At 69.4% G+C, this 56,604-nt stretch carries 51 protein-coding genes and 2 pseudogenes (1 of these 53 only partly in view); 21 read left to right on the top strand and 32 right to left on the bottom strand.

Annotation, left to right across the window (positions count from 1 at the left end):
* Positions 1-1,208, top strand: a pseudogene (locus tag AB0N66_RS23190) (regulator) (it extends 492 nt beyond the left edge of the window).
* Positions 1,209-1,361: 153 nt separating this feature from the next.
* Here AB0N66_RS23190 and AB0N66_RS23185 read toward each other — a convergent pair.
* Together AB0N66_RS23185 and AB0N66_RS23180 are read right to left on the bottom strand one after the other, a co-directional pair.
* Positions 1,362-5,528, bottom strand: coding sequence for a trypsin-like peptidase domain-containing protein (locus AB0N66_RS23185; protein WP_365438270.1), 4,167 nt, complete (start codon positions 5,526-5,528; stop codon positions 1,362-1,364).
* A 43-nt stretch (positions 5,529-5,571) separates the two neighbouring features.
* Entirely contained in the window at positions 5,572-5,874 is a 303-nt protein-coding gene (locus AB0N66_RS23180) for a trypco2 family protein (RefSeq protein ID WP_365438267.1), read from the bottom strand.
* A gap of 887 nt (positions 5,875-6,761) precedes the next feature.
* On the opposite strand from AB0N66_RS23180, the gene AB0N66_RS23175 reads away from it, so the two are divergent.
* Positions 6,762-6,971, top strand: coding sequence for a hypothetical protein (locus AB0N66_RS23175; RefSeq protein ID WP_365438264.1), 210 nt, complete (start codon positions 6,762-6,764; stop codon positions 6,969-6,971).
* Positions 6,972-7,160: 189 nt separating this feature from the next.
* Here the strand turns inward: AB0N66_RS23175 and AB0N66_RS23170 are convergent, their stop codons facing one another.
* From AB0N66_RS23170 to AB0N66_RS23125, 10 genes are all read right to left on the bottom strand, one after another.
* Positions 7,161-8,057 carry an RNA methyltransferase gene (locus AB0N66_RS23170; RefSeq protein WP_365438261.1) on the bottom strand — a complete coding sequence of 299 codons (897 nt, stop codon included), beginning with the start codon at positions 8,055-8,057 and terminating at the stop codon, positions 7,161-7,163.
* Between the two features lie 110 nt (positions 8,058-8,167).
* Complete coding sequence (gene cobA / locus AB0N66_RS23165; RefSeq protein WP_365438258.1) at positions 8,168-9,403, bottom strand: uroporphyrinogen-III C-methyltransferase; 1,236 nt, start codon at positions 9,401-9,403, stop codon at positions 8,168-8,170.
* Positions 9,404-9,574: 171 nt separating this feature from the next.
* Positions 9,575-13,543: a nicotinate-nucleotide--dimethylbenzimidazole phosphoribosyltransferase gene (gene cobT, locus AB0N66_RS23160; RefSeq protein ID WP_365438255.1), complete on the bottom strand. Its 3,969-nt coding sequence runs from the start codon at positions 13,541-13,543 to the stop codon at positions 9,575-9,577.
* Positions 13,544-13,888: 345 nt separating this feature from the next.
* Positions 13,889-15,109 (bottom strand): precorrin-6y C5,15-methyltransferase (decarboxylating) subunit CbiE, encoded by a 1,221-nt coding sequence (gene cbiE, locus AB0N66_RS23155; RefSeq protein ID WP_365438252.1) that lies wholly within the window; start codon positions 15,107-15,109, stop codon positions 13,889-13,891.
* 201 nt (positions 15,110-15,310) lie between these two features.
* Positions 15,311-15,946, bottom strand: coding sequence for a GNAT family N-acetyltransferase (locus tag AB0N66_RS23150; protein WP_365438249.1), 636 nt, complete (start codon positions 15,944-15,946; stop codon positions 15,311-15,313).
* Between the two features lie 146 nt (positions 15,947-16,092).
* Positions 16,093-16,920 (bottom strand): MetQ/NlpA family ABC transporter substrate-binding protein, encoded by an 828-nt coding sequence (locus tag AB0N66_RS23145; RefSeq protein ID WP_365438246.1) that lies wholly within the window; start codon positions 16,918-16,920, stop codon positions 16,093-16,095.
* Between the two features lie 31 nt (positions 16,921-16,951).
* Positions 16,952-17,779: a MetQ/NlpA family ABC transporter substrate-binding protein gene (locus AB0N66_RS23140; protein ID WP_365438243.1), complete on the bottom strand. Its 828-nt coding sequence runs from the start codon at positions 17,777-17,779 to the stop codon at positions 16,952-16,954.
* A gap of 91 nt (positions 17,780-17,870) precedes the next feature.
* The gene (locus AB0N66_RS23135) at positions 17,871-18,608 is read right to left on the bottom strand and encodes a methionine ABC transporter permease (RefSeq protein ID WP_365438240.1); all 738 of its coding nucleotides are present in this window, start codon (positions 18,606-18,608) and stop codon (positions 17,871-17,873) included.
* A complete protein-coding gene (locus AB0N66_RS23130; protein ID WP_365438238.1) occupies positions 18,605-19,648 on the bottom strand; it encodes an ATP-binding cassette domain-containing protein in 1,044 nt (347 codons plus the stop codon). The genes AB0N66_RS23135 and AB0N66_RS23130 overlap by 4 nt, the downstream gene beginning before the upstream one ends.
* A 369-nt stretch (positions 19,649-20,017) precedes the next feature.
* A complete protein-coding gene (locus AB0N66_RS23125; protein ID WP_365438235.1) occupies positions 20,018-20,665 on the bottom strand; it encodes an HAD family hydrolase in 648 nt (215 codons plus the stop codon).
* Between the two features lie 69 nt (positions 20,666-20,734).
* Here AB0N66_RS23125 and AB0N66_RS23120 point away from each other — a divergent pair, with 69 nt between their 5' ends.
* Together AB0N66_RS23120 and AB0N66_RS23115 are read left to right on the top strand one after the other, a co-directional pair.
* Positions 20,735-21,094, top strand: coding sequence for a hypothetical protein (locus AB0N66_RS23120; protein WP_365438232.1), 360 nt, complete (start codon positions 20,735-20,737; stop codon positions 21,092-21,094).
* A 1-nt stretch (position 21,095) separates the two neighbouring features.
* Entirely contained in the window at positions 21,096-21,542 is a 447-nt protein-coding gene (locus AB0N66_RS23115) for a hypothetical protein (RefSeq protein WP_365438229.1), read from the top strand.
* 128 nt (positions 21,543-21,670) lie between these two features.
* Here AB0N66_RS23115 and AB0N66_RS23110 read toward each other — a convergent pair whose 3' ends face one another.
* The 3 genes from AB0N66_RS23110 to AB0N66_RS23100 form a co-directional block, all read right to left on the bottom strand.
* Complete coding sequence (locus tag AB0N66_RS23110) at positions 21,671-22,174, bottom strand: GNAT family N-acetyltransferase (protein WP_365438226.1); 504 nt, start codon at positions 22,172-22,174, stop codon at positions 21,671-21,673.
* 46 nt (positions 22,175-22,220) lie between these two features.
* Positions 22,221-22,727, bottom strand: a complete 507-nt coding sequence (locus tag AB0N66_RS23105) for a sigma-70 family RNA polymerase sigma factor (protein WP_365438223.1) — start codon at positions 22,725-22,727, stop codon at positions 22,221-22,223.
* Between the two features lie 74 nt (positions 22,728-22,801).
* Complete coding sequence (locus tag AB0N66_RS23100; RefSeq protein ID WP_365438221.1) at positions 22,802-23,965, bottom strand: glycerophosphodiester phosphodiesterase; 1,164 nt, start codon at positions 23,963-23,965, stop codon at positions 22,802-22,804.
* A 393-nt stretch (positions 23,966-24,358) separates the two neighbouring features.
* Here AB0N66_RS23100 and AB0N66_RS23095 point away from each other — a divergent pair, with 393 nt between their 5' ends.
* Positions 24,359-25,048 (top strand): lysophospholipid acyltransferase family protein, encoded by a 690-nt coding sequence (locus tag AB0N66_RS23095; RefSeq protein WP_365438218.1) that lies wholly within the window; start codon positions 24,359-24,361, stop codon positions 25,046-25,048.
* 60 nt (positions 25,049-25,108) lie between these two features.
* Here AB0N66_RS23095 and AB0N66_RS23090 read toward each other — a convergent pair whose 3' ends face one another.
* From AB0N66_RS23090 to AB0N66_RS23070, 5 genes are all read right to left on the bottom strand, one after another.
* Entirely contained in the window at positions 25,109-26,626 is a 1,518-nt protein-coding gene (locus tag AB0N66_RS23090) for an MFS transporter (protein WP_365438215.1), read from the bottom strand.
* Positions 26,623-27,174, bottom strand: a complete 552-nt coding sequence (locus AB0N66_RS23085) for a helix-turn-helix domain-containing protein (RefSeq protein WP_365438212.1) — start codon at positions 27,172-27,174, stop codon at positions 26,623-26,625. Before AB0N66_RS23085 ends, AB0N66_RS23090 begins: the two co-directional genes overlap by 4 nt.
* Positions 27,175-27,254: 80 nt before the next feature.
* Positions 27,255-28,226 (bottom strand): aldo/keto reductase, encoded by a 972-nt coding sequence (locus tag AB0N66_RS23080; protein ID WP_365438209.1) that lies wholly within the window; start codon positions 28,224-28,226, stop codon positions 27,255-27,257.
* Between the two features lie 140 nt (positions 28,227-28,366).
* Positions 28,367-29,794: an argininosuccinate lyase gene (gene argH / locus AB0N66_RS23075; protein ID WP_365438206.1), complete on the bottom strand. Its 1,428-nt coding sequence runs from the start codon at positions 29,792-29,794 to the stop codon at positions 28,367-28,369.
* A gap of 107 nt (positions 29,795-29,901) precedes the next feature.
* On the bottom strand, positions 29,902-31,098 hold the full coding sequence (locus AB0N66_RS23070; protein WP_365438203.1) for an argininosuccinate synthase: 1,197 nt from the start codon (positions 31,096-31,098) through the stop codon (positions 29,902-29,904).
* Between the two features lie 270 nt (positions 31,099-31,368).
* Here AB0N66_RS23070 and AB0N66_RS23065 point away from each other — a divergent pair, with 270 nt between their 5' ends.
* From AB0N66_RS23065 to AB0N66_RS23055, 3 genes are all read left to right on the top strand, one after another.
* Positions 31,369-32,205, top strand: coding sequence for a hypothetical protein (locus AB0N66_RS23065; protein ID WP_365438200.1), 837 nt, complete (start codon positions 31,369-31,371; stop codon positions 32,203-32,205).
* Positions 32,206-32,328: 123 nt separating this feature from the next.
* Positions 32,329-32,916 (top strand): pyridoxamine 5'-phosphate oxidase family protein, encoded by a 588-nt coding sequence (locus AB0N66_RS23060; protein ID WP_365438197.1) that lies wholly within the window; start codon positions 32,329-32,331, stop codon positions 32,914-32,916.
* A 92-nt stretch (positions 32,917-33,008) separates the two neighbouring features.
* Positions 33,009-33,710: a L,D-transpeptidase family protein gene (locus tag AB0N66_RS23055; protein WP_365438194.1), complete on the top strand. Its 702-nt coding sequence runs from the start codon at positions 33,009-33,011 to the stop codon at positions 33,708-33,710.
* Positions 33,711-33,787: 77 nt separating this feature from the next.
* Here AB0N66_RS23055 and AB0N66_RS23050 read toward each other — a convergent pair whose 3' ends face one another.
* Complete coding sequence (locus tag AB0N66_RS23050) at positions 33,788-35,221, bottom strand: HAMP domain-containing sensor histidine kinase (protein ID WP_365438191.1); 1,434 nt, start codon at positions 35,219-35,221, stop codon at positions 33,788-33,790.
* A gap of 149 nt (positions 35,222-35,370) precedes the next feature.
* A complete protein-coding gene (locus AB0N66_RS23045; protein ID WP_365438188.1) occupies positions 35,371-36,114 on the bottom strand; it encodes a response regulator transcription factor in 744 nt (247 codons plus the stop codon).
* Positions 36,115-36,306: 192 nt separating this feature from the next.
* On the opposite strand from AB0N66_RS23045, the gene AB0N66_RS23040 reads away from it, so the two are divergent.
* The 5 genes from AB0N66_RS23040 (at position 36,307) to AB0N66_RS23020 (ending at position 41,245) form a co-directional block, all read left to right on the top strand.
* Positions 36,307-37,659, top strand: coding sequence for a ferric reductase-like transmembrane domain-containing protein (locus AB0N66_RS23040; protein WP_365438185.1), 1,353 nt, complete (start codon positions 36,307-36,309; stop codon positions 37,657-37,659).
* Between the two features lie 43 nt (positions 37,660-37,702).
* On the top strand, positions 37,703-38,167 hold the full coding sequence (locus AB0N66_RS23035) for an FMN-binding protein (RefSeq protein WP_365438182.1): 465 nt from the start codon (positions 37,703-37,705) through the stop codon (positions 38,165-38,167).
* 124 nt (positions 38,168-38,291) lie between these two features.
* Positions 38,292-39,629, top strand: a complete 1,338-nt coding sequence (locus tag AB0N66_RS23030; protein ID WP_365438631.1) for a ferredoxin reductase family protein — start codon at positions 38,292-38,294, stop codon at positions 39,627-39,629.
* Between the two features lie 19 nt (positions 39,630-39,648).
* Positions 39,649-40,464: an FMN-binding protein gene (locus AB0N66_RS23025; protein WP_365438179.1), complete on the top strand. Its 816-nt coding sequence runs from the start codon at positions 39,649-39,651 to the stop codon at positions 40,462-40,464.
* A 43-nt stretch (positions 40,465-40,507) separates the two neighbouring features.
* Complete coding sequence (locus AB0N66_RS23020) at positions 40,508-41,245, top strand: FAD:protein FMN transferase (RefSeq protein WP_365438629.1); 738 nt, start codon at positions 40,508-40,510, stop codon at positions 41,243-41,245.
* Positions 41,246-41,327: 82 nt separating this feature from the next.
* On the opposite strand, the gene AB0N66_RS23015 is transcribed toward AB0N66_RS23020, so the two are convergent.
* From AB0N66_RS23015 to argC, 5 genes are read right to left on the bottom strand one after another with little or no spacing between them, the layout of a single operon-like run.
* Positions 41,328-41,864 (bottom strand): arginine repressor, encoded by a 537-nt coding sequence (locus tag AB0N66_RS23015; RefSeq protein WP_266467304.1) that lies wholly within the window; start codon positions 41,862-41,864, stop codon positions 41,328-41,330.
* A gap of 7 nt (positions 41,865-41,871) precedes the next feature.
* Complete coding sequence (locus tag AB0N66_RS23010) at positions 41,872-43,080, bottom strand: acetylornithine transaminase (RefSeq protein WP_365438175.1); 1,209 nt, start codon at positions 43,078-43,080, stop codon at positions 41,872-41,874.
* On the bottom strand, positions 43,077-43,988 hold the full coding sequence (gene argB / locus AB0N66_RS23005) for an acetylglutamate kinase (RefSeq protein ID WP_365438172.1): 912 nt from the start codon (positions 43,986-43,988) through the stop codon (positions 43,077-43,079). The genes AB0N66_RS23010 and argB overlap by 4 nt, the downstream gene beginning before the upstream one ends.
* On the bottom strand, positions 43,985-45,163 hold the full coding sequence (gene argJ, locus AB0N66_RS23000) for a bifunctional glutamate N-acetyltransferase/amino-acid acetyltransferase ArgJ (protein ID WP_365438169.1): 1,179 nt from the start codon (positions 45,161-45,163) through the stop codon (positions 43,985-43,987). The genes argB and argJ overlap by 4 nt, the downstream gene beginning before the upstream one ends.
* Positions 45,160-46,188 (bottom strand): N-acetyl-gamma-glutamyl-phosphate reductase, encoded by a 1,029-nt coding sequence (argC, locus tag AB0N66_RS22995; protein WP_365438166.1) that lies wholly within the window; start codon positions 46,186-46,188, stop codon positions 45,160-45,162. The genes argJ and argC overlap by 4 nt, the downstream gene beginning before the upstream one ends.
* A gap of 283 nt (positions 46,189-46,471) precedes the next feature.
* On the opposite strand from argC, the gene AB0N66_RS22990 reads away from it, so the two are divergent.
* The 3 genes from AB0N66_RS22990 (at position 46,472) to AB0N66_RS22980 (ending at position 49,227) form a co-directional block, all read left to right on the top strand.
* Entirely contained in the window at positions 46,472-47,536 is a 1,065-nt protein-coding gene (locus tag AB0N66_RS22990) for an aldo/keto reductase (RefSeq protein WP_365438163.1), read from the top strand.
* A gap of 182 nt (positions 47,537-47,718) precedes the next feature.
* Positions 47,719-48,522, top strand: a complete 804-nt coding sequence (locus tag AB0N66_RS22985) for an SAM-dependent methyltransferase (protein ID WP_365438160.1) — start codon at positions 47,719-47,721, stop codon at positions 48,520-48,522.
* Positions 48,523-48,591: 69 nt separating this feature from the next.
* On the top strand, positions 48,592-49,227 hold the full coding sequence (locus AB0N66_RS22980) for a class I SAM-dependent methyltransferase (protein ID WP_365438157.1): 636 nt from the start codon (positions 48,592-48,594) through the stop codon (positions 49,225-49,227).
* A gap of 6 nt (positions 49,228-49,233) precedes the next feature.
* Here the strand turns inward: AB0N66_RS22980 and AB0N66_RS22975 are convergent, their stop codons facing one another.
* Complete coding sequence (locus tag AB0N66_RS22975) at positions 49,234-49,638, bottom strand: DUF5997 family protein (RefSeq protein WP_365438154.1); 405 nt, start codon at positions 49,636-49,638, stop codon at positions 49,234-49,236.
* Positions 49,639-49,771: 133 nt separating this feature from the next.
* Here AB0N66_RS22975 and AB0N66_RS22970 point away from each other — a divergent pair, with 133 nt between their 5' ends.
* Both AB0N66_RS22970 and AB0N66_RS22965 read left to right on the top strand, forming a co-directional pair.
* Positions 49,772-50,572: a LysR family substrate-binding domain-containing protein gene (locus AB0N66_RS22970; protein ID WP_365438151.1), complete on the top strand. Its 801-nt coding sequence runs from the start codon at positions 49,772-49,774 to the stop codon at positions 50,570-50,572.
* Positions 50,573-50,670: 98 nt separating this feature from the next.
* The gene (locus AB0N66_RS22965; RefSeq protein ID WP_365438148.1) at positions 50,671-51,252 is read left to right on the top strand and encodes a DUF6314 family protein; all 582 of its coding nucleotides are present in this window, start codon (positions 50,671-50,673) and stop codon (positions 51,250-51,252) included.
* Here AB0N66_RS22965 and AB0N66_RS22960 read toward each other — a convergent pair.
* Positions 51,234-51,827 (bottom strand): histidine phosphatase family protein, encoded by a 594-nt coding sequence (locus tag AB0N66_RS22960; protein WP_365438145.1) that lies wholly within the window; start codon positions 51,825-51,827, stop codon positions 51,234-51,236. The two genes, AB0N66_RS22965 and AB0N66_RS22960, sit on opposite strands and share 19 nt — an antisense overlap.
* Before the next feature lie 163 nt (positions 51,828-51,990).
* Between AB0N66_RS22960 and AB0N66_RS22955 the strand changes: the two are divergent.
* From AB0N66_RS22955 to AB0N66_RS22945, 3 genes and pseudogenes are all read left to right on the top strand, one after another.
* A pseudogene (locus AB0N66_RS22955) lies at positions 51,991-52,713 on the top strand (replication initiator); the annotation flags it as partial.
* Positions 52,713-52,937, top strand: coding sequence for a helix-turn-helix domain-containing protein (locus AB0N66_RS22950; protein ID WP_365438142.1), 225 nt, complete (start codon positions 52,713-52,715; stop codon positions 52,935-52,937). The pseudogene AB0N66_RS22955 and the gene AB0N66_RS22950, both read left to right, overlap by 1 nt.
* Positions 52,937-54,241: a site-specific integrase gene (locus tag AB0N66_RS22945; protein WP_365438139.1), complete on the top strand. Its 1,305-nt coding sequence runs from the start codon at positions 52,937-52,939 to the stop codon at positions 54,239-54,241. Before AB0N66_RS22950 ends, AB0N66_RS22945 begins: the two co-directional genes overlap by 1 nt.
* Before the next feature lie 117 nt (positions 54,242-54,358).
* Here AB0N66_RS22945 and AB0N66_RS22940 read toward each other — a convergent pair whose 3' ends face one another.
* The 3 genes from AB0N66_RS22940 to AB0N66_RS22930 form a co-directional block, all read right to left on the bottom strand.
* A complete protein-coding gene (locus tag AB0N66_RS22940) occupies positions 54,359-54,586 on the bottom strand; it encodes a hypothetical protein (RefSeq protein WP_365438136.1) in 228 nt (75 codons plus the stop codon).
* A 607-nt stretch (positions 54,587-55,193) separates the two neighbouring features.
* Positions 55,194-55,604 (bottom strand): PIN domain-containing protein, encoded by a 411-nt coding sequence (locus tag AB0N66_RS22935; RefSeq protein ID WP_365438134.1) that lies wholly within the window; start codon positions 55,602-55,604, stop codon positions 55,194-55,196.
* On the bottom strand, positions 55,601-55,876 hold the full coding sequence (locus AB0N66_RS22930) for a hypothetical protein (RefSeq protein ID WP_365438131.1): 276 nt from the start codon (positions 55,874-55,876) through the stop codon (positions 55,601-55,603). The genes AB0N66_RS22935 and AB0N66_RS22930 overlap by 4 nt, the downstream gene beginning before the upstream one ends.
* Positions 55,877-56,604 lie beyond the last annotated feature (728 nt).

Genomic DNA, 56,604 nt, shown 5'->3' with positions numbered 1-56,604 from the left:
GCCCTCCAGATCGCCGCCGGCATGCTACGCAGGCGCAGACACCGTCCCATCGCCTCACTGGTGACCGAGATCAAAGAGGCCGGGGACACCACCGCCGTACTCGACAGCGGCAGCCCCGGCAGCGATCTGTACGGCCGCTCATTCGCCCTCCGGCCCGTACAGGAGACCTCGTACCGCCGGCTGCCGCCCGACCAGGCCCGGCTGCTCCGCTTGCTCGCCCTCGCCCATGGCGCCGAGACCGGCACGGAGGCCGTGGCAGCCCTGACCGACCTCGAGACGGAGGCCGCCCAGACTCTGCTGGAGAACCTGGCCACGATTCATCTGGTCACACCGGTCCGGAGCCTCGATGACCCGGCCTCCGGCGTGCGGTGGCGGTTGCATGACTTGATGCGGGCGTTCGGGGTGGGTGTCGTGGCGGGGGATGTGGGGTTGCGGGAGGAGGGGGAGGCAGCGCGGGAACGGGTACTGGAGTTCTACCACCGGTGGGCGTATGCGGCCGATGGCCGGCTGCGAAGGCTGCCGGGGATAGCAGAGCCCTAGCGGTTCTCGGACCGGGAGCAGGTGTTGACGTGGCTGGACGGGGAGCGGGCTGGGCTGGTGGCAGCGGTGCAGTGGGCACGGGAGGAGCGGTTCGCGGACACGGCGATACGGCTGTCCCACCGCCTGGGGGAGCATCTCGCCTGGCGGCGGTACTTCGACGACTGGATCACCGTCGCCGATACCGCCCGAGAGGCCGCCCATCGTGCTGGGGACCGCCTTGGCGAGGCTTTCGCATGGGACGACCTCGGCAACGCCCTGCAGGAGGCACGCCGGGCGGAGGAGGCCATCGACGCCCACGACCTGTACCAGGAGGCCGACGACCGCCGCGGCGGGGCCAATGCATGGAATAACTTCGGCCTCACCCTGGGGGATGCGGGCCGGGTAACGGAGGCGATCGAGGCGTACAGCAGGGCCCTGGAGATCTACCAGGAGTTCGAGGACTGGTACAGGGCAGGTCAGGCCCTCCATAACCTGGCCACCGCCCCGCTGAGGCCCGCGCCCACTACCTCCAGGCAGCCGATGCCTACACCCGCGCTAACGCCCCGCCGAAGCAAATCACTCACGCTCTTACGCAGAAGAACTCAGTTGACGTCAACAATGCGAGGCTTACCCTCGACGACGGCACCGTTGAGATCGCCCACGAAGCACACCTCACTGCCTGGCCCTAGCTGCGCGGGTGGCTTCGCCGTGCTGTCGGCAGTCGCGGAGAATCTTGTAGTTCTTCATCCGGTCGATCACATGCTCCACGCGGGCGCCGACCTTGCGGTGGACTTCGCCGACGGCGACCGTTGCCGTGCATCAAGACCGTGTGAGGCGAGTAGTCACACACGGAACAGCCTATCGGTGTGATCGACGAACGTGGCGAGGCAGAGCTTCGCTGACTCAGGGCTGATCAGGGCGGCCGCCAGCAGCAGGTCCGCAGTGATGCCGCAGGCGAGCCCTTTACCCAAGAGGCCGGGAGTACGCTCCGGAGCGGCTGTGGCGGCGAGACGGGCCAATGTGCCGAGAGCACGGGCACGCATCTCGGTCGGTAGCTGCTGCGCCGCGCGCTCGGCGGTGGTCCACAATCCCGCCTGCGCTGCTGTCACGAGCAAGTCGTACGTCTGTCGTTGCTCGCCTTCCCATCTCCGCCAGGCCGCAGCCCCGTACCCCGTGGGATTAGGCGGTGGCGGTACGCGCTCGACCAGCACAATCGCGCTGTCCGCGTCGACCTTGGCGACGGTCTCCACCAGGTGGCGAAGCACCAGGGACAGGTCGTGAATGTGGGCCCACACCGGGCCGTCCTCCAGCAGTCCCAGGTCCCTGGCCGGTTGCACGTTCCCCAGTTCGGCATGTAGCTGGGCGCAGGTGATCAGACCCTCGCCCTGGAGCCGCGGATCACGCTCGCATCGCACATGTGCGTCATAGGTGTCCAGCAGCGTGCGTGCTCTGTCCGTCTTCCCCGCTTCATGGTGGGTGCGGATCACCGAAGGGAGAATTGCGCGCCAGGTTTTGCGGTGGCCGCGCAGAGCAAGTGCCTCGGCACCCGAGATCAGCTTGTCGTAGCGGACCGAGTCGCGCAGCAACAGCGCTGTAGACGCCAGATGGCACAGGATGCGGCCGGCACCGTCGAGGGAGACGACCCAGTCGCAAATACGTTCCGCGCGGTCGATCCCGTCGATGGCACCGGAGGCGATGCCTACCTGCGCGCAGTGTCGTGCATAGACGGACCAAGCCCACACCCGGGACTCCGGCAGCATGAGGCTGTCGGCGAGCAGACGTGCACTTTCGTCGAGACCGGCATCGACACAGCCAGCCACCGCGGTGACGATGGCAGTCTCCACATGCGAGGCGAGATCCCACTCCTCGCCTTCGCAGTAGGCCAGGTAGGTCTGCAGAAGCTCGAAACCCGCATCCTCCATGCCGAAGCCGAAGGCTGTGTCCAGCGCGCTGGCCACCACATGTGCGGTCGTCAGCCTGTCCGGATGGGCGCTGGCCAGGAGATTGACTCCCTCCGCCCAGAGATCGGGGTCGTCGGCCCAGATCTCGGAGATCCTTTGCTGGCAGTGAGCGGACAGGACATCGTGTTTCACCTGACCAAGGAAGTTTCGCGCCAGTTCCGCCTCCTTGGCGTCTGCCGCCCCCAGTGCCGCGGCAGACTTCCTCAGTACTCTCGCCTCGTGATCGAAGCCGTCATCGTTCCCTTGTGTGATGGTGTGTCGAGCCATGCTGTCGAACTGGTTGGTCCGGATCATGAGGCTGACAAGGTCGGCGAATGCTTCCATCGCCTCTTGGTCGCCGCTCCAGCAGTAGGAAGGATCGTGCTCGTGCACGCTCTCAGCGCACCGACGCTGCGCGGCCTCCAGGACGTCGCCCATCTTGGGGTGCTCCGGGTGTTCCTGCACGAAGACCAGAGCGATCTCCGCCAGAGCCTCACGTTGAGCCCGTCCACCGATGTTGGAGACTCCGAGAACGCTGTACAGGTTGAGTGCCTCGATCAGGCCGAGGAGTGCGTCAACGTCGCCACGCTCCGCTGCCGCTCTGGTGAGCTGCCACAACTCCATACGGTCGGTGTCCTGTCCGGGTCGGCGCCGCCGCTCCCAGGCCGGCCTGTCTGCACGCCCACGTGCCAGGAACAAGAATTGCGTATATAGGTCTTTGGACCACGTCGCTTCCGGAGGCACGGGCGCCGGATCCATCTGCGGGATCCCGAAACTGCCGTCCTGGAGTGCACCTAGAACCGACGACGCGGCACCCGCGCTGAGGACTCGATGCGCTGTTGCCGCCAAAAGCGCACGCAGATCAGTCATGTCCTTGTCGTGGCAGTCCTTCAGCATTTCTATCGCCGTGTCCAGGAGGCGTCGGGCATGAGCGCGCTCCGCGCGCTGGTGTGCCAGGAGACAAAGGTAGGTCATGAGCCGTACGCGGTGATCCGGCTCTTCCAGATGAAGCGCGATGCGCTCCGCTCGGGCCAGGTGCCCGGCCTCTGCCCACGCCCGCCCCAGGTCCGCAGGTAAGCCAGTCACCGGGCGTCGTAGCTCCTCCAGGTCCAGCGCACGCCTGGTCATCCGCAGCACGGGGGGATGGGGCGAGGCGGCCAGAGCGGACAGATAACGCTCATTGTCCTCCAGTAGCCCTAGATGCGAACCAGTGCGGTGGCGCAGCAGGACCGCCCACCGCTCGGACTCCAGTAGCTTTCCCCACGTATCGAGTTTGCCGGAGAGTTTCAGATAGCCCGGGTACAGCTCGGTGACCCAGCGGGGTGTTGCATCGGGCCAAGCATCCGCCCACGTGCGGACCGCCGTCTCTATCGCACCGTCGAGAACCGTCCGCCGCTTCTTGTCCATGTCCTTCAGGAATGCCTCGCGCAACGTGTCGTGGGCGAAGGCGAACACCGTCGCGCCGCAACGGTCGCTTGCGTGCACCAGACGCCGGACCGGCGGGGACGTGAGCACTCGCGTGACTTCACGCTTCGTCAAGTCGCAGTCCATGAAACCGCTCAGCGTGTGGAGGTCCTCCGTGTCCAACGGTCCTAGCAGGGCTATCTGTCCGAGAAGTACATGAACGGGAGTGGTATCGCTCTGACTCAGGACATCTGCCATGTCATGGCTAGCTTGCTGCTCGGCTGTGCGGGCGCGATCCGTGGGAAACAAGACCACTCGCACCGCTCTCAAATGCGGCGGAGCGAAGTCCACGCCTTCGTCCCGTGGTTCGGCGAACGGGAACGACTCCACAGGAGTCCGGCTAAAGAGCAGCACGTGTGTGCCTTTCTGATGTCCGCCGGGAAGTGACGCCAGCAACGCATCGGCGTCCTCCATTTCGTCGATCCCGTCGATGAGCAGAACCAGATGGCGTCCTTGCCCACGGGACTGATCCAGCGCTCGTGTCCACAGCGAGTGGAACCGTTCCATCATGGGATCCGGAGCCGAGGGATCACCCACGAGGGCCGCGAGTTGGTCGTTGACCGCGGACCAGAGCTCGGAGCGTGGCACACGACGGACACGGGAGCAGAAGTACGACACGACGTCCACGTCGGGCGGTGGGTCGCAGGCGAACGCCGCTGCCAGAGACGTCTTGCCCGACCAGGGCGGTCCGGTCCACAGCGCGAAGCGGCTCGACGAACGTGCCCAGTCGGCCAGTTCATGCCACTCATGCTCTCGGTCCTCAAGCCGTCCGGTCCTGCGCGTCAACTCCTCGGCCGTTGCTGTGTAGAAGGACCGCCGCCGTGCGATCGGCAGCGTGCCCGCAGAATCCTCGTCCGCGGACAGCACGACACCTGCCCCTGCCAGCAGATGCCGCAGGGCCACGCTGTTGGACCGAGGCTCTCCTAATGGCCGTCCCTGATGCGCGACGGTGGGCTGTTCATGCCCCGTCGCGAGAGCGACGGGCACAGCGATCAGTTCCTGACGCCCGCCCCGGGTCACAGCCTCAACGACCACGGCGATGAGGAACCCGAACGCAAAGACTGGCGCACCCGACATGCCCTGCCAGGACCCGTGTCCGCCTTCTGAGCTCTCCACGCAAAGGCGAAGCCTGCGATCACGTACGGACGTCGACAGTGGTACGTGCGCCTGCACTTCGAACGCGTCGACATACGGAAGAGGAGGATCACCCAGCCGTCCGCGGGCGAGGCGGGGGAAGCCCAACGCCGTGCACCGCATCACGGCCCCGCCTCCTTCCCGGTGCACGCGGGCCAGGCGGACGCCGGGGGCCTGAGGGAGTGCCGCGCGATCAGCGTCGGCCAGTCGCAGCACCGCGATGTCGGTGAAGGTTCCCTCACTGCGCCAGCACACCTGTGCTGACACGATCGGGCTTCCGGGCGCTAGCCCGAACTGGATCTCTACCTCTTGGGAATCGCCCACCACATGCCGAGCTGTCAGGACCAGGCCGTCGGCGATCATGCAGCCGGTGCCGCGAAAAACGAAAGGGTCCTGCCGCGTCGTGCGGCAACGCACAGCCACCACGCAGCGTGCCGGGTAGTCGTCGAACGTTGTGATCCCACCGCTCATCTACTCATCCTCCGCTGGGCAAAGACCACCGGCCAGACTGGTGTCAGAGGCTCTCCTCGGCCTCGGGGTACCGCACGAGAGTCCCCTCCTGAGGCAGCAAGGTCATACGAACCCGTTGGGTGCGCGCAGAACTCCTCCTGACACCCGTCCCCGCCTCCGTCACCCAGAACCGCAGCCCGGCCCTGCCGTCGGCCTCACGCGTGGTGCAGACGTCAAACTCGAGGTCGATCGGCCCCAGCTCGAACTTCAAGGACTCATCCTCGGCCGCCTCCTGAGCCGCACGCAGCTCAGCACGCAGTCCCGTCAGCCAGTCCGCGAGCGGTATGTCCCCCGCACTCTTGGCCACAGTTCCCCCTCCGCCAGGCATCCAGGATGTCATTCACTGCTCGCTACGGACGTACGCCAAACCTCGCACGAACGTAAATACGCCGTGACTCAGCCGAGCCAAGCGTCCAGCGGGGACTGCGCACCACAGCCGTTCACAGCCAGTCCCGATGCGCCGAAGATCACGTGTGTCGGCAACAGGTGAATCACCCGTCGCCGACATCACTATTCACCTCGGCGTTCTGGTCCGTTGGGGCTCCATCCCAATACATGTATGCCTTGAGCTCGTCTGGCGTCGGCTCCCTTGGAGTTGGCATCTCCGGAAGCCGGTTCAAGGGGTCGATCGCACGCACGAATCCACCTGCCCACTCCAACCAGCGTCTGGCCGATTCCCAGAGCCAGCTCCTCCACGGCGCTGCCCGGTCCGGCGAGACGACGTTCCAGAGCATCGCAATACTTACCGAGTACGGCGACCTCCTGCCAGCGTCCGGCCTCCTCGCGAAGCACCTCGGCGAGTTGATCCCTAACAGCTCGCTTCTTGGCCTCCTCCATGGCCGTCCGCCAGCGAACTTCACGCTCCGCCCTGGCCCGCTCCTCGCTCTCCCTGCGCCGAGCGCCCTCCAGCGCTCGCACCTCGATCTCCCCGAGAATTACGCCCAAGGCATCCTCAAGCACCCGCGCCTTTACCCTCGCCGCACCGCCTCGGCAGCCAGCGCCTGCAGCATCAGGAGCAACCGGCGACGGAGCACAGGCGGAATCACCCAGCTGCCCCTCGTCGTCCCTGAGCGCAGCCACAGCTGGATGGAGGGAACTCAGTCGCACGGGGACCGGGACCACCGACGCGTGGTCCTTCGGCCGCTGGCTCCGTGAATTGGGATGTAAGCCCTCCGCAAAGCGGATCTCCAACCCATGCGCGCCGAATCGCTCCTTCTCGATGCGCTTGCCCTGCAGTTACAAGCCGTGTCGCTTCGCGTAATCGACGACGCGCCGCCACTCCACGACCTCGTCGTCATCGGGGTCGACGAGACGGACACACCCCTCAGCAATCAGCCGCTCGATCAACTCCTGCGCCTTCGCCTGTCGAGCGCGTACGACGGGCCGCTCACTGTAGGGCGTTAGGTTGCGCTTTCGACCCGTTGCTTCGCACCGTCCTCCCCCCTTTGCGGGCGGCGGAGGTCCGGGGGACGCCACCTGGACACTGTCGTCCGTGAACGCCGGGTCGTCGGGATCTCGAGGGTACGGCGCCTGAAAGGCGCCATCCGCCATACCTGTTGACCGCGAGATCACACAAACGCCCCTCGATGCCGCTCAGGCGGGCCTTGGCCGAGTCGCGTAGAACGCCACGGCAGAAGCAGCTGCCACGTTGAGGGAGTCGATCCCGGCGGACATGGGAATGCGCACCCACTCATCCGCTGCCCGCAGGGCGTACGTAGACAGTCCGTGCCCCTCCGACCCAAGCATGATGGCGCACCTCTCGAAGCGCTTCGGGTCCAGCCGGTCGAGCGGGGTCGCCTTCTCGTCCGGAGTCATGGCGAGGATGTCGTACCCGGCCTCGCGCACGAGGTCGAGCCCCGCCGGCCATGCGTCGAACCGAGCGTAGGGGACCGAGAAGACGGCACCCATCGACACCTTGATCGCTCGCCGGTACAGGGGGTCCGCGCAGTCCGGTGACAGCAGGATCGCCCTGATGCCCAGAGCAGCGGCACTACGGAAGGCAGCCCCAAGATTCGCATGATCAACGAACCCCTCGAAGATCGCGATCCGCTGACCTGCATCATCTTGTAAACCCGAAGCGAACATCGCGCCGATGTTGGTGTGGTCGTTGACCGACTCCATGACGACCACGCGGCGCGCGGTCTGTAGGAGCTCGTCCGCGGTCGGGAGCGGTTTGCGCTGCATGGAGGCGAGCGCTCCGCGGTGTACGTGGTAGCCGGTGACCTGTTCGGCGAGCTCAGGGCTGACCGCGTACACCGGGGCCGGGAGTTCGTCGATGACGTCGCGCATGACGTCGACCCACTTGGCGGAGAGCAGCATCGAGCGCATCTCGTACCCGGCGTCCTTGGCCCGTCTGATGACCTTCTCGCCCTCGGCGATGAACAGGCCCTCGGCGGGTTCGCGCTTGCGGCGCAGTTCCACGTCGGTCAGGCCCGTGTAGTCGCGCAGACGCGGGTCGGCGGGGTCCTCAACGGTGATGAGATCGGCCACAGGGTGATACTGCCTTGTCCTGGGTGCGGTGCCAACGGCTGGGAAGGTGTTGTGTTACCGGGGGTTACTGCTTGGGGTTCTCAGGGTCTACGACTTAAGGCTCCCGGGGTCTACTGCTTGACGTTCCCTGGGCCCACGTTCACGACCGCGCCGATGACGATGACCGCAGGGGGCTTCACGTCCTGCGTGCGGGCGGTTTCCGCGACCGTCTCCAAGGTCGCGTCGACGCGGCGCTGAGCTGCCGTCGTGCCCTCCTGGACCAGGGCGACGGGGGTGTCGGGCGCCTTGCCGTTGTCCATGAGCGTGCGGGCGATGGCGCCGATCTTGTCGACGCCCATGAGCACGACGAGCGTGCCGCGCAGTTTGGCGAGGGACTGCCAGTCCACCAGGGAGCGTTCGTCGTCGGGGGCCACATGGCCGCTGACCACGGTGAACTCGTGGGCGACCCCGCGGTGTGTGACCGGAATGCCCGCGGCGCCCGGGACCGAGATCGAGCTGGAGATACCGGGGACCACCGTGCAGGCGATGCCCGCTTCGGCGAGGGCCTGGGCCTCCTCCATACCGCGGCCGAAGACGAAGGGGTCGCCGCCCTTCAGCCGTACGACCGACTTGCCCTGCTTGGCGTGCTCGATCAGCGCGTTGTTGATGGCCTCCTGGGCCATGAAACGGCCGTACGGGATCTTCGCCGCGTCGATCACCTCGACATGCGGCGGGAGTTCGGCGAGCAGGTCACGCGGGCCGAGGCGGTCTGCGATGACCACGTCCGCCTCGGCGAGGAGGCGGCGGCCGCGGACCGTGATCAGGTCCGGGTCGCCGGGGCCGCCGCCGACCAGGGCGACACCGGGGGTGCGGGTGCGATGGTGCGGAGCCACGAGAGTGCCGTCGCGCAGTCCTTCGACCACCGCGTCGCGGATCGCGGCGGTGCGGCGGGGGTCGCGGCCCCGGGCGTCCGTCGTGAGGACCGCCACGGTGACGCCCTCGCTGTGGCCGGTGGCCGGGGTCCACGCGGTCGCCGCGTCGGCGTCGTCCGAGCGGACGCACCAGACACGGTGATGTTCGGCTTCCGCGGAGGCTTCGGCGTTCGCCTTGCGGTCACGAGTGGCGATCAGGACGTACCAGGTGTCCGCCAGATCGCCGTCCTCGTACGGGCGCTTCGTCCAGGTGATCTCGCCCGCGTCCGCCATCGCTTCTACGGAGGGGGTGGCCTCCGGGGACACGAGGTGGATGTCCGCGCCTGCCGCGATGAGCGCCGGGAGACGGCGTTGGGCGACCTGGCCGCCGCCGAGCACTACTACACGGCGGCCGGTGAGGCGGAGGCCTACGGGATAGGCGGGGTGTTCGGCCATGGCGGTGCGGCTCCTCGGGCGGGGCCGCTGCGCTCGGCTGGAGCGGCCTTGACGTGCTTGTTTCCGGGTGCGGTCCACGATACGGCGGGGGTGGTCCGGGTTCCTTCCCCAGGCCCGCCCCTTCCCGGAACCGAGGGGCTGCGCCCCCGGGCCCGGCCGCCGCCCTTGCGGCTACTTCTCCGTTACCCCGGCCGAATCGAACGTCGCCACCTCGTGCATCGCCCGCGCCGCGCTCTGCACCACGGGCAGCGCCAGCAGCGCGCCGGTGCCCTCGCCCAGGCGGAGGTCGAGGTCGACCAGGGGGCGCAGGCCCAGCTTGTTCAGGGCGGCCACGTGGCCCGGCTCGGCACTGCGGTGGCCGGCGATGCAGGCGGCCAGGACCTCGGGGGCGATGGCACGTGCCACGAGGGCCGCGGCGCCGGCGCTGACGCCGTCCAGGATCACCGGGGTACGCAGGGACGCGCCGCCGAGGAGGAGGCCGACCATGGCCGCGTGTTCGAGGCCGCCGATGGCCGCGAGGACGCCGATGGGGTCGGCCGGGTCCGGCTGGTGGAGCTCGATGGCCCGTCGTACGACCTCGGTCTTGCGGGCGAGCGTCTCATCGTTGATGCCGGTGCCGCGACCCGTCACCTCGGCCGGGTCGGTGCCCGTGAAGACCGAGATGAGGGCCGCCGACGGGGTGGTGTTGGCGATGCCCATCTCACCGGTCAGCAAGGCCTTGTTGCCCGCCGCCACGAGGTCGCGGGCCGTCTCGATACCCACCTCGATGGCCGCGATGACCTCCTCGCGGGTCATCGCGGGACCGGTCGTCATGTCGGCGGTGCCCGCGCGGACCTTGCGCGGCAGCAGGCCAGGCGTGGCCGGGAGGTCGGATGCGACGCCCACGTCGATGACGCAGACCTCGGCACCGACCTGGTTGGCGAAGGCGTTGCACACCGCGCCGCCGCCGAGGAAGTTGGCCACCATCTGGGCGGTGACCTCCTGCGGCCAGTGGGTGACGCCCTGGGCGTGCACTCCGTGGTCACCGGCGAAGATCGCCACCGCGGCGGGCTCCGGGATCGGCGGCGGGCACATCCGGGACAGGCCCGAGAGCTGCGCGGAGATGATCTCCAGCATGCCGAGGGCGCCGGCGGGCTTGGTCATCCGCTTCTGGCGTTCCCAGGCCTCGCCGAGCGCCTTGGCGTCCAGCGGACGGATGTTGGCGATCGTCTCGGCGAGCAGGTCGTGCGGCTCCTCTCCGGGCAGCGCGCGACGGCCGTACGTCTCCTCGTGGACGACCCAGGACAGCGGGCGGCGCTTGGACCAGCCCGACTGCATCAGCTCGGGCTCGTCCGGGAACTCGTCGACGTAGCCGACACAGAGGTACGCGACGACCTCCAGGTGCTCGGGGAGGCCCAGCGCGCGGACCATCTCGCGCTCGTCGAAGAAGCTGACCCAGCCGACGCCGAGGCCCTCGGCGCGGGCCGCGAGCCAGAGGTTCTCGACCGCGAGCGCGGAGGAGTACGGGGCCATCTGCGGCTGCGTGTGGCGGCCGAGGGTGTGGCGGCCACCGCGGGTCGGGTCGGCGGTGACCACGATGTTCACGGGGGTGTCGAGGATGGCCTCGATCTTGAGTTCCTTGAACTGCTTCGCGCGACCCTTGGGCAGCGACTTCGCGTACGCCTCGCGCTGGCGGGCCGCGAGTTCGTGCATCGAACGCCGGGTGTCGGCCGAGCGGATCACCACGAAGTCCCAGGGCTGGGAGTGGCCGACGGACGGTGCCGTGTGGGCCGCCTCCAGGACACGGAGCAGTACGTCGTGCGGGATCGGGTCGCTGCGGAAGCCGTTGCGGATGTCGCGGCGCTCACGCATCACACGCAGGACGGCCTCGCGCTCCGCGTCGTCGTAGCCGGGTGCCGCCGGGCCGGTGGACTCTCGTACGTCTGCCACTGCGGCCGTGCTCTCTTCCTGGTCGGCGCCCTGGGTGTCCAGGTCGTCCGCTTGCTGTGCGACTACGGTCTCCGGGGCCACCGGGAGCGGCTCCGGTACGGGTAGTGCCTGGACCTCTGCCGCTCCTTCGGCCTCTGCTCCCGATCCCTCCCCCTCTGCCTCTGCCTCGCGGGGCGCGGGCACGGGAGCGGCGAGCTCTGTTTCGACGGCGGGGGGCTGCGAGGTTCCCTCGGCGGGCTCGTCGGCCGTGGGCTGCTCCTCCGTGGGGAAGGGCGGCACCGTCATGGCGTGCGGCGGGGTCGGGGCGAGGTGCGGGGTCGTCGGCACCGTGCCCTCCACCGGCACGAACTGGCCGAGGGACTGGTCGGCGTGAGGGTGGTCGGCGTGAGGCTGGGCCGCGTGGGACTGGTCGGCGCGAGGCTGGGCCGCGTAGGGCTCGTTCGCGTGAGGCTCAAGCGGGGCGCCCGGGAGTTCGGACGGGACTGCCCCTTCGGTGGGACCGGGGCCGCGGCCGGAGAAGTGTTCGCCCTGGGCCTGGGCCTGACCCACAGCCGCGTGCGGCGCCTGCGCGTACGCGCCGACACCTGCCGGGACACCGTGCCAAGGCTCGGCCGCGGCCACCTCGGCGAACGCGGGGGGCGCGTCCACGGGGAGTACTTGCTCGTGTACCTGGGCCTGCGGCAGTGGCTGCGTCAGCGCGTGGTCGGGAGTGTTCGGAACCTCTGCGTGGGATCCCGTGTCCGTGAACTGGGCGGCGGAGTCCGGGACATGGCCGGTGGAGGCCCCCGGGAACTGGGCTGCCTGAGCCGCGAACCGTGGCGCCGGGGCCGCCACCTCAGCCGCCTCAGCCGCCTCCGGCTGATCGGCGCCATGGCCGACGGGATGCACGACCGCCGGGTCCGTGAACTGCGGCGAAGTCGCGCGCCCTCTGCGCACGTTCGGCTCGGGCGCGAAGAACTCGCCGTCCGAGGGGACCGGCGCCTGCGCGGCGAGGTGCGCGGGGGCGTAGACCTCGGCGGCGTACGCGTCGTCGTCCGCCGACTCCGGGGCGTGCGCTGTGTGCGGCGCCCCCGGGAACGGCGTCTCGTCCAGGTCCTGCGGGAGATCGGGGGCCAGTGATCCATCCGAGGAGGGCGCGGCCTCGGGAGCCTGCGCCGCCTCCGACACCTGAGAGGCGAAAGCGTCCTCCGCCTCCTCCGGCAACGGGGCGGCGGCCGAGGACTCGGGAACGGGCGCGAGCGACTGGGCCTCGACGCCGACCTGGGCTCGGGAAGCCTGCGCGAGCCCCGCGACCTGACCGGCTTCCGGTTCCTGGGGGACCTCAGCAAACGGCTGGGCCTCAGCCACGCCCTGGACCTGAACCTGGGAAGCCTGCGCGGCTTCCGGCTCCTCGGAGGCCGCCGCGAGCGCCTGGGCCTCCGCCACATCCTGCGCCCGGTCATGAGGAGCATGCTCGAAAGCGGGGGCGGCCTGGGCAGGCTCCACGCCCTGTGCCGTTTCCGGGACGACCGTTTCTGCAGCGGGCTGCTCCGGATCCGACGGCGGGGCGCCCCACGGCACCGCGCCCTGCGGCGGGGTCTCGGAGAGCTGTTGCACATCGAGGTACTCGGGCCCGACAGTCGGCGGCCCGGGCTGGCGTACGGGAGTTACGGGGGTGCTGAACGCGGCTCCGGCGGCAGGGCTCACCGGTGCGCCCGCGGGGCCGCGGTCGGCGAGCGAGCGCACCGGGCTCGCGGAGCCATCCGGGGTGGGCGGGCCGAGGTGCAGCGGGCGGCGGAGCGGCGGCTGCGGGGCCGGGGCGGGGTGCGGCACCCGGACGGCACCGAGGTCGACGGAGCCACTGTCCCGCCCGGCCGTCTCGTGCGGACCGGGCTCCTGCGGGCCCGGCTCGTGCAGAGCAGGTTCATACGAACCGGGTTCATGCGGACCCGGTTCATGCGGACCGGGCTCCAGTGAAGCGGGTTCCAGTGGAGCGGTTTCATGCGGACCCGGCTCGTGGGCGAACGGCATCGGGGCCGGCGGCGGCACCTCGTTGCCCCACGCGCCCTGTGCCCCCGGGGCGCCAGGCATCAGGAGCAGGTCGTCGTCATCGGTGGGGGTCTCGGAGGGGTCGAGGAAGGTGTACGCACCCGGCGCGAGGACGCCCGGCTGATCCACCATGCCTGCGTTCTCCGGCAGTCCCTCGCCCGGGACCTGGCCGGTGTCAGTCATGCGTACCCCTCGCCCATCGGTTAGTGCTTCCAAGTCCAGCTCGCCCGGAACGGCGCACCGACCGCCCCACGGTGAAGAACGAGCGCGCATGCCCAGCGGCACGAACGACCGACCAAGAAAGACGACAAAGCCATTAACTGGCATTATCCCGGTCGTTCCGCCCTAGCGACAGCTTGATCCGCGAGGGGCCGCTGTGGACTGCGCCACGTTGCGCGTCCTCCGGTTCCGCCGTACCACACACACCTCAAAACGGGCGCGTTTTCCGGACATTGGCCTACGAAAGGCTGATCCCCCGAGAGCGGTACAACGATCGGCCAGCCTACCGCGCGCAGTACGACAACAGGATCACAGGGCGCGATCGGCGCGATCGGGCAGACGGCCTGTGAGCAGGAACGCGACACTCCGCTCCGTCTCCGTCCAGACCCTTGTGTCGAGTTCGACGGACTGGATGAGGGCGCACTCCACCTGGTATCCGTGCTCCGTCAGGTGCCTGCCGATGAGTTCGGCGGCGTCGCGGGTCGAGGCGTGCGTGACGATGCACTGCGGCCGGCGATCAGCGACCGCGGAGACCACCGCGACTCCGCCGCCCCCGACCCGTACGACATCGGGTTCGGGCAGGTCCTCCAGGATGTGCGGCGCGGCGCCGTGCACGATCTGCATCTGAACGCCGAAACGGCGGGCGGAGTCCTCGGTGCGGGCGCAGGAGCCGGGGTTCCGGTCGACCGCGATGACGGCGGCGCCGGTGCGCGCCGCCTCGGTGGCGAAGGCGCCGCTGCCGGAGCCGATGTCCCAGACGAGGTCTCCGACGCGCGGCCCCAGGCGGGCGAGTTGGGCGGCGCGCAGCAGATCCGTTTCGCCTTCGCCGAGTGCGCCGCCGTACGCCTTCGCGGGCAACGCCCAGCCACGCGGTCCCGAGGCCGGCTCGGGTCCCGCGATCCAGCTGCCGCCCTCCGCCGCGGCCACGAAGCCGCCGATGACGATGACGACGTTGGGGTCGCGCCAGGTGTGGTCGGCCGCCTTGTCGGAGGTGAGGATCGTGACCTGTTCGTTCGCGGTGCCGAGTTCCTCGCAGATGACGAAGGTGCGGTGCACTCCGTCCATGAGGAGGCCGAGTTCGGCGGGGCCGGCGCCGGGCGAGGTGAGGACGGCGACCTTGGTGTGTGCGCGGCATACGTTCACTGCGCGTCTCAGGGTGCGGGCATGGGCGACGACCACGTGTGCGTCGTCCCAGGGCATACCTGCGCGGGCGAACGCGGTGGCCACCGAGGAGACGGCGGGAACGACTTCGACCTCCAGGCCGAACTCGGGGCCCCGCAGAGTGCGGACAACGCCGAAGAACCCCGGGTCCCCGTCGGCGAGGACGACGGCGCTGCCCCGGTGGCCCGCGATCCTGCGGGCCGCGAGGGCGACACTGCCGAGGCGTATGCGTTCGGCGGTCGCGGGCACCTCGGGAAGCGCGAGGTGATGTGCCGTGCCGGCCACCAGTGTCGCGGCGCCGAGAGCTGAGCGCGCCGCGGCGGTCAGCGGCGAGCCGTCCCAGCCGATCACCGTGACCCGGTCGGCCATCGTCGTCAGTCTCCAGAAAGGTTTTCGCAGGTCGTCAGGGCAGTCCCGCAGGCAGGCTCCGTGAGAGTACCTGGTACCGCCGGGCGGCGCCCTGACGGGCTCCGGAGGGTGGGAGCGGTCCCAGGGATTCCGCACCCGGGCCGATGGGTCCAGGTCTGCCTCCGGGGACTTCCCCGGTTTCCCCTCGAGGACTCCCCGGAGTCAGTTCCAGTCGGAGAACGACGTGAAACCGCTGTCGGCGAACTGCTCGCCCACACCGTCGAGGTCCTCCGGCAGGAGGCTCCACACGATGTAGTCGGTACGTACGTCGGTCCAGTCGCCGTCCTCGGTACGGGTGCGCGCTATGCAGGCGCCTCGCAGGACGCCCTCGCTGATGCAGCCGATCTTCTGGGCGACCTGCTGCGAGGCGGTGTTGTCGGCGGCCGTACGCAGCTCGATGCGCTCGAACTTCTGCTCACGGAAGAGCCATTGGGCGGTGGCGAGCGCGGCCTCCGAGGCATAGCCCTCACCGCGGGCCCAGGGGGCGATGATGTACGACAGTTCGGTGGACCGGACGTGCCAGTTCGTCTTGGCGAGCTGGACGATGCCGACCAGGCGCTGGGTGAGGAACTCCGTGACAGCGAGGTCGAGTCCACGGCCCGCCCGGCGTTCGGCGGGCGCGTAGTCGGTGATCCAGGAGCGGGCGCCGTCCTCGGTGAAGGGCTGGGGCACCGCTGTCCAGGCCGCGACCATCTCGTCGTTCATCATCTCGGTCAGAGCGGCGACGTCGTCGTCCTCGAGCGCGCGCATTACCAACCGCTCCGTGCTGATGGAGATGTCGGGGAAGGTGCTCGTCATGCGCCGCTCCGTAACCTTCGGGAACCTCGGGCCCTGGGAAAGCACCGGGCCCGCTGAACTGCCCAGCATGCAGCATGAAACCACCGGTACGCACCACGGGGTCCACTCCACGTGATGGAGCGAACCCCGTGCGGTGACGAAGGCTGTCAGCCGGAAGTGACCGGCAGGACCGAGCCCTTGTACTTGTCCTCGATGAACTTCTTGACTTCCGGCGAGGTCAGGAGCTCGGCGAGCTTCTTGACCCGCGGGTCGTCCTCGTTGCCCTTCTTGACCGCCAGGAGGTTCGCGTAGGGGTTGTCCTTCGCGGACTCCAGGAGGATCGCGTCGGTGGCGGGGCTGAGCCCCGCGTCCTGGGCGTAGTTGTTGTTGATCACCGCTGCGGCCACGTCGTCGAGCGAGCGCGGCAGCTGGGCGGGCTCCAGCTCCTTGAACGTCAGGTGCTTCGGGTTGGCCGTGATGTCCTTGGGGGACGCGGTCGTGCCGGCACCCTCCTTGAGCGTGATGACGCCCTTGGAGGCAAGGAGCTTGAGGGCGCGTCCCTCGTTGGTGACGTCGTTGGGCACCGCGACGGTGGCTCCGTCGGCGAGTTCGGTGACGTCCTTGATCTTCTTCGAGTACACGCCCATGGGCGGCAGGTACGCCTTGACGACCGACACCAGGTCCGTGCCCTTGGACTTGTTGAAGTCGTCCAGGTAGGGCTGGTTCTGGTAGAGGTTCGCGTCGAGCGAGCCTTCCTGGAGCGCGGTGTTCGGCAGGACGTAGTCCGTGAACTCCGTGATCTTCAAATCGAGTCCGGCCTTCTTGGCGAGGTCCTTCTGTATGTACGAGAGGACTTCGCCGGCCGGTACGGCGGTGGCGCCGACGACCAGGGCCTCGTCGTCACCGCTGCCGGAGTCGGATCCCGAACCGCAGGCGGTCAGTCCGAGCCCGAGGGCGATCGCGGCGGACACCGCGGATATGACGTGCTTGCGCATGGAGTTGACCCCTCTGAAACCGGTCGTCCCGTCAGAACGACGGGATGACGGAACCCTTGTACTTGTCCTCGATGAACTTCTTGACCTCGGGCGAGGTGAGGAGCTCCGCGAGCTTCTTGACGCGCGGGTCGTCCTCGTTGCCCTCCTTCACCGCCAGGAAGTTGCCGTACGGGTTGTCCTTCGCGGACTCCAGGACCAGGGCATCGTCGGCGGGCGAGAGGTCGGCCTCGATGGCGTAGTTGCCGTTGATCACCGCGGCGTCGACATCCTCAAGGGAGCGCGGGGTCTGGGCCGCCTCCAGCTCCTTGAACTTGAGGTCCTTCGGGTTCTTGGCGATGTCCGCGGGGGTCGCTTCGTTGCCCACGCCGTCCTTGAGCGTGATGATCCCGTTGGCGGCAAGCAGCTTCAGCGCACGCGCCTCGTTGACCGAGTCGTTCGGGACGGCGATCGTCGCACCGCTCTTCAGGTCGTCGGCGCTCTTGACCTTGCTGGAGTAGAGGCCGAGCGGCTCCAGGTGCACCGTGACGACGGGCACGATGTGGGTGCCGTTCTTCTTGTTGAAGTCGTCGAGGTACGGCTGGTTCTGGAAGTAGTTGGCGCCCACGGACCCGTCCTCGGTCGCCGTGTTCGGCGTGACGTAGTCGGTGAACTCCTTGACCTCCAGGTCGAGGCCCGCCTTCTTCGCCAGGTTGTCCTTGACGTAGTCGAGGATCTCCGCGTGCGGAACCGGGCTGGCGGCGACGACCAGCGGACCGCTGGTGTCGGAGGCGGAGTCCTTGTCCGAGCCGCAGGCTGTGAGGCCGAGGGTGAGGGCTCCGGCTGCGAGGACGGCAGTGCTGAGCTTTGTGGCGTTACGCACGAAAAGTGCCTTTCCATGTGGGTATAGCTGTCCCCGTGATGGGTGATACGGGGAAATCTGCGGGTGGGTGAAGAAGTGGGTGAAGAACTACTCAGGCGACCTTGCCGACGTCCGCGGCCGCGGGCTCCTTGGCCTTCAGCAGCCTCAGCCTCGGGCCGGCCCCGGATTGGCCACCGCGCCGGTGCAGCCCGCGCGCCGCGTAGTCGCCGGCGAACTGGATGACCGAGATGACCACGGCGAGGATCCCTACGGTGATCCACATCAGCTCGGTCTCGAAGCGCTGATAGCCGTACCGGATCGCGATGTCGCCGAGGCCTCCGGCGCCGACGGTGCCTGCCATCGCCGAGTAGCCGATGAGGGCGACGATCGTGGTGGTCGCCGAGGAGATCAGCGACGGCAGGGACTCCGGTACGAGGACCTTGCGGACGACGGTCCAGGTGTTGCCGCCCATGGACTGCACGGCCTCGACGAGCCCGCCGTCCACTTCGCGGACAGCAGTCTCGACGAGCCGCGCGAAGAAGGGGATCGCCCCGATAGCGAGCGGCACGATGGCGGCCTCGCGGCCGATCGTCGACCCGGTGAGCCAGCGCGTGAAGGTCATCAGCGCGACCATCAGGATGATGAACGGCATGGAGCGGGCGATGTTCACGATCTGGCCGATGACGCGGTTCGCCAGGACGTTCTGGAGCAGTCCCCCACGGTCGGTGAGGACGAGCAGAATGCCGAGCGGCAGACCGCCGACCACGGCGATGAGCGTGGACCAGCCCACCATGTAGAACGTGTCCCAACACGCCTGGGACAGCAGCGGCTGCATCTCCGACCAGGTCACTTGGCACCCTCTTTCAGCAGTACGGGCGCCTGGCCCTGAACGTCGATCTGAAGCCCCTGCTCGCGCAGGAACCCGATCGGCACCACGTTCTCCTCGTAGCGGCCGGGCAGTTCGATGCGCATCCGGCCGACCTGCTTGCCCGCGACGGTGTCCACCGCGGCGCCGAGGATCGAGATGTCGATGTTGTAGGTGCGGGAGAGCCGCGAGATGACGGGCTGGGTCGCGGCCTCGCCGTGGAAGGTGACGTCGATGACCGTGCGGTCGTCGTCGGTCGGGTCGCCGCTCACCGGGAAGAGTGCGGCGGCCAGTTCGGAGCCGGGCGTCGCGAGCAGCTCGCTGACCGTGCCGGATTCGACGATCCTGCCGTTCTCCATGAGGGCGGCCGAGTCGCAGATGGTCTTGACGACGTCCATCTCGTGCGTGATGAGCAGGACGGTCAGGCCCAGCTGCCGGTTCAGGTCACGCAGCAGCTGGAGGATGGAGCGGGTGGTCTCCGGGTCGAGGGCGCTGGTCGCCTCGTCGGAGAGCAGCACCTTCGGGTCGCCCGCCAGGGCGCGGGCGATGCCGACGCGCTGCTTCTGGCCGCCGGAGAGCTGCGCCGGGTAGGCCTTCGCCTTGTCGGTGAGGCCGACCAGGTCGAGGAGTTCGAGCGCCTTGCGTGAGCGTTCCTTGCCGGAGACGCCGAGGATCTCCAGGGGCAGCTCCACGTTGTCCTGGACGGTGCGCGAGGAGAGCAGGTTGAAGTGCTGGAAGACCATCCCGATGTGGCTGCGTGCCTTGCGGAGCTCCCTGCCTGCCCGGGGGCCGCGGCCGGCGAGCGCGGTGAGGTCCTGCCCGGCGACGGTGACCGTGCCGGAGGTGGGGCGCTCCAGGAGGTTGATGCAGCGGATGAGCGAGGACTTGCCGGCGCCGGACTGGCCGATGACGCCGTACACCTCGCCTTCGCGTACGTGCAGGTCGACGCCGTCCAGGGCGGTGACCTCACGGCCGCGTGAGCGGTGAGCCCGATAAACTTTCGTGAGGCCCGTGGTCGTGATCACTGGGGTTTCCGTCACTGTCGAGTGCAGGCGTGGGTGTGCGCCGGGCACGGGTGCATTCGGTCGGGAACGCGGCACGGTTCTCGCGGTGGCGATGGAAGCCGGGGTGTGAAGAAGAATCGTGTGCGCGAGGCTGCGCCCATCACGTCCGGGGACGGACAGGGCGCGCCGGCTCGCTTCGGGGCGCGAGGCTCGGGGTGGTGCGGGGGCCCTCTAGAAGGCGCACATTCGACACATACAACGAGCACCGGGCGTCATGGTCGCCTCGGTCGCAAGGATGCGGCTGCTCGTCGTGGTCATAGAACAAGTAAAGCAGACACAAAGGCGGGGCCCACCACCGCTGTCCGTATACCGGACAGCGGTGGACGGCTTTCAGCCCCGGCCGGAGATCTCCACTCCGTGCGCGCTGACCAGCACTGACAGGGCGGAGAGGTTCTCGACCACGAGGTCGGCGTCCAGCTCGTGGGACTGGTGGGTTGTGGCCAACGCCACGGTGGTCATTCCGGCGGCGCGGCCGGCCTGGAGGCCTGCCGGGGCGTCCTCGAAGACCACACAGCGGGCCGGGTCGACGCCCAGTTCGCGGGCGGCGAGGAGGTAGGGCTCGGGGTCGGGCTTGCCGCGGGTGATGTCGTCGGCGGTGATCAGCGTCTTGGGGCGGATGCCGACCTCGCCGAGCCGTGCCTCGGCCAGGCGCCGGGTGGCGGAGGTGACGACGGCCCAGCGGTCGGCGGGGAGGGAGTCGAGGAACTCGGCCGTCCCGGGAAGCAGCAGGACCCCGCCCGGTACGTCCTCGACCTCCAGCTGTTCGATGCGCGCGAGGGCCTCGGGGACCAGGTCGGCGGGCAGCAGGTCGGCGGCTATCTCGGCGGCGGGGCGGCCGTGCAGTTCGATCCGGGTGAAGTCCTCGGCGGTGATGCCGTACTCCTCGTACCACCGGGTCCAACAGCGGTTCACCGACTCCAGGGATGAGACGAGCGTTCCGTCGTTGTCGAAGAGGAGGGCTTCAGCGTGGATCGTCATGCCTTCGACCCTACGGGGCACCCCGGGGGCAAGCGCATCAGGTCTTTTGGCCCGTAATAGGGTCGGCACATGCTTGATGCCCTGACGGTCGCGACCGCCGTCGCCGCGCTCGCGCTCGCCGCCTGGTGCGGGTGGGCCGCCTACCGCGATCAGCCCACCAAGGACTGGCACTTCATCGGCATGGCCGTGGTGTCGCTGCTCGCCGTGATCCAGCTGGTGGTCGGCATCGTCCAGCTGGCGCGCGGCGAGAAACCGGAACAGGGCACGACGATCTTCGTGGCATATCTGGTCGGCGCCTTCGCGTGCATCCCGGCCGTGGGTCTCATGTCGCTGACCGAGCGCACCCGCTGGGGATCGATCACCGTGGCCGCCGGCGGCATCGTCCTCGCCGTTCTCGAAGTGCGGCTCTATGACATCTGGGGAGGCTGAGATGACGGCCGCGGAGGAGAACGGGACCGTGCCTCAGGAGGAGAAGAAGCGGACACGGCTGATCAGCGGTCCCGGCATGCTGCTGGTCTGGCTGTACGGCGTGATGGTCGTCGGTGCCGTCTCGCGCAGCGCCGTGCAGATCTCGACGGAGTTCGACAAGGCCCCGCTCGCCTACTCGCTCTCCGCGATCGCGGGGCTCGTCTACGGCTTCATCACGTACTCGCTCGTGCGGGGCGGTGAGACGGCGCGCAGGGCGGCGCTGGTGTGCTGCGCCGCCGAGCTCGCGGGCGTGCTGATCGTCGGGACCTGGACGCTGGTTGAGCCGTCCGCCTTCCCCGACGCAACGGTGTGGTCGGACTACGGGATGGGCTATCTGTTCATCCCGGTGCTGCTGCCGGTGTCGGCGATGTACTGGCTTCGCAAGGCTGCCCGTACGGCCGGTCGGTAACCGCTGGGCGCCCCCCACACAGTGACGGCCGGGCAGCGTCATTCGGCTGTGCCCCAAAGGGGCGCGGGGAACTGCGCGACCAGCCACAACGGAACCGCAGTTGACGCACCGGCCTGCCGACGGAGCGCCTACGCGCTGGCCGCGAACGCGCCCGCGTGGGCGCCCTTCGCAAGGGTCACCAGCGTGAGCCGCTCGTGGACGCGCTTCGTGGAGACCTGGGCGTAGCCGTGTTTGCGGTAGAGCCCCAGGTTGCGGTCGCTGCGGTGGCCGGTGAAGAGCTCGAAGGACTTGGCCGCGCCGTCCGCGCCGAGCTTGGCCTCGATCGCGGCGAGCAGGCGTCCGCCCAGCCCGTGACGCTGCATGCGCGGGTGGACGATGAGTTTGTTGATGCGGGCGGTGCCCTCGGCGTCCACGGCGCCGCGGACCGAAGCCACCACCTCGTCCCCGAGCCTGGCCACCAGGACCGTGCCTTCGGCCAGCTCGGCCCTGAGGGAGTCGAGCGGCTGGGTGAGTGGCTCGATGCCGTAGTCGCCGTACAGCTCGGCCTCGCTCTGGTAGCAGAGGTACTGCAGCTTGAGGATCTGCTCGGCGTCCTGTGTGGTCGCCGCCGAGATGGTCACGCTCATGCCCATGTGTGCACGCCTCCCGCTCACCTGTTCCACCGGTCGTCCCTCACTCCTATCCCCGCGGTTCTCCGGCCGCAACCTCCGGCGTCAGCAATCGACGCAGACATCCCAGACATCGGGAACGTTCCGGGCCCAGACTGCCCTGTGAGATACCCAACTCCCCCGCAATCTCCCGGTAGGTGAGGTCCTTCGGGGACAGCAGCGCCGCCAGCAGGCTCGGGCAGCGGCCGGGCAGGCGGCGTACCGCGTCGTAAAGCGCGCGATGGCGGGCGGCGGTCATCGCCTGCTGCTCAGGGCCGGCGCCGTCGTCGTCGGCGGGATCGGCGGCGTACGGCTGTTCGATGCGGGCCGTACGGCGGCTGCGGCGGGCCTCGGAGCGGACGGCACGGCGCAGCCAGCCCTGTGGGTCGACGGGTGGGCCGTCCGTGTCGAGGCGCTCCAGGAGGCGCAGCCAGACGGCCTGTTCGAGGTCGCCCTGTTCGGCGCCGGACGCATATGCCTCGGCCGAGGCCTCGGCGGCGAGCAGTGGGCGCAGCGTGGCAACCATGTCCTGTGTCATATGCGGAACGACGCGGCCGCCCCGGCGGGTGGTTGCCGGGGCGGCCGTCTGTCACCCCAACCGGGGTGGTGGGGTCATCCGTTGACGAAGTCCGCGCGGGCGAGCACCGCGGTGTCCGCGTTGTCGGAGAAGACGCCGTCGATGCCCGTCTCGAAGTAGACCTGGAAGACACCGAAGACGTCGCCGTAGGCGTCCGCGTCCGTGCCCTTACGGTAGGCCGGCGGCAGGAAGGGGTTCTCGTTGCGCATGGTGTAGGGGTGCAGGATCAGGCCCTGCGCGTGTGCGTCCCTGACCAGGGTGGTCGGCTTGGTGAAGTCGCCGTTCGCGTCCTTCGGGATGATCAGGTTGAGCGTGGGGCCGATGCCCTGGGCGTAGGAGGCGATCTCCTTCAGGCCCTTGGGGGTGATGAGGTCGGCGACAGTGCGCGGGTCGCCGGTCGAGACGAAGTCCCAGGGCCGGGTGTTCGCGGCGTCGAGCAGGACCGCGAGCGGGTTGTCGACGAGCTTGTTCATCCGCTGGAGGCTGGTCGGCTCGAAGGACTGGATGATGACCGGCGAGTCCTTCTTGTCCTTGCCGGCCTTGCGCAGCACCTTGGCGAGCTTCACCTCGGTGTCGAGGCCGAGCGCCCGGAAGTAGGTGGGGTGCTTGATCTCCGGGTAGATCCAGACCTGCTTGCCGCGCTTGCGTGTCTGCTCGTCCTGCCACTTGAGCACCTCTTCGAACGTGGGGATCTCCCAGCGTCCGTTGTAGAGGGTGTTGTGCGGACGGTTGGCGGGGATGCGCTCGATCGCCCGCAGGGTCTTCAGCTCGGCGAGCGTGAAGTCCTCGGTGAACCAGCCGGTGGTGGCGATCCCGTCAAGGCTCTTCGTGGTCTTGCGGCTTGCGAACTCGGGGTGGTCCGCGACGTCCGTGGTGCCGCCGATCTCCGGCTCATGACGGCAGACGAGGTGACCGTCCTTGGTGGGCACCAGGTCGCCCGCCTCGACGACGTCCGCGCCGAGGTCGAGGGCCAGCTGATAGGACCCGAAGGTGTGCTCCGGCCGGTAACCGCTGGCCCCACGATGTCCGATGATCGTCGGCTTCGGCAGGCTCTGGTAGCCGCCGCCCGACTTCTGCGCATCCGCTCGGGCCACGCCGGGCAGTCCGAGGACCGCGCCGCCCGCCCCCAGCACCGCGGCTCCGAGCAGCGTCCGCCGCGCGGCGCCCCGCTCCTGTCCGTTCGACTCCTGAGCTCCCATGACTGCTCCCGCTGTTGTGCCCCCGCACTGTCAAAGCGGTTCGATCGTAAGTTCTCTTGTGTGACGGGAGGGAGACCTGTGGCGTAACACGCGGGTGCCCCCGGATGTCGTACGGAACTAGCATGGTGACAGCGCGTCGGCTTTGAATCCGCTGTGTGGGGTACGCGCAGAACACAGGCACCGCGAACGGTCGTACGGGTGCGGTGCATCGAGCGGTCTTGGGTGCCGCGCGCGAGATCGGTCACATCGTCTCGGCCGCGCGACAGCCGCTCACCGGTGCGCCACCGCAGGTAAACGTAGGTCAACAGTGCGTATCCACTCGGTGAACCCGATGTGCAATACCCCCGGAGCCGCGAGTATCGTCCTCACCTGCACATACTCATACTGAACCCCTTGACACCGGAGGGCCCGTTGTCCCGCTTCGCGCTCATCAAGGCAGTGCTCGGACCGATCATGCGCCTGATGTTCCGCCCACGGGTGGAGGGTGCGGAGAACATCCCGGGCGAAGGTCCGGTGATCCTGGCCGGCAACCACCTCACGTTCATCGACTCGATGATCATGCCGCTGTTCTGTGACCGTCAGGTCTTCTTCATCGGCAAGGACGAGTACGTCACCGGCAAGGGCGTCAAAGGCCGTCTGATGGCCTGGTTCTTCACCGGCTGCGGCATGATCCCGGTCGACCGGGACGGCGGGCGCGGCGGTGTCGCGGCGCTGATGACCGGCCGCCGGGTGCTGGAGGAGGGCAAGGTCTTCAGCATCTACCCGGAGGGCACCCGCTCCCCCGACGGCCGCCTCTACCGGGGTCGCACGGGCATCGCCCGGTTGGCCATGATGACCGGCGCGCCCATCGTCCCGTTCGCCATCATCGGCACGGACAAGATCCAGCCCGGCGGCGCCGGCTTCCCGCGCCCCGGCCGGGTCACGGTCCGTTTCGGTAAGTCGATGGAGTTCTCCCGGTACGAGGGGATGGACCGCGACCGCTATGTCCTGCGGGCCGTGACGGACTCCGTGATGACCGAGGTCATGCGGCTGTCGGGTCAGGAGTATGTGGACATGTACGCCACGAAGGCCAAGGCGGCGTAACGCTTCAACGGGTGTGCCCGACCGGTGGTCGCCGGTCGGGCACACCCGTTTACAGGTGCTCTACGTGTCGAGTTTCTGGCCGCGCAGCAGGAACCACGCCGCCACCGCCGTGCCGAGCAGCACCACCGCGCCGATGCCCGCGGCGAGCGTGAGCCCGTCGACGAACGCGGTGCGGGCAGAGTCCATCAGGGCCGCGGCGGTGTCCGTGGGCAGCCCGGCCGCCGACTCGACGGCGCCGCCGAGGGACTCGTGGGCCTCGGCCGGTGTGCCGGCGGGGCCGGTGAAGCCCGCGTAGACGCTGGTCACGATCGAGCCGAGGAGGGCGATACCGAGGGCGGCACCGAGTTCGTACGCCGTCTCGGAGACCGCGGACGCGGCGCCCGCCTGCTCCTTGGGCACGCTGGAGAGGATCACGTCGGCCGTGACGGTGAAGGAGAATCCCGCGCCGATGCCGACGACCAGCAGCGCGCCGCCGAGCAGCGGATAGCCGGTGGACTGGCTCAGCAGGGTGAGGGCGGCGAGCGCCAGGCCGACCGCCGCGAGGCCACCGGCGACCACGGCGCGCACCGAGAACCGCCGCGCGACCGTACCCGCGATCAGACCGGCCGCCACCGCGCCGATCGCGGCGGGCAGTTCGGCGAGTCCGGCCTCCAACGGGCCTCTGCCCTGCACGAGTTGCAGGTACTGCGAGAGGAAGAAGACAAGACCGGACAGGCCGAGGATGGTGAACAGGTCGGCAAGCACGGCTCCGGAAAAGCCGCGGTGACGGAACAGTCGCATGTCCAACAGCGGCGAGGGCAGCGTGAGTTGGCGTCGTACGAACCAGTGGAGGGCGCCTGCGCCGAGCAGGCCCACGGTCACCGCCTGCCATTCGAAGCCGTGCGTGGCGGCCTCCTTCACCGCGTAAACGATGCCGATCATGCCGACGAGGGAGAGGCCGACGCTGGTCAGGTCCCACGGACCGGGGTTCGGGGTGCGGGACTCGGGCAGCAGCTTGATGCCGACGAGGACGAGGACGACCATCACCGGCAGGTTGATCAGGAAGACCGAGCCCCACCAGAAGTGTTCGAGCAGGAAGCCGCCGACCACGGGGCCGACCGCTGTACCGGCCGAGGCGGTCGCGCCCCAGATGCCGATGGCGAGGCTGCGCTCGCGCGGGTCGTGGAAGAGGTTGCGGATCAGGGCGAGCGTGGCGGGCATCAGGGTCGCACCCGCGACACCGAGCAACGCCCGCGCCACGATCAGCAGTTCAGGCGTCGTCGCATAGGCGTTGAGCACGGATATCGCGCCGAACGCCGTGGCGCCGATCAGCAGCAGCTTCTTGCGGCCGATGCGGTCGCCGAGGCTGCCCATGGAGACGAGCAGGCCCGCGATCACGAAGGAGTAGACGTCACCGATCCACAGGAGCTGCGTCCCGGAGGGCTTCAGGTCCTCGCTGATGTACGGGGTGGCGAGGCCGAGGACGGTCGCGTCGACGGCCACCAGCAGCACGGCAAGGACGAGGACGGAGAGCGCCAGCCAGCGGCCAGGTCGCTTCTCCACCTCCGCCACGGATACCGGCTGCAACGTGCTGGTCATGATTCCTCTCTCCTTAGTGCGCCGCCGAGCAACAGCTCTACGGTCATGAACTGGAAGTCCTTGGCGGCCACGCGGCCGTCCATCACGGCCCAGGCTCCGGAGGCCATCAGCCCGTAGAGCGCCTCGGTGAGCCAGGCCGGGCTGAGGTCGATACGGAACTCACCGTGTTCCTGGCCGCGCCGGAACAGGTCGCCGATGCGCTGGTCGAGGCGGGCCCAGCCCTCGTGCTGCGCGTCGCCCTCGAAAAGCTGGTTCTCGGTGTAGAGGAAGGCGAGCAGGGCCGCGACGGGCTCGATCGCCGCCACCAGCCGTCGCACGGCTTCGCTCGCGGTGCCCTCGTCGAGCCGGGCCGCGTCCAGGGCCGCGTCGCACTCCCGGATGCCGAGCTCTTCGAGTGCCCGGACGAGCGCGTCCCGCCCCGCGAACTGGCGGTGCAGCGTGGCCCGGCTGATCCCGGCCGCCTTGGCGACCTCGTCCATGGTGGCGGTGGATTTCCGGGTGAGCAGGGCGGCTGCGCTGCGCAGCACATGTTCACGGTCGACGGTCATGAGACAACCATAACCCAAATGAGACATTGATGTCTCACCAGGAACGTACGGGTCTCACCACTCGCGGTTCATCGAGGTGCTCAGTGCCAGGGCAGCTGCCCGCGCCGCTCCCAGTAGGCGGCCGGCTGCTCCGCCAGCGCGTCGAGCCTGGCCACCTGGTCGTCGCCGAGATCGACGACCGCAGCGTGCAGGTTCGAGGCCAGCTGGTTGACCGTGACCGCGCCGGATAGGACGACTCCGGTCCAGGGCTGCCGCAGAACGAGCGCGAGGGCGACCGCGTCGGCGCCGAACCCGGCCTCCTCCGCGATGTCCCGCAGAACGCCCGGCGCGTGCTCGGCCGCGAGCCGTCCGTTGGCCATGGCCTCCTTGACGATCACGGTGAGACCGGCGTCATGGGCCTCGGCGAGGGCGGACGCGGCCGAGGTCTCAAGCGCGTTGTACGTGGCCTGGACAGTACGGAAGAGCGGCTCGCCGTCGACCGTCACGGCGAGCGCGGCGCGGATCGCGTCGGCCTGGGCGGGCCCGCTGGTGGAGAAGCCGACCGAGAGCCCCTGAGCGGCGGCCTCGGCCAGCTTGACGTGGAGTTCCTTGTCGGTGAGGGCCGGGCTGTCCGGGGTCACCGAGTGGATCTGGTAGAGGTCTAGCCGGTCGCCGAGCAGCCCGGTGGTCTCGGCGCGCTGCTTCTCGTACGTGGCGACGCTGTGGTCCTTGACCTCGTGCGGCTCGGCGTCGATGCGCCAGCCCGCCGTGTAGGTGTAGCCCCACTTGCTGCCGATCACGACGTCGTCGATGTCGGGCCTGCTGTGCAGCCAGTCGGCGAGGAACTCCTCGGAGCGGCCGTACGAGCGGGCCACGTCGAAGTAGCGCACGCCCTGGGCGTGGGCGGCGTCGAGGAGTTCGTGGGTACGGGCGCGCAGCGAGTCGACGCTGCGGTTCTCTCCGAGGTCGTGGTCTCGGCCGAGGGTGATGTAGCCGGGGCGGCCGACCGCTGCGAGGCCCAGGCCGATGTGGGCAGTGGGGGTCGTCGCGGTGGCCAGGCGGGTGAAGGGCATCGCGGGCTCCGTTCGGTCGGCTTCGACCAACGTAACCCGCGATGCCCTTCACCTTCCGCCTCAGAGCTCGGTTCCTACCGTGCTTCCACGAGTGCGGGTGCGTCGTGGCTTGTCGCGCAGTTCCCCACCCCTCAAGGCACTCAGCTCTTCGCCGTTGCCCAAGCGTGCTGCGCCTTCACATCCGTCTTCACCTCGGCCAGCTGGATCGCGACCGCGCTCGGCGCCGTACCGCCGCGGCCGTCACGGGAGGCCAGGGCGCCGTGCACGTTGAGGACGGTCCGCACCTCCGGCGTCAGATGCGCCGAGATCTTCGCGAACTGCTCGTCGGTCAGGCCGTCCAGCTCGACGCCGTCGGCCTCGGCGACCTTCACGCACTCGCCCGCGACCTCGTGTGCGACGCGGAACGGCACACCCTGCTTGACCAGCCACTCGGCGATGTCGGTGGCGAGCGAGAAGCCGGCCGGGGCCAGCTCCTCCATGCGCTCGCGGTTGACGGTCAGGGTCGCCATCATGCCGGTGAAGGCGGGGAGCAGGACCTCCAGCTGGTCGCAGGAGTCGAAGACCGGCTCCTTGTCCTCCTGGAGGTCGCGGTTGTACGCGAGCGGGAGGGCCTTGAGTGTCGCCATCAGCCCGGTCAGGTTGCCGATGAGGCGGCCGCTCTTGCCGCGCGCCAGCTCCGCGATGTCCGGGTTCTTCTTCTGCGGCATGATCGACGAGCCCGTGGAGAACGCGTCGTGGAGGGTGACGAAGGAGAACTCCTTCGTGTTCCAGATGATGATCTCCTCGGCGATCCGGGAGAGGTTCACGCCGATCATCGCGGTGATGAAGGCGAACTCGGCGGCGAAGTCGCGGGAGGCCGTGCCATCGATGGAGTTGCCGACGCTGCCGTGCTCGAAGCCCAGGTCCTTGGCCACCGACTCCGGGTCCAGACCGAGGGAGGACCCGGCCAGGGCGCCCGAGCCGTACGGGGAGACCGCGGTGCGCTCGTCCCACTGGCGAAGGCGTTCGGCGTCCCGGGAGAGGGACTGGGCGTGTGCGAGGACGTGGTGCGCGAACAGCACCGGCTGGGCGTGCTGGAGGTGCGTGCGACCGGGCATCGCGACATCCGGGTGGGCCTCGGCCAGGCCGACCAAGGCGTCCTGGAGGTCGGCGATCAGGCCGCCGATGACGCGGGCGTGGTCGCGCAGGTACATCCGGAAGAGGGTCGCGACCTGGTCGTTGCGGGAGCGGCCCGCGCGGAGCTTGCCGCCGAGGTCGGGGCCGAGCCGCTTCAACAGGCCGCGCTCCAGGGCCGTATGAACGTCCTCGTCGGCGATGGTGCCGACGAGATCGCCCGATGCCACGTCCGCTTCGAGCTGGTCGAGGCCCGCAAGCATGCGCGTCAGCTCGTCGTCCGTGAGCAGGCCCGCCTTGTGCAGCACACGCGCGTGGGCACGCGAACCGGCGATGTCGTAGGGCGCGAGCCGCCAGTCGAAGTGGACGGACGCGGACAGCTTGGCCAGGGCCTCGGCGGGACCGTCGGCGAAACGGCCGCCCCAGAGCCGTACGTCACCGCTGTTGCTGCTCACTTGCGTTGCTCCTCAAAGGTGTTGATGTGCCACCGCCTCCGCACCAAGGGGTGAGGAGGCGGTCGTCAGGCTAGTACGGGCGAGACCCACGCCTGGTCCACGTCGGGCTAGGCCCGCAGTTGACGCTGTGCCGCGATCTTGGACGACAGGCTGTAGATGTCGATGAAGCCCTTGGCCGCGGCCTGGTCGAAGCTGTCGCCGGTGTCGTACGTCGCGAGGTTGAAGTCGTAGAGCGACGTCTCGGAGCGCCGGCCGGTGACGACGGCGCGGCCGCCGTGCAGCGTCATCCGGATGTCGCCGTTGACGTGCTGGTTGGCCTCGTCGATGAAGCCGTCCAGGGCGCGCTTGAGCGGGGAGAACCACTGGCCGTCGTAGACCAGTTCGCCCCAGCGCTGCTCCACCTGCCGCTTGTAGCGGGCGAGTTCGCGCTCGACGGTGACGTTCTCCAGCTCCTGGTGGGCGGTGATCAGGGCGATCGCGCCCGGAGCCTCGTACACCTCACGGGATTTGATGCCTACGAGGCGGTCCTCGACCATGTCGATCCGGCCGATGCCCTGGGCGCCGGCGCGCTCGTTCAGCTGCTGAATGGCCTGCAGGACGGAGACGGGCCTGCCGTCGATGGCGACGGGGACGCCCTCCTTGAAGGAGATGACGACCTCGTCGGCCTCGCGGGCCTCGGCCGGGTTCGAGGTGTACTCGTAGATGTCCTCGATCGGCGCGTTCCAGATGTCCTCCAGGAAGCCCGTCTCGACGGCGCGCCCGAAGACGTTCTGGTCGATGGAGTACGGGGACTTCTTGGAGGTGGCGATCGGGAGCTGCTTCTCCTCGCAGAAGGCGATCGCCTTGTCGCGGGTCATCGCGTAGTCGCGGACCGGGGCGATGCACTGGAGGTCGGGGGCGAGAGCGACGATGCCCGCCTCGAAGCGGACCTGGTCGTTGCCCTTGCCGGTGCAGCCGTGCGCGACCGTGGTGGCGCCGTGCTTGTGGGCGGCGGCGACGAGGTGCTTGACGATCGCCGGCCGGGAGATGGCGGAGACCAGCGGGTAGCGGTCCATGTAGAGGGCGTTGGCCTTGATCGCCGGGAGGCAGTACTCGTCGGCGAACTCGTCCTTGGCGTCCGCCACTTCGGCCTCGACGGCACCGCAGGCGAGCGCGCGCTTGCGGATGACGTCCAGGTCCTCGCCGCCCTGGCCGACGTCCACGGCGACCGCGATGACCTCGGCGCCCGTCTCCTCGGCGATCCAGCCGATGGCGACGGACGTGTCCAGACCGCCCGAGTAGGCGAGTACGACGCGCTCGGCCACGGGGTTTCTCCTCACAGTGCATTCGCTGACATGCATGAGTATGCAGGACTCTGCATGATTCGTCAATTCCGGCACCTTCGCGTACGAGATATCGAACACATGACGCGATCTCAGACGAATCCGGGATTTCTTTGAATGCCCTTTGAACGAGGGAAACCGCTTTCCCGTACCTCTCCCCGAGCGCAGGCGCCGCGTTCGTACACCGAGAGACGTGCCGCCCGGCCGACCGCCGGGCGGCTCCACACCCCTGACCCCGAGTGAGGTTTTCGCATGTCCAGGGCTCTTCCGAAGTACAACAAGCGCCGCATTGCCTTGATCGGCGGCGCCTCCGCGGTGGTGTTGTCCGGAGCGATCATCGCCGGCTCGGCCTTGGCCGGGCAGACCTCCAAGAGCGGCGGCCAGGGCGCCACGACGAAGGCCGCGTCCCCGGGCACGGTGAACTGCCCGGCCGTCGCACCGAGCCTGCCCGCGATCCCTGCCTCCGCGAAGGCCGAGGTCGACCGCAACCTCACACTGCTCAACACCCAGATCGCGGAGGCCGACAAGAGACTGGTCGACACGGTCGGCCAGGGCGGGCCCAACTTCATCCAGAACGCGATCCTCGGCCCCCTCAAGGACAAGCGCGTCGCCACCATCAACCGCATCGCGACAGCCATTGGGCGCACCGCGGCCAAGCCCGTGGGCTTGGACTCCCTCGCGCCGTGCACGCTGAACGCGGCCGGGGGCGGCGCGGCGGCTACACCGACCATTCCGGCGAGCGCACCCGCGGCCACGGCGGCCCCCGCGGCCGGCTCCGGCTCCGGCTCCGGTGTAGTCGGCACGATCAGCTGCCCGGATGTCGCGTCGAGCCTCCCTGCGATCCCCGCCTCCGCGAGGGCCGAGGTCGACCGGAATCTGGCGCTGCTGAACACCCAGATCTCCGAGGCCAACACACGACTGGTGAACACGGCCGGCCAGGGCGGCGCCAACTTCGTACAGAACGCGATCCTCGGCCCGCTGGCCGACAAGCGGACGTCCACCATCGACCGCATCGCCATCGCCATCGGCCGCACGGCGGCCAAGCCCCAGGGCCTGGGTTCACTGGCGGTCTGTGCCCTCAACAAGTGACGGACGCCGTCTGACGTACCCCGGACGACAGACTCCGTGGCCGTCCCGCAAGGGCGGCCGGGACGGCCACGGACTCCGCAATTCCTTAGACAGAGTAAGGAACTTGCTCAATAATCGTTAGACATGGGAAAGACTTACGAGCGCATTGACGGCCGACTGCGTACGTTCATCGAGGCGCAGCCCCTCTTCTTCACCGCGACCGCGCCCCTTTCGGGGGACGGCACGATCAACCTCTCCCCCAAGGGACTCACCGGCTCCTTCGCCGTACTCGACGAACTCACCGTGGCGTACCTGGACTTCGCGGGGAGCAACGCCGAGACGATCGCCCATCTGCGGGAGAACAGCCGGATCACCCTCATGTGGTGCGCCTTCCAGGGGTCGCCGAGCATCGTCCGCGTGCACGGCCGCGGCGAGCCCGTCTTCCGTGACGACCCGCGCTACAAGGAACTGCTCGCCCACTTCCCGGACATCGACCCGACCCCGCACGGCCTGCGCGCGATCATCGTCGTGACGGCCGACCTCGTCCGTGACACCTGCGGTTACGCGGTGCCCTTCATGTCCTACGACGAGGACCGCGACCTGCACACCAAGCGCTTCACGCGCGAGGACGACGCCTCGCTCGACGCGTACTTCGGGAAGAAGGAGCACATCGCGACGAGCATCGACGGCCTGCCCGGGCTGCCCCTGCCACTGCCTCCCACCCCGGCCTGAGCCGGGCGGAGCCGTGCTCTCCAAGGAACGGACAACGCCTGTACGGCCCACCCGGGCTGCTCCGGCCGCCGCCTCCCCGTAGCGTCCTCTCCATGCCTCGTCCCGGTGTCGCCGTCCTCCTCGCGTCCGTGTCCCTCCTCACCCTGAGCCTGGCCCCGAGCGGCCCGCCCCCGCTGCCCGAGCGGATGGCGGACACCGGCGGCGGTACGCAGCTCATCACGGCGCAGGCCGCGCGTACGTCCTCGACGACGGGGACCCTCACATGGTGGGACCGGCGCGACGGGCGCTGGGTGAAGGCCGGTTCGGCGGCCGCGCGCTTCGGCGCCAAGGGGCTGGTCGAGGGCGGCTCACGCAAACAGGGGACGAACACGACACCCACCGGGCTGTACGGCCTTCCCTACGCGTTCGGGATCGAGGCCGCGCCCGGCGGGACCAAGGCCCTGTACCGGCGGGTGCACCAGAACTCCTGGTGGTGCCAGGACAACGACTCCCGCGCCTACAACCGGTGGACCGAGCCCCGTGCCGCCGACTGCCGCGCCGCCGAGTCCGAGCACCTGATCTCGTATGCCACCCAGTACGCGTACGCCCTCGTCATCGGGTTCAACTACGAGCGGCCGGTACGGGGGCGCGGCGCCGGCATCTTTCTGCATGTCAACGGACGTGGGGCAACGGCTGGTTGTGTGTCGGTGCCCGGAGACGCGATGCGGCGGATCGTGAAGTGGGCCGATCCGGCGCGGAAGCCGCACATGGCGATCGGCACGGTGGACGGGGCGACGGCGATCACTCGGTACTGAGCGGCGTCACGTTCGGGGACCGTAGTTGTCTGCGGGCGCCTGTGGCTGGGCGCGCCCGCGCGGCGAAGCCGCATAAGTCACAGCTCCGCGCGCCTAGGGGGGCCTTTGCCGTCGGCCGGCAGCTGGACCGTGAACGTCGTCGCCCCCGGGTGGCTCTCCAGTGTCACCGTCCCGCCGTGCGCCTCGACCACCCCCGCGACGATCGACAGGCCGAGTCCCGCTCCGCCGCCCTCGCCGTCGGTGCGGCGGCGGTCCGCTCGGGTGAAGCGTTCGAAGACACCGGGCTGGACGTCCCCCGGTACTCCCGGGCCGTCGTCGCGAACCGTCAGTACGGCTGTCATGGCGTCGGCTGTCAGTGACACCGTCACCCTGGTCCCAACAGGTGTGTGCAAACGGGCGTTGGCCAACAGGTTGGCCAACACCTGTTGGAGCCGGTGCGCGTCGCCGGTCACCGTCACCGGCTCCTCCGCCAGCTCCAGGGTCCAGTCGTGGTCGGGGCCCGCGGCCCGCGCGTCCGTGACCGAGTCGAGGACGAGGTGGGTGAGGTCGACGGAGAGACGTTCCAGCGGGCGGCCCGCGTCGAGGCGGGCGAGGAGCAGCAGATCGTCGACCATCTCGCCCATCCGCGCCGACTCGGCGGCGATCCGCTCCAGGGCGCGGGTCACCTTCGGGGGCACGGGGTCAGGGTGCAGCAGAGCCAGTTCGGCGTGGCCCCGGACCGAGGCGACCGGGGTACGCAGCTCATGGCTGGCGTCGGCGGCGAAGCTGCGCAGCCTTTCCTCACTCGCGTGCCGCTTGGTCAACGCGTCCTCGACGTGGCCGAGCATGCGGTTGAAGGCGCCGGCGACCTGGCCCACCTCGCTGCGCGGGTCGGACTCGGGCGCTCGCGGCGGCAGCGCCACCTCACCGCTGGCGAGGGGGAGTTCGCTGACCCGTGTCGCGGTCGCGGCGACCCGGCTCAGTGGCCGCAGCGACCAGCGCACCCACAGGGCTCCGGCGACTCCCGTGACCGCGAGGGCGGCGCCGAAGACGCAGGCTGCGACCAGTTCGAGACGGTGCACGGCGGCCTCCACCGGTTCCAGGGGGAGCCCGGTGATCAGTACGTCGCCGTCCTGGCCGTTCCACGCCGTCAGCCGGTAGGAGCCGAGCGCGGAGAGGCGCACGCTGTGTCCGTCGCTGTCGACCGGCACCGCGGCGAGGGCCTTCCGGTCAGTGGCGGTCAGCACCACGTTCAGGTCGGCGGGGTCGGTGCCGGCGCGGACGACGGCTTCGTTGGTGACGGTCCCGTCGAGCAGGCGGGCGCCGAAGGTGCCGGTGGCCTGGCGGCGGGTGTCGCCGTACTCGTCGCCGTCGTGGTCGGAGGGCTTGACGCTGGTGCCGTGCTCCAGGCTCGCGGGGAAACTGGCGCCCGCGTCCCGCAGCTGCTGGTCCAGGCGGCCCGTGAGGAACCCGTTCAGTTCGAGTACGGCTGCCACGCCGACGGCGGCGCAGCTGATGGCGAGCAGCACCACGAGCCCTGCGGTGAGCCGGGACCGGAGCGTGTGCGGGCGCGGCAACCGCAGCCGGAGCCCTCGCGCCCCACTCCTTCGGAACCGGCCCGCTCGCAGCCGAGGCGCCCGCAGCCGAGGCTTCGGCCACCGCACCCCCGCCCACCGCGCGCTCACCGGCCCACCACCGGTTTGAGCACGTACCCCGTACCCCGCACCGTATGGATCATGGGCTCGCGGCCCGAGTCCACCTTCTTGCGCAGATAGGAGATGTAGAGCTCCACGATGTGGGCCTGGCCGCCGAAGTCGTACGACCAGACGCGGTCGAGGATCTGCGCCTTGCTGAGCACCCTGCGCGGGTTGTCCATCAGATAGCGCAGTAGTTCGAACTCAGTCGGAGACAGTTCGATCAGCTCACCACCGCGGGTCACCTCACGGGCCTCCTCGTCCATCACGAGGTCCCCGACGGTGAGCCGTGGTCCCTCGTCCAGCTGGCGGGCCATGCCCGCGCGGCGCAGCAGGCCGCGCAGCCGGGCGACGACCTCCTCCAGGCTGAACGGCTTCGTCACGTAGTCGTCGCCGCCCGCGGTGATACCCGTGATGCGGTCCTCGACGGCGTCCCGCGCGGTGAGGAAGAGGACGCAGACGTCGGGCTTCACGGCGTGCAGATCGCGCAGTACGGCGAAGCCGTCGGTGTCCGGGAGCATGACGTCGAGGACGACCGCGTCGGGCAGCAGGCCGCGCGCCTCGGTGACAGCGGCGGCGCCGTCGCCCGCCGTCCGCACCTCCCAGCCCTCGTAGCGCAGGGCGCCGGAGAGGACCTCGGCCAGGTCCGGGTCGTCGTCGACGACGAGGACGCGGACGGGGGTGCCGTCTGGGCGGGTGAGTCCGGGGCGGCCGGAGCGGAGTGTGTTCATGGCTCCTCACAGCATCGCCCGTCGTCGACCGCGAGGCCCGCCCGGCCAGGCTCTGAGTTTCCTATGACTGCACCGGCGCGGCCCGCGGCCGGTCACCCCAGGTCGTACGCGGCACCGTGCACCACCCGCTCAGAGCTCGCTCAGAAGTTCGGACCGCACAGTTGCCTCCCGGACAGCCGAAAGGACGAGCACATGACCACCGTGTACGAACAGCGTGCGGCTCCTGCCGTGCCGCTCGAGGCACGCCGCTCCCCGGCCGGACCGCTGCTGGCCCTGCTCTGGGCCGGTGTGGTCGCCGTGGTCGCGCTGTGGTGGACGGACACCCGTTCGGTGGTCGGAGCGGCGGGCTGGCTGACCGACGCCGGACGGATCGCCGGGCTGCTGTGCGGCTACAGCTGTGCGGTGCTCGTCGGTCTGATGGCCCGGGTCCCGCTCCTGGAGCGGCGGATCGGCTCGGACCGGGTGGCCCGCTGGCACGCCATGGCGGGGCGGTACACGATCTGTCTGCTGGTCGCGCACGTCACGCTGATCCTCTTCGGGTACGCGGCCCAGGACGGCAGCGGGATCTTGCACGAGACGACGACCGTCGTCCTCACCTACCCGGAGATGCTCAAGGCCACGGCGGGCGGGCTGATCCTGATCGCCGTGGGGATCCTGTCCGCGCGTGCGGTGCGGCGCCGGGTGAGCCACGAGTTCTGGTACTACGTGCACCTGCTCACGTACGCCGCCCTCTTCCTGGCCTTCGGCCATCAACTCGCGCTGGGCGCCGACTTCACGGGCAACTCCCTCGCGCAGGCCGCCTGGTACGCGCTGTACCTGGGCGTCGCGGCGCTGGTCGCCTGGTTCCGGATCCTCACCCCGGTCCGGCTCAACATGCGCCACCAGCTGCGCGTGGAGTCAGTGCACCAAGAGACGCCGGACGTGTTCTCCGTCGTCGTACGCGGGCGGCACATCGATGAACTCCAGGCGCAGCCAGGCCAGTTCTTCCGCTGGCGATTCCTCACGGAGGGGATGCGCTGGACCTCCTCGCCGTACTCGCTGTCGGCCCCGCCCCGACCCGACCTGCTGCGCATCACGGTCAAGGCGCTCGGCGGCCACAGCGCGTCCGTCTCGCTCCTGCGTCCCGGAACACGCGTGTGGGCGGAGGGCCCGTACGGCTCACTGACCGCGGACCGGCGCAGCTCACGCAAAGTGCTCCTGATCGCAGCGGGGGTCGGCATCACACCGCTGCGAGCCCTGTTCGAGACGCTGCCGGGTCAGGTCACGCTGCTCTACCGGGCTCGGACGGCCGAAGACCTCGCGCTGGGCGCCGAGTTGGAGGCCATCGCGCGCTGGCGCGGGGCACGCGTGGTGTACGCGCTCAACGACGCGGACGGCTCCCGGCCGCGCTTCACGGCCCAGACGCTGCGTGCGGCCGTCTCCGATGTCGGCGGACACGACGTGTACGTGTGCGGGCCCGACGCCTTCGCTCGGGACGTGTACCGAGCGCTGCGCGCGGCCGGGGTCCCCGATCGCCGCATCCACCACGAGTCGTTCGAGCTGTGAGCACCGTAAATCCCGTGAAGCGCAGGAAAGTTGCGAGGACCCCGTGCACGCTCTGAACCGGAACCGCCCGCTGCGCCGCGTCGTGCTGGCGACCGCCGCCACCGTCTCCAGCGTCGTACTGCTGCTGTCGCTGAAGCCGCACAGCACGCCGGCCGTCGCCCTGCCGTCCAGCAGCGGTTCGGGCTCCACCGGAAGCTCCAGCAGCTCCGGAGGTTCCGGCACCGGCACCATCACCGGCTCGCTCACCGGCACCGTGGTGCAGACCCGCTACGGCCCCGTACAGGTCCGCGTCACCCTGAAGAGCGGCAAGATCACCGACGTCACCGCCGTCACCTATCCCCAGGACAACCCGAGGGATCAACAGATCAACGGCTACGCGATCCCTCAGCTCAAAAGGGAGGTGATCTCTGCGCAGAGCGCCAACATCGACACGGTGTCCGGTGCCAGCTACACGAGTGACGGTTACCGCCAGTCCCTCCAGTCCGCACTGGACTCAGCGGCCGGTTGAACACACAGCGCTCGCGCCACGTACCTCTGGGCCAAGGGGGCCCTCCCCTTTCCCCGTCCCCACGGACGACCACGGAGGAACCGTGTCCACGATCGCCGGTGGCCGCGCCGCGCGGCGCCAGACCATGCGCCGTATCCGCCCTCGCCGCTCCCCCGCCGTCCTGCTGCTTGTCGCTGTCTGGGCGGGTGCGGCCGGGGTCATCTGGCTGTGGTGGAGCAACACGCCGTCCATCGCGGACCACACCAGCAGGATGGTCAACGCGGGCCGGATCACAGGCCTGTTGGCCGGGTACCTGATGGCCCTTGTGGTGCTGCAGATGGCCCGGGTGCCCGCACTGGAGCGCCGGGTGGGCTCCGACCGGGTGGCCCGCTGGCACGCGATGAGCGGCCGCTACACGATCTGTCTGGTCATCGCCCATCTCGTCCTGACGATGTACGGCTACGCACTCCAGTCCGGCCGGACCTTCGGCGACATAGTTCAGCAGACCATCGACTCGGTCAACCAGCTGCCCGACATGGGCAAGGCCGCCATCGGCACCGGGCTGTTGTTCCTCATCGGCCTGCTCTCCATCGGCCCGGTGCGCCGGATGATGCCGTACGACACCTGGTACCACATCCATCTGCTCACCTACGCCGCCGTGTACCTGTCGTTCTGGCACCAGCTGTCCACCGGCAACGACTTCGCCGTCCAGCCCGCCGCGACGACGGCCTGGTACGCGCTGTACGGGACGGTGACCGCGCTGATGATCTGGTACCGGGTGATCGTGCCGATCCGGCTGAACGTGCGGCACCGGATGCGGGTAGAGGCGGTGATCGAGGAGGCGCCGGGGATCGTGTCGGTGCTGATCAGCGGGCGGAAGCTGCACCGGATGGGTGCCGAGGCCGGGCAGTTCTTCCGCTGGCGCTTCATGGCGCCGGGGATGCGGCTCAGCTCCCACCCGTACTCGCTGTCGGCGGCGCCCCGCCCCAACATGCTGCGCATCACCGTGAAGGCGATCGGTGACCACAGCGCCGCTCTGCGCGAGCTGGAGCCCGGCACCCGGGTCTGGGCCGAGGGCCCGTACGGCGCGCTGACGGCGTCCAAGCGCAGCCGCGGAAAGGTTTTGCTGGTGGCCGGCGGCGTCGGTATCACGCCGATGCGGGCGCTGTTCGAGACGCTGCCCGGCGGCTCCGGTGACCTGACACTGCTCTACCGGGCCAACAGCACCCACGATCTGGCCCTGTGGGACGAGTTGGCGGTCATCTCCCAGGAGCGCGGGGCCCGGCTGATGTACGCGGTGAACAGCCCCGACGGGGAGCGCCCGGACATCTCGGCGGACAGCCTGCGCCGGAAACTGCCGGACATCGAGAGCCATGACGTCTTCATGTGCGGGCCGCCCGGCTTCGCGCAGCAGGTGTACGAAGCACTGCGCGGCGCGGGAGTCCCCGCCCGCCGCATCCATCACGAGTCGTTCGAGATGTGAGCGACGGGAGTCAGGAGCGATGAAGAAGAGCCACCCCCTCAGGCGTGTCGTGCTCGCCACCGCCGCCACCGTGTCCGGGATCGTCCTGCTGCTGTCCCTGAAGCCCGGGTCCGACCCGGCCTCCGCTTCGGCGCAGGGCGGAGCGGCAGCCCAGGCGACAGCGGCCGGGCAGGAGTCGCCGCAGGGCGGCAGCTCGGACCAGTCGTCCTCCGGCGCCCGTACGGTCACCGGAAGCGTGGCCGACACCCAGTACGGGCCCGTCCAGGTCCGTCTCACCCTCAACGGCGACAAGATCACCAAGGCCGAGGCGGTCCAGGCACCCAGCGGCGGACAGAGCACCACGGTCACCGAGAACGCCGTACCGAAACTCAACCAGGCGGCCGTCGCCACGGGCACCGCCGACATCGACGCCGTCTCCGGAGCCACCTACACCAGCGCCGGATACAAGAAGTCCCTCCAGTCGGCCATCGACCAGGCCGCCAAGAGCGCACCGGCCGAGCCGGCGGCATCGCCGTCCCAGCCGGCCGCGTCGTCCGCGGCAGCCGCGGCGCCCGCCACCGACGGCCAGACCGTCGACGGCGACGTCGTCCAGACCCAGTACGGACCCGTCCAGGTCCGCCTCACCCTGAACGGCACCTCGATCTCCAAGGCCGAGGCCATCCAGGCACCCAGCGGGGGACAGAGCACGGAGGTGACCAGCAATGCCGTACCGCAGCTCAACCAAGCGGCCGCAGCCACCCAAAGCGCCGACATCGACGCCGTCTCCGGAGCCACCTACACCAGCGCCGGATACAAGAAGTCCCTCCAGTCCGCACTGGACAAGGCCGGTGCCTGACCCGGCGGAGGCCCTGCCGGCGCTGCGCCACGTCGAGGAGGTCATGGGCACCGTCTTCTCGTTCGACGTGCGCGGCGGTGAACCAGCCGCCGTCCAGGCCGCGTTGGAGGCGGCGGTCGCCCAACTCCACCGGGTGGACCAGGTGTTCAGCACCTACCGCCAGGACAGCCAGATCTCGCGTCTCGCACGCGGCGAGCTGACGGTCGCCGAATGCGATCCGGAGGTCGCCGAGGTGCTCGACCTGTGCGCCGAGGCCGAGCGGCTGAGCGAGGGCTGGTTCAGCACGAGGTACGAGGGACAGCTGGACCCGACGGGTCTGGTGAAGGGCTGGTCGACCGAGCGCGTGGCACGGCTCCTCGCCGCGGCCGGGGCGAGCGGGGTCAGCGTGAACGGCGGCGGCGACGTCCAGCTGTGCGGCGTGCCCGGACCGCAGCGGCCGTGGCGGGTCGGCGTGGCGGATCCGCTCCGCCCGGGTTCCCTCGCGGCCGTGGTCTCCGCCGCAGGCGCCGACGAACTGGCCGTGGCCACCTCCGGCACCGCCGAGCGCGGCGCGCACATCGTCGACCCGCGCACAGGCAAGTCCGCGGTCACCGACCTGGTCGCCGTGACCGTGGTGGGCCCCAGCCTGACCTGGGCGGACGCCTGGGCGACGGCGGCCTTCGCGATGGGCTCCCGGCAGGCGCTGGACTGGCTGGAGTCACTCCCGGACGTGGAGGCCCTGCTCATCACGGCGGGGGACGAGGTCAGGTGTACGGGCGGGCTCGCTCAACGACTCGGGTGACTGGAGCGCCCCGTCAGGGGCGCGGGGAAACACGATCAGGCGCGGCCCCGAGAACCGGGCCGCGCCTCCATTCCCGTACACCTCAATGGGTGTTCTGAGCCAACCGCAAAAGATGATCGGCCAGCGCCTGCCCCCCGGCAGGCTCCCGGCTGATCAGCAGCAACGTGTCGTCCCCGGCGATCGTGCCGAGAATGTCCTGCAGCTCGGCCTGGTCGATGGCCGAGGCAAGGAACTGCGCCGCCCCCGGAGGGGTACGCAGCACCACGAGGTTCGCGGAAGCCTCCGCGGAGATCAGCAACTCCGCGGACAGCCTCCGCATCCGCTCCTCCTTCGCCGACTCCCCCAGCGGCGCGCGCGGCGTACGGAAGCCGCCCTCGCTCGGTACCGCGTAGATGAGGTCGCCGTCGTTGTTGCGGATCTTCACCGCGTTCAGCTCGTCCAGATCCCGGGAGAGCGTCGCCTGTGTGACGTTCAGCCCGTCGTCGGCGAGCAGCTTCGCCAACTGGCTCTGCGAACGCACCGGTTGCCGGTTGAGGATGTCCACGATCCGGCGGTGACGTGCGGTGCGGGTCTGCGGTACGGCAGGCCCTGCGTGCTCGTGGTCCTGCGCCTGACTCATCGTCGTCTCATTCCCCGGATCGTCCTTCCCCGTTGACCACGTCAAGGACACCAGGCAAAGCCTGGAGAAACGCGTCCACTTCGTCATCGCCGAGGTTCAGCGGCGGCATCAGCCGTACGACATCGGGGGCGGGCGCGTTGACCAGGAGACCGGCGTCCTGAGCCGCCTGTTGCACCTGCGGTGCGAGCGGCTCGGTGAGCACGATACCCAGGAGCAGGCCCGCACCCCGGACATGGTCGATCAACGGATTCCCGAGTGACTCGATTCCGTCCCGCAGTTTCTCGCTCGTGCGCTTCACGTTGTCGAGGAGTCCCTCGGACGCGATCGTGTCGAGTACGGCGAGTCCGGCGGCGCAGACGACCGGGTTGCCGCCGAAGGTCGTGCCGTGGTGGCCCGGCTTCAGCAGCTCGGCGGCCCGGCCGAAGGCGACGGTCGCGCCGAGCGGCAGGCCGCCGCCGAGGCCCTTCGCCAGCGTGACGACGTCGGGCAGGACGCCCTCGTGCGCCTGGTACTCGAACCAGTGTCCGGTCCGGCCGATTCCGGTCTGCACCTCGTCCAGGACGAGGAGCGCGCCGGTCGCGGCGGTGATCGCGCGGGCGGCCTTCAGATAGCCGACCGGGGGCACGACCACGCCGTTCTCGCCCTGCACCGGCTCGATGATCACCAGTGCGGTGTCCTCGGTGACCGCTGCGGCGAGGGCCTGCGGGTCGCCGTACGGGACATGGGTGACGTCACCGGGCAGCGGCAGGAACGGGTCCCGCTTGCCGGGCTGGCCGGTGAGCGCGAGAGCGCCCATGGTCCGGCCGTGGAAACCGCCGTGGGTCGCCACCATGTGCTTACGGCCGGTCAGCCGTCCGATCTTGAAGGCGCCCTCGACGGCCTCGGCGCCCGAGTTGCAGAAGTACACCCGGCCGTCCCGCCCGAAAAGCTGGAGCAGCCGTTCGGCGAGCGCGACGGGCGGCTCGGCGACGAACAGGTTGGAGACATGGCCGAGCGAGCCGATCTGCTTGCTGACCGCCTCGACGATCGCCGGGTGGGCGTGGCCGAGCGCGTTGACCGCGATGCCGCCGACGAAGTCGAGGTACTCCTTGCCGTCGGCGTCCCACAGCCGGGTGCCCTCGCCGCGCACGAGGGGCAGCCGCGGGGTGCCGTAGTTGTCCATCAGCGAGCCCTGCCAGCGTTCAGTGAGCTCTGCGTTGGTCGCGGTCCCGGTCACGCGTCCCCCTCGGTCGTCTCGTCCGGCACGACCATCGTGCCGATCCCCTCGTCGGTGAAGATCTCCAGCAGGATCGAGTGCTGGACCCTGCCGTCGATGACCCGGGCCGTGGTGACACCGTTGCGTACGGCGTGCAGGCAGCCCTCCATCTTCGGCACCATGCCGCTGGCCAGGTCGGGCAGCAGCTTCTCCAGCTGGGTGGCGGTGAGGCGGCTGATCACCTCGTCGCTGTTGGGCCAGTCCTCGTAGAGTCCCTCGACGTCGGTGAGGACCATCAGGGTTTCGGCACCCAGCGCCGCAGCGAGTGCCGCAGCCGCCGTATCAGCATTGACGTTGTAGACATGTCCGTCGTCCTGGGAGCGGGCGATCGAGGAGACGACCGGGATACGGCCGTCGGAGAGCAGCGCCTCGATGGCACCTGTGTCGATCGCGGTGATCTCGCCGACCCGGCCGATGTCGACCAACTCGCCGTCGATCTCGGGCAGATGCTTGGTGGCCGTGATGGTGTGCGCGTCCTCGCCGGTCATGCCGACGGCGAGCGGCCCGTGCTGGTTCAGCAGCCCGACCAGCTCACGCTGCACCTGTCCCGCCAGCACCATGCGTACGACGTCCATGGCGTCCTCGGTCGTGACCCGCAGGCCCGCCTTGAACTCGCTCACGATGCCGTGCTTGTCGAGGGCGGCGCTGATCTGCGGGCCGCCGCCGTGCACGACCACGGGCTTGAGGCCGGCGTGGTGCAGGAAGACGATGTCCTGTGCGAAGGCGGCCTTCAGGTCCTCGTCGATCATGGCGTTGCCGCCGAACTTGACGACGACGGTCTTGCCGCGGTGCCGGGTCAGCCAGGGCAGCGCCTCGATGAGGATCTGGGCCTTGGGAAGTGCGGTGTGTTTCCGCGTCATATTGCTCATGAGCTGTAGGCGCTGTTCTCGTGGACGTAGTCCGCGGTGAGGTCGTTGGTCCAGATCGTGGCGGTCTCGTCGCCGGCGGCGAGGTCGGCGACGATGTGCACCTCGCGGTAACGCATGTCGACGAGGTCGCGATCCTCGCCCACGCCACCGTTCTTGCAGACCCAGACGCCGTTGATGGCAACGTTGAGCTGGTCGGGCTCGAAGGCGGCTTTCGTGGTGCCGATCGCCGAGAGCACGCGGCCCCAGTTGGGGTCCTCGCCGTGGATAGCGCACTTGAGGAGGTTGTTGCGGGCGATGGAGCGGCCCACCTCGACGGCGTCGTCCTCGGTCGCGGCGTTCACGACCTCGACCTTGATGTCCTTGCTCGCACCCTCGGCGTCCCGGATGAGCTGCTGGCCGAGGTCGTCGCAGACCTTCCGGACGGCCTCCGCGAACTCGCCCTGTTCCGGGGTGACTTCGGACGCCCCGGAGGCGAGCAGCAGCACGGTGTCGTTGGTCGACATGCAGCCGTCGGAGTCGACGCGGTCAAAGGTGGTGCGGGTGGCGGCGCGCAGGGCCTGGTCCAGTACGTCGCTCTCGACGTCGGCGTCCGTCGTCAGGACCACGAGCATGGTGGCGAGGCCGGGCGCGAGCATGCCGGCACCCTTGGCCATCCCGCCGACGGTCCAGCCGTCGCCGGTGACCAAGGAGGTCTTGTGGACGCTGTCGGTGGTCTTGATGGCGATGGCGGCTTTCTCGCCGCCGTGCGGGCCGAGTTGGGCGACGGCCTTGTCGACGCCCCGCAGCAGCTTGTCCATCGGCAGGAGCAGACCGATCAAGCCGGTGGAACACACGGCGATCATCCCCGGGGCGTGGCCGCCGGTTTCGTCGAGCCCAGCGCTGTTGAGGGACTCGGCCACCTTCTCCGCCGTGGCGTGGGTGTCCTGGAAGCCCTGCGGGCCCGTACAGGCGTTGGCTCCACCGGAGTTGAGTACGACGGCGGTCAACTGCCCGCTCTTCAGTACCTGTTCGGACCACAGCACCGGCGCGGCCTTCACCCGGTTGGAGGTGAAGACGCCCGCGGCGGCCAGACGGGGCCCGTTGTTGACCACGAGGGCCAGGTCCGGGTTTCCGCTCTCCTTGATGCCTGCTGCGATGCCGGAGGCGGTGAAGCCCTTGGCAGCGGTGACACTCACGGTGCGACTCCGATCGTGGAAAGACCCAGATCCTCGGGAAGCCCGAGGGCGATGTTCATGCTCTGGACGGCACCGCCCGCGGTGCCCTTGGTCAGGTTGTCGATGGCGCTGATCGCGATGATGCGGTGCGCGGCGGCGTCGAGGGCGACCTGTACCTGAACGGCGTTGGAACCGTGGACAGACGCCGTCGCGGGCCACTGCCCCTCCGGCAGCAGGTGCACGAACGGCTCGTCCGCGTACGCCTTCTCGTATACGGCCCGTACGGACTCCGCGGTGACGCCGGCCTTGGCCTTGGCGCTGCACGTGGCGAGGATGCCGCGCGGCATCGGGGCGAGGGTCGGCGTGAAGGAGACGGTGACGGGCTCACCCGCGGCGGCGCCGAGGTTCTGGATGATCTCGGGGGTGTGCCGGTGACCGCCGCCGACGCCGTACGGGGTCATGGAGCCCATCACCTCGCTGCCGAGGAGGTGCGCCTTGGGCGCCTTGCCGGCGCCCGAGGTCCCGGAGGCGGCGACGATCACGGCCTCGTTCTCCGCGAGGCCGGCCGCATACGCCGGGAAGAGCGCCAGGGAGGCGGCCGTCGGGTAGCAACCGGGCACCGCGATGCGCTTGGACCCCTCCAGCGCGGCGCGGGCACCCGGCAGCTCAGGGAGGCCGTACGGCCAGGTCCCGGCGTGCGCGGAGCCGTAGAACCTCTCCCAGTCGGCCGGGTCCTTCAGCCGGAAGTCGGCGCCCATGTCCACAACGAGGACTTCCGGGCCGAGCCGCTCGGCGACAGCGGCGGACTGCCCGTGCGGCAGCGCGAGGAACACGATGTCGTGGCCGGCGAGCACTTCGGCGGTCGTCTCCTCAAGGACACGACCGGCGAGCGGCAGCAGATGCGGCTGGAGCGCGCCCAGGCGCTGGCCCGCGTTGGAGTTGCCGGTCAGAGCACCGATCTCGACCTCGGGGTGCACCAGGAGCAGCCGCAGCAGTTCCCCGCCCGCATACCCACTCGCTCCCGCCACCGCCGCACGTACCGCCATGGAACCCTCCTCCTCGATGGCATGACTATACGTTTCGATGCACGTTTATGCAATCGGCTCTATGGCTTCGCCATTTCGACATGAAGCACCCAGGCCCTAAACCGGGGAGTGGCCCGGACCGGACCGATCGTCCCATTCGGATCAGACTGCCGGGAAGGCCGATCCGCCTTCCTAGGGGCGCGACACCTAGGAAGGCGGGGCCTTCCTAGGCGCTCGCGCGGGGCCGAAGCTGCTCTGGGCAGGCCACCGGCCCGCCCGCCCCAAGCAGAGGAGATGGCACAGCATGACCATGTTGAGCACGTACTTCACGCTCGGCCGCACCGGGCTGAGGGTGAGCCCCCTGGCCCTGGGCACGATGACTTTCGACGACGGCAGCTGGGGTTCGGCACAGGAGACGTCCTTCTCCATCGTCGACCGCTACCTGGAGGAGGGCGGCAACTTCATCGACACCGCCAACCAGTACAACGGCGGGGCGTCGGAGACCACCCTCGGCGCGTACTTCGCACAGCGCCCCGGCGTCCGCGACCGCATCGTGCTCGCGACGAAGTTCGGCGGCACCCTGCACCCCGATGACCCGAACGCCGGCGGCGCCGGACGCAAAGCCGTCCTCGCGCAGCTGGACGCTTCCCTGCGGCGGTTGAACACCGACTACATCGACGTGTACTGGATGCACCAATGGGACCGGCACACCCCTCTGGAGGAGACCCTCTCCACACTCAACGACCTCGTCCGTGCAGGCAGGATCCGCAGTATCGGTCTGTCCAACACCCCCGCCTGGTGGGTTGCCCAGGCCGCGACGACCGCGCAGCTGCGTGGCTGGGAAAACATCGCGGCCGTCCAGGTGGAGTACTCGCTGCTCGCACGGACCGCCGAGGGCGAACAGTTCGGCGCCGCCCGCGCCTTCGGCCTGGGCGTCACGCCCTGGAGCCCGCTGGCCTCCGGGGTCCTTTCGGGCAAGTACTCCCGTACCAGTGGGCCGCACACCGACTCCGGGCGAACCGGATACACCGCGCCCCTCCTGACGGAGAACACCTACGTCCTTCTGGACGCCCTGGAGCGCATCGCCCGGGACCTCGACACCACCGTCGCCCGGGCATCCCTGGCCTGGGTGCGCCAGCAGCGGCCCGTCACCTCCGTGCTCGTCGGGGCCCGCACTCTCGCGCAGCTGGAGGACAACCTCGCCTCAGCGGAAGTAACCCTGGACGAGGCCCACCTCGCCGAGCTCGACGACCTCACCGCCCCGTCCCTCAACTATCCCCATCCCTTCACGGACGAGGTCGGCATCGGCTACCAGCAAGGCGACACCATCATCAACGGAGTCACCTCTTCGGCTTTCAAGCGGTCCTGACTTCGGGGGTACGGGCCCGACGCTCCCCGCGCTGACCGTTGATGTGCGCTGGCTGGGCGCACCTCAGGTGCCGCCTCGCTGGTGCCGGTAACTGCAGGCACGGGCACGCCAGTTGATATGGGAAGCTGTCGTCAGCCGCTCGCGGGCAAGGGGACCGCGGCGGGCGTCGAGAGGAGCGCAGGGTGAGGCAGGACGGCTTCCGTGCCGAGGAGACAGAGATAGACACCAGTAGGCCGCATCCTGCGCGGATCTACGACTATCTGCTGGGCGGCAAGGACAACTACGAGGTGGACCAACGGGCCGCCGACGAACTCGTCGCCGCGGCACCCGAGGCGCGGATCGGCGTACGGGCCAACCGCGCCTTCCTACAGCGCGCGGTCCGTTTCGTCGTCAGCAGTGGTGTCCGCCAGATCCTCGACATCGGCACCGGGCTGCCCACCCCGCCGAACGTGCACGAGACGGCCCGGGAGGTGGCCCCGGACGTGCGCGTCGCGTACGTGGACAACGATCCGATAGTGAAGGCGCACGCCGACGCTCTGCTCGGCCGCGAGGGCGGCACCAGCGTCGTACTCAGCGACCTGCGCGACCCACGGGCCATCGTGGACCACCCCGACGTCCGCCGGGTCATCGACTTCGACGAGCCGGTCGCCCTGGTCCTCGTCGCCATCCTCCACTTCCTCACCGACGCGGAGAAGCCCGGTCAGATCGTCGCCACCCTGCGCGACGCGCTGCCGGCCGGCAGCTTTTTGGTGCTCTCGCACGCCACGGGCGACTTCGCCGACCGCGCCGCCGCCCGAGCCGTCTACAACAGGGCCACCGCCACACTGAACCTGCGCTCCCACGCCGAGGTCGAGCGGTTCTTCGACGGCTTCGAACTGATCGAGCCCGGCCTGGCCCAGGCCCCCTTCTGGCGCCCCGACACCGAGCCGCCGGCCCGCTCCGCCGAGATCGGCTTCTACGGCGGCGTGGCTCGCAAGACCGGCTGAACCACCCGGTCCGCAGGGCCTGTGACATCTCACCCTCGGTCTGTCGGTGCCTCAACCACCGTCGGTCTCATGACAATTTCTGACGATGCCCTTCTGGCGGAGCAGATTGCCTACTACCGGGCCCGCGCCTTCGAGTACGACCGGGTCTACGCCGAGCGCGCGGGCCTGCGGGAGCTGATGTCCGAGTTCGACGGTCTCCCCATCGCCGGGGACGTGCTGGAGCTGGCCTGCGGTACGGGTCAGTGGACCGGCGCGCCGGCCGCGCGGGCGCGCTCGGTGACCGCCGTCGACTCGGCGCCGGAGGTGCTGGGCATCGCGCGTGAGCGTGCCGGGTCACCGAACGTGGAGTTCGTCCGGGCCGATGTGTTCGCGCGGCGGCCGGAGCTCCGCCGCGACACCGTGTTCTTCGCCTTCTGGCTCTCCCATGTCCCGGCGTCCCGCCTCGGGGAGTTCTGGGAGACGGTCGCCGCCGCGCTCGCCCCGCACGGCAGAGCCGTCTTCGTCGCCGAGGGCGCCGAGCACGCCCTGGAGGGCGTCACCTCGGAGGTGCGCAGCCTCGACGACGGCCGGGGGTACCGGATCGTGAAGATCTACCACGAGCCCTCGGCTCTCACCGGCGAGCTCGCAGCGCTGGGCTGGTCCGCCGATGTCGGGCAGCTCGGTGACTTCATCGTCGGTGTGGCCGAGCCCCCGACGCCACGCTGAGCGGGATCAGGAACGCGCACCCCGGGACTGAGCGGCTTCGTCGGCCTTCTTGTCCTTGATGCGCTCCGCTTCCTTGCGGACCTCGGCCTGGGTGGAGCGCTCGCGCAGCAGCCATTCGGGGCCGTCCGTCTTCAGCGCCTCGATCTGCTCCGTGGTGAGGGCCTCGGTGACCCCGCCGCGCGCGAGCCCGGCGATGGAGACGCCCAGCTTGGCGGCGACGACCGGGCGGGGGTGCGGGCCGTTGTTCCGCAGTTCGAGCAGCCACTGGGGCGGTTCGGCCTGCAGCGCTACCAGCTCGGCACGCGAGACGACACCCTCCTGGAACTCGGCGGGGGTGGCCTCGAGGTACACACCCAGCTTCTTCGCCGCGGTCGCGGGCTTCATCGTCTGGGTGTTCTGCTGCGGCGTCATGGTGTCAAGGGTAACGAGCGTATGGACCGGCTCCGACCAGCACGCCCGCGTGCGCCCCCTGGGGCGGTGCCGCCTGCCACAGGGGACGCACCGCAGTGCCCTGCCCCCGGGACACGGCCGGTAACCTGGCGAAGTGACTGGCACCGAAGCATCCCCGTCGTTCAGGCTCGCGTACGTCCCGGGGGTGACGCCCGCGAAATGGGTGCGGATCTGGAACGAGCGACTGCCCGACGTACCCCTGACGCTCGTCGCGGTGTCCGCCGCGGAGGCGTTCGACGTTCTGCGGGACGGTGGCGCCGACGCCGGTTTCGTACGGTTGCCGGTCGACCGTACGGACCTCAGCGCGATCCCGCTCTACACCGAGACCACGGTGGTCCTGGTCCCCAAGGACCACGTCGTGACAGCGGTGGACGAGGTGTCCACGGACGATCTCGCCGACGACATCGTGCTGCATCCCCTCGACGACACCCTCGGCTGGGAGCGGCTGCCCGGGCAGCCGGCGATCGAGCGCCCCGCCACGACGGAGGACGCCGTCGAACTGGTGGCGGCCGGCATCGGGGTCCTGGTCCTCCCCCAGTCGCTGGCCCGCCTGCACCACCGCAAGGACCTCGCCTACCGCCCCGTCACGGACGCCCCCGAGTCGCGCGTCGCCCTCTCGTGGCCGGAGGAGAAGACCACCGACCTGGTGGAGAACTTCATCGGGATCGTCCGCGGGCGCACGGTCAACAGCACCCGCGGACGTACCCCCACATCCCCTGCGTCCACCCCGGCCGACGCGAAGGCCAAGCCCAAGCGCCCCGACACCGGCGGCGGCGCACGGCGAAAGCCCGCCGCCGGCAAGGCGACAGGCAAGTCGTCGGGCAAGAGCCCCCGGAGCGGCGGCTCCGGAGGCACCAGGGGCGGCAAGCGCGGAAAGCCCCGCGGCCGTTCCTAGAGCCCGGAAAGGACGGAAAGCGGAACAGACGGAGACAGGCGGGTATAGGCGGGGATAGGCGGGGATAGGCGGGGATAGGCGGGGATAGGCGGGACAGGATGGGCGAGTTCTGGCCAGTGGACGACGTGCTGGCGTACCTGGCAGGGAGCTGGCGGGTGGAACGCACGGTGCGGGATCTGGCGAGCGGCTCCGAAGGGCACTTCACGGGGACGGCGGTTTTCGGACCGCTGGAGAGCACCGGTTTCGGACCACTGGACGACACCGGTTCCAGACCGCAGGAGGCCGTCGGTTTCGGGCCGCTGGAGGACGCCGGCCTCGGACCGCTGGAGGCCGCCGGTCTTCTGCACCACGAGTCCGGCACCTTCGTATGGCAGGGCACGCCCCGGCCGGCCGAGCGGACACTGCGGTTCCTGCCGGGGCAAGGCCCAAGCACCGCGGACGTACGGTTCTCCGACGGCCGCCCCTTCCACGACCTGGACCTGACCTCGGGGCGGTACGTCGCCGACCACCCCTGCTCGGCGGACCTCTACCGGGGCGAGTTCACCGTCCGCGACGAGCACCACTGGCGGACCGTGTGGCGCGTGGCGGGCCCCGCGAAGGACCTCGTACTCACGACGGACTACACACGCGACGAGGCGTGCCGCACGCGCCAGGACACCGACTACAGGCGCGAAGACTGAGAGACCGCCCCTTCGAAGCGCAGGTTCCAGCGCCCCGCGCTGCCCGTGACGGTGATCGTCGACAGGGGACGGACGTCCACGTTCCAGTACGTCGAGGGCGACGCCTTCAGGGCGTAGACGACGGCGGCGCGGACCACGGACGGTTCGGCCACGGCGACGATACGGCCGCCGTCGTCGGCGGGCCGGGTGTCGAGCCAGTGGCCGACGCGGGCGATGAACGACAGCAGCGACTCACCGCCGTGGGGCGTGGAGCGCGGGTCGGCGAGCCAGCCGTCGACGGCCTCGGGCTCGCGGGCCATCGCCTCGCCGAGCGTGAGACCCCGCCACCGGCCCATGTCGCAGTCGCGCAGGGCGAGCTGGACGAGCGGCGCGTAGCCGAGTGCGTCCCCGGTGGCCCGACTGCGCGGCGTCGGCGCGCAGTAGCGCAGCTCGGCCACGGCCAGCGGCACCAACTCTTGGGCGGCACGCTGCACCTCCGCCCAGCCCGCCTGGTCCAGCGGCCGGTCGTCCTCGAAGCGTTCCGCGAGCAGCGAGGAGCTGCGCGCAGCGGCGACGAACGTGACCCGAACATGCATGCCGAGATCGTGGAACGCGGAACTCCGCAGGTCAAGAGGGGTTACGCAGGGTACTTCTGCCGCACCTCTCCGAACTGGGCTTATGAGGGCCGAAACGGCTGTGACCTGCTAGGACGGGTTGCAGAGGCGAGCGGAGGCAGTCAGAGGAAAACGCGCTGCCCACCAGCCCCCGCCGCCCTACGCCACCGTCGCCAAGCTCACCGACGCCGTACGCGCCGCCGCCGACCGGGTCCGCGTAACGGTCACCTCGGACGCGGTCGGGGAACGCGAACTCGCCTGGGGCGAACAGCTCGACGTCCGCGAGATCGCCGCCTTCGGCACCGACGCCGAATTCACCGACCAGGCCGTGGCCGCCTACGTCGCCAAGTACGCCACCAAGTCCGCCGACGCCTCCGGCACCCTCGACCGCGCCCTGTTCTGCCGCCCCTGCCAGGGACGCGGCGCCACCCTCCTGCCCCACGGCACCCCGCTCCCGTGCACCGCCTGCGACGGCACCGGGCAGGCCCGGCCGCTGACCCGGCTCGCCATCGCCCGGCACGTGCGGCAGATGATCCGCACCTGCTGGGACCTGGGCCGCCTGCCGGAATTCACCGGACTCAAGCTCTGGAAGTGGGCGCACATGCTCGGCTTCCGCGGCCACTTCTCCACCAAGTCCCGCTGCTATTCAGTCACCCTAGGCGCGCTGCGCGACGCCCGCCGCGCCTGGCGCACCGAGCAGGCCCGTGCCCACGCCGGCCTTTCCGACCTTGACCCGACGACCACCCTCGTCATCGGCCACTTGACCTACCAAGGCTCGGGCTACAGCCCCGGCGCTGGACTCCTCGCTGCCGCCACCTGGCACCGCAGGGAACTGGAACGGCAGTTCGCGGCGGAAGGCGGCTGCTGATGCCCGTCCACCAGCCCACCGCGCTCAACCACGGGCCAGGCGGGACGCAGGAACTGCTGACGGTCCCCCAAGTCATGGCCTGCCTCCAGCTCGGCCGCTCAGCCGTCTACGACCTGCTCCGTACCCAGCAACTCGCCTCGATCACTCTCGGCCGCGCCCGCCGCATCCCCACCAGCGCCCTTGCCGACTTCATCCGCGCCCGACTCGACCAGGAAGCCGCCTGATGACCACGCCCCGCGACACCGCCTCCCGCCGCGTCCGCGCCAACGGCGACGGGACCGTCTACCAGCGCAAAGACGGACGCTGGGAAGCCGCCGGCTACGGCCTCGCCCCCGGCAACACCCGCAAGCGCGTTCGCGTCTACGGCACTACCCGCAAGGAAGCCTTGGCCAAGCTCACCGAGAAGATCGCCACCAGCAACCGCGGCGTCCCCGTGCCGTCCGCGCAGGGCAGCGTCAGCGCCTACCTGACGTACTGGCTGGAGAACGTCGCCGTCCACCAGCTCCGCGAGAACACCCACACCCGATACACCACCTGCGTCCACCAACACCTCATCCCCGGCCTGGGCAAGAAGAAGCTCGCCAAGCTCACCGCCAAAGACGTCCGCACCTGGCTCAACCAGCTCCGCACCACCTGCCAGTGCTGCGCACGCGGCATCGACACCCGCCGCGATCAATCCCGTTGCTGCGCTTCGGGAACCTGCTGCTCCAAGCGGCTCTCCCCGCTGACGCTGGCGTACATCCACTACGTCCTCAAGTCCGCCCTGGAGCACGCCGTCCGCGAAGAGGAGATCACCCGTAACGTCGCCCGCAACGTCCGCACCGGCACACCACGCCCCCGTCGGTTCGAACCGCTCACGGCAGTTGAAGCCCGCCGGCTCCTCACCGCCGCGCGCGGACACCGGCTGCATGCCCTGTTCGAACTCGCACTCCACACCGGACTCCGCAAGGGCGAACTCCTCGGCCTCCATTGGGAAGACCTCGACCTCGACGCTGGCACGGCTGCCATCCGCCGCACATTGCAGCGCACCAACGCAGGCGGGCTCACTGCGTTGCCCACAAAGACTCGGGCCTCCGAGCGCCGCATCGCCCTCCCCGCTCGCTGCCTCCCGTCGCTGAGACTCCACCACGAGGCGCAGCAGCGCGAGCGTGACACCGCAAGCACCGAGTGGCAGCACAGCGGGTACGTGTTCACCACCCCGCAGGGAAGCGCGATCGACCCGACAACCCTCACCCGAACCTTCACCTTGCTGCTCCGCAAGGCCGGTGTCCGCCGCATCCGCTTCCATGACCTGCGGCACTCAACCGCCACCCTCCTCCTGGAACAGGGTGTCGAGCTCGTCGTGATCAAGGAACTCCTCGGACACGCCCACATCGGCGTCACCGCTACCGTCTACACCCACGTCCGACTCCGCCTCCAGCGCAAGGCCATCGACTCCCTCGGCACCGCACTCGATGTCCCGGCGAACAACACCTCGCTCAGTCCCTGTGGCAACGAATCGTGTTCCACCACCACTCTCGTCCGCTGACGTTGCCGTCAACTACTGCCGTCAAGCTCCCCTGGAGCCCCACCAATCACAACCTGCAAGGCCTCAGGTTTGCTGTCACAACTTTACGAAGCTGATGCAGCCTACGCGCGGGAGACCTCACGCCTCATCCGCCTGCTCTTCGGCAATGCGGCAAGCCGCGTCATCCGCAACTTCGCTCCACACGATCAACCCCTCGGATTCGAATTCTTCCAGGAGGGCCTGCCGAATTTCGTCCACCGGGCGCCCCTTGTGGGTCCCGCGGACCTTCCCAAAGGCGCGTTCAAATTTACGCAAATGCTCTTGAACGCGAGGAATGTCCTTGTCGTACTCTGCGGGATCGACCATGCGAACGTCACCACCTATCACTTTCAGAGCCACACGGCACTCATAGGTTCCTGCGATAGACCTGCTGCAGGTGCGGCAGCGCTCCTGGGCCGAAGATGTGCTCAACCCTCCCGCTCACCTCGTCAGTGACCCGTGTAGTTATATGACCTTCTGCCGTCAATCGATCGTACGTGCACTTACACATACGGAAGATGAGAATGGCTGGGCGATCTCCGGAAGCGGTGCGACTTCCACCGAATGTCGCAGCAGCGCTGAGAGTGTCCGAATCTCCGGGACTCACCCGATACGTAAACAGGTTCCCTGGCTGCCCAAGAGATCCGGCACTCGAATTCGCGCGAGCCGCATCACCACTGAGCCCATTCGCCTCGATGTTGTCGGCATGGGTCGAGCTCGTTCCATGCACGAAGTCCATCGACTCATTGCAGTTGTGAACGAGTACGGGTGTGGCCCCTGCCAGCACATAGTACGTGTGCTACGCAGACCCTCCCTATCTGCGTTTTCGCAGATCAACGGCGGTTTCGTGCTTCGCTGGCGTCCGTGGCTGTGCCCTGACGTCCGCGCTTGTTGCCGTCAGCGCTGCCGTCAGAGATATACACCGCTGGTCGGCCTACGGCAGGAGTGTCAGCGCGGGAACATGGGCGGGCTTGACGACGCTGAAGTGCCGTCGGTCGAGGGTGGCTACCCGGTCCACGTCGAAGCGTTCGGCTACCGCGATGACCGAGGCGTCGACCCCGCCGAGCGGGAAGTCGGCGTACTGGAGGACCAGCTCAGCCACGCGCGTCAGGTCGGTGGGAGTGAGGTGGACCAGCTCGAATGTTCCGCGTGCGACCTCGTTGAGGAACGCCGCTTCGACCTTGGGCCAGCGCTCCAGCAGCCAGCAGACCTCGGTCATGACCGGGCTGGGCAGCAGACGGCGGCCGGTCAGCGACGCCAGCAGGGAGGCGCACTCCGGGTGACGCCGGTCGGCCGCGTTGAACGCCGCAGCCAGGGGTCCGGTGTCCAGGACCGTGGCGATCACGCCGAGTCGCCGAAGCGCTCGCGCATCCGCTCGCGGATGTAGTCGTCGTGCCGTTCAGCCAGATCCTCTGGGCCATTCACGCTGCCGATCAGGGCCAGCAGCCCGGCCGGGACCGACTCCCCGCCCTCGTTCGCGTCGACTGCCGGCAGCGACTGGGCAACCTGGGACAGTTCCTCATCCTGGGTGACGAGCAGGCGCAGGCGTCGCACCTGGGTCGGGGTGAGCCGGTCCACCAGGTGGTGCATGTCCTCGTAGTCGTATGCAGCGGTCACGCCAGCAGTGTAGGACGGCCCTGCGGCCTTGGACAGCTGGATCGGCAGAGGTTCACCCCCGCTGGCGGGCTGACAGTCGCCCGAGGATTGCCAGGAACTTGGCCGTTGTCCCCGCGTGCGTCCCGTTCTGGCACTTCCCCCGGCCGCCCGTTCGCCGGGGAGGGCGATCCTCGGGCGTCGGGGCGATGCTGGTGCCCCCACCAGTGCGGCAGCGCGGCTGGGTGGGGAAGGGGCCGCCGATGGGTGGGGAGGGGTCCGCCGAGAGGGTGGGCCGCTGAGGGTATCGCTCCCCCGCTGGAGGCGGTGCCGGCCACCGCCCTCGGTGAGCCTGCGTGACGCACGTGAAGGGTCGGCCCCCTGGCTGGCCCTGTGCCTGCGATCCGGCCGTAGGACGGTCGTTGGCGACAACTTGCTCTGCCAGGAGCCCGACTCCGGTCAGCCCGACAAGCTGGCTGGTTACCGCTCCCGCAGCCCTGGGTCATGCCCCGGCTGCCGGTGCGGCTCGCCGCCTGCAGCGGCGCTGACCTTCCGGGCGAACGGCGGGCTTGTCGGCGACGGCGGCCAGGCCCTGGCGGGCGGGGCCCGCCTTGAACCTCGTAGAGAAAATCTGAACGCACCGCCCTTACCAGCCCTTGTCCGGTCCCGGTAGATGCTTGACACTTCGATCCCAGCTGATGGCTGACGGTGGCCGTGATCGGCTTTGCTGTGCGCGTCGTTGTGGCGCGTGT

The organism is Streptomyces sp. NPDC093544 (assembly GCF_040683495.1).
Taxonomy (GTDB): domain Bacteria; phylum Actinomycetota; class Actinomycetes; order Streptomycetales; family Streptomycetaceae; genus Streptomyces.
The sequence above is the reverse complement of the archived record's forward strand: the minus strand, read 5'-3'. Positions and strand labels throughout refer to the sequence as shown.

What these genes read in the sequence shown, in the direction of transcription:
- AB0N66_RS23085 (WP_365438212.1), bottom strand. Translation starts at nt 27,174, where the DNA reads ATGACCGTCGACCGTGAACATGTGCTGCGCAGCGCAGCCGCCCTGCTC.
- AB0N66_RS22940 (WP_365438136.1), bottom strand. Translation starts at nt 54,586, where the DNA reads ATGGTCGATCCCGCAGAGTACGACAAGGACATTCCTCGCGTTCAAGAG.
- AB0N66_RS22945 (WP_365438139.1), top strand. Translation starts at nt 52,937, where the DNA reads ATGACCACGCCCCGCGACACCGCCTCCCGCCGCGTCCGCGCCAACGGC.
- AB0N66_RS22990 (WP_365438163.1), top strand. Translation starts at nt 46,472, where the DNA reads ATGACCATGTTGAGCACGTACTTCACGCTCGGCCGCACCGGGCTGAGG.
- cbiE (WP_365438252.1), bottom strand. Translation starts at nt 15,109, where the DNA reads ATGGCCGACCGGGTCACGGTGATCGGCTGGGACGGCTCGCCGCTGACC.
- AB0N66_RS23145 (WP_365438246.1), bottom strand. Translation starts at nt 16,920, where the DNA reads ATGCGCAAGCACGTCATATCCGCGGTGTCCGCCGCGATCGCCCTCGGG.
- AB0N66_RS23025 (WP_365438179.1), top strand. Translation starts at nt 39,649, where the DNA reads ATGAAGAAGAGCCACCCCCTCAGGCGTGTCGTGCTCGCCACCGCCGCC.
- AB0N66_RS23175 (WP_365438264.1), top strand. Translation starts at nt 6,762, where the DNA reads ATGCGCGCCGAATCGCTCCTTCTCGATGCGCTTGCCCTGCAGTTACAA.
- AB0N66_RS22950 (WP_365438142.1), top strand. Translation starts at nt 52,713, where the DNA reads ATGCCCGTCCACCAGCCCACCGCGCTCAACCACGGGCCAGGCGGGACG.
- AB0N66_RS23020 (WP_365438629.1), top strand. Translation starts at nt 40,508, where the DNA reads ATGGGCACCGTCTTCTCGTTCGACGTGCGCGGCGGTGAACCAGCCGCC.
- argB (WP_365438172.1), bottom strand. Translation starts at nt 43,988, where the DNA reads ATGAGCAATATGACGCGGAAACACACCGCACTTCCCAAGGCCCAGATC.
- AB0N66_RS23185 (WP_365438270.1), bottom strand. Translation starts at nt 5,528, where the DNA reads ATGAGCGGTGGGATCACAACGTTCGACGACTACCCGGCACGCTGCGTG.
- AB0N66_RS23125 (WP_365438235.1), bottom strand. Translation starts at nt 20,665, where the DNA reads ATGACGATCCACGCTGAAGCCCTCCTCTTCGACAACGACGGAACGCTC.
- AB0N66_RS23100 (WP_365438221.1), bottom strand. Translation starts at nt 23,965, where the DNA reads ATGGGAGCTCAGGAGTCGAACGGACAGGAGCGGGGCGCCGCGCGGCGG.
- AB0N66_RS23115 (WP_365438229.1), top strand. Translation starts at nt 21,096, where the DNA reads ATGACGGCCGCGGAGGAGAACGGGACCGTGCCTCAGGAGGAGAAGAAG.
- AB0N66_RS22975 (WP_365438154.1), bottom strand. Translation starts at nt 49,638, where the DNA reads ATGACGCCGCAGCAGAACACCCAGACGATGAAGCCCGCGACCGCGGCG.
- AB0N66_RS23120 (WP_365438232.1), top strand. Translation starts at nt 20,735, where the DNA reads ATGCTTGATGCCCTGACGGTCGCGACCGCCGTCGCCGCGCTCGCGCTC.
- AB0N66_RS22960 (WP_365438145.1), bottom strand. Translation starts at nt 51,827, where the DNA reads ATGCATGTTCGGGTCACGTTCGTCGCCGCTGCGCGCAGCTCCTCGCTG.
- AB0N66_RS23080 (WP_365438209.1), bottom strand. Translation starts at nt 28,226, where the DNA reads ATGCCCTTCACCCGCCTGGCCACCGCGACGACCCCCACTGCCCACATC.
- AB0N66_RS22980 (WP_365438157.1), top strand. Translation starts at nt 48,592, where the DNA reads ATGACAATTTCTGACGATGCCCTTCTGGCGGAGCAGATTGCCTACTAC.
- AB0N66_RS23040 (WP_365438185.1), top strand. Translation starts at nt 36,307, where the DNA reads ATGACCACCGTGTACGAACAGCGTGCGGCTCCTGCCGTGCCGCTCGAG.
- AB0N66_RS22965 (WP_365438148.1), top strand. Translation starts at nt 50,671, where the DNA reads ATGGGCGAGTTCTGGCCAGTGGACGACGTGCTGGCGTACCTGGCAGGG.
- argC (WP_365438166.1), bottom strand. Translation starts at nt 46,188, where the DNA reads ATGGCGGTACGTGCGGCGGTGGCGGGAGCGAGTGGGTATGCGGGCGGG.
- AB0N66_RS23060 (WP_365438197.1), top strand. Translation starts at nt 32,329, where the DNA reads ATGGGAAAGACTTACGAGCGCATTGACGGCCGACTGCGTACGTTCATC.
- AB0N66_RS23105 (WP_365438223.1), bottom strand. Translation starts at nt 22,727, where the DNA reads ATGACACAGGACATGGTTGCCACGCTGCGCCCACTGCTCGCCGCCGAG.
- AB0N66_RS23110 (WP_365438226.1), bottom strand. Translation starts at nt 22,174, where the DNA reads ATGGGCATGAGCGTGACCATCTCGGCGGCGACCACACAGGACGCCGAG.
- AB0N66_RS23030 (WP_365438631.1), top strand. Translation starts at nt 38,292, where the DNA reads ATGCGCCGTATCCGCCCTCGCCGCTCCCCCGCCGTCCTGCTGCTTGTC.
- AB0N66_RS23150 (WP_365438249.1), bottom strand. Translation starts at nt 15,946, where the DNA reads ATGACGAGCACCTTCCCCGACATCTCCATCAGCACGGAGCGGTTGGTA.
- AB0N66_RS23045 (WP_365438188.1), bottom strand. Translation starts at nt 36,114, where the DNA reads ATGAACACACTCCGCTCCGGCCGCCCCGGACTCACCCGCCCAGACGGC.
- cobT (WP_365438255.1), bottom strand. Translation starts at nt 13,543, where the DNA reads ATGACTGACACCGGCCAGGTCCCGGGCGAGGGACTGCCGGAGAACGCA.
- AB0N66_RS23090 (WP_365438215.1), bottom strand. Translation starts at nt 26,626, where the DNA reads ATGACCAGCACGTTGCAGCCGGTATCCGTGGCGGAGGTGGAGAAGCGA.
- AB0N66_RS23055 (WP_365438194.1), top strand. Translation starts at nt 33,009, where the DNA reads ATGCCTCGTCCCGGTGTCGCCGTCCTCCTCGCGTCCGTGTCCCTCCTC.
- cobA (WP_365438258.1), bottom strand. Translation starts at nt 9,403, where the DNA reads ATGGCCGAACACCCCGCCTATCCCGTAGGCCTCCGCCTCACCGGCCGC.
- AB0N66_RS23015 (WP_266467304.1), bottom strand. Translation starts at nt 41,864, where the DNA reads ATGAGTCAGGCGCAGGACCACGAGCACGCAGGGCCTGCCGTACCGCAG.
- AB0N66_RS23065 (WP_365438200.1), top strand. Translation starts at nt 31,369, where the DNA reads ATGTCCAGGGCTCTTCCGAAGTACAACAAGCGCCGCATTGCCTTGATC.